The organism is Rhodanobacter sp. OR87 (assembly GCF_000473345.1).
In the GTDB taxonomy this organism is placed as follows: domain Bacteria; phylum Pseudomonadota; class Gammaproteobacteria; order Xanthomonadales; family Rhodanobacteraceae; genus Rhodanobacter; species Rhodanobacter denitrificans.
Window position 1 is genome coordinate 1 of record NZ_AXBJ01000004.1, and the last position, 53575, is coordinate 53575.

Sequence of the window (53575 nt, forward strand, 5' to 3'; positions counted from 1 at the left end):
CGTGGTGCTCGGCAACGTCAAACGAGCGATCAGCGGTTGCTACCACGCCATGCGCCAGGCCAAGTACGCGCGGCGCTATCTGGCCGAAGCCGCCTACCGCTTCAACCGCCGTTTCCGACTTGCCGAGCTGCTGCCGCGACTGGCGCGCGCCATGACCCTGTGCAAGCCTTGGCCAGAGACGAAATTGCGCGCCGTCGACAATTTTCATGGCTGAGCGTCGTCGCTAATCAGGATCGTTCTTGGTCGTGACCAATGTGCCCGATGTGACGGCATAGGTCCATTGCGAGCCGTCCGGCCGCGTCACAGCACTCAGCTGCGGTTTGCCGTTGGACCCGGTGACATAGGTATATGACCAAGTGCCCAAGGCACTGGTCACCGAGGTGATGGTGCTGCCCGACCATGTCAGGGTGATTGTGCGCCCGTCGCTGGATGTGATCTGGGTCAGCTGATCGCCGGTATAGCTGTAATTGACCCAGTTGCCGAAACGGTCCTGGGCACGCGTGACCAGCAGATAGACGTTGGTGCGCCCGACAGCAAACGGCTTGGCCGTTGTCGAATATTGCCAGGCGAGTAGCGGTGCCTGGCGCGTGACTGCCCAGTCGAAGGTATAGCGAACACCCGATGGCGAGGTCGCCACGAAGGCCTCGCCAGCAAGGCCGTTCTGGGCAGTCGCCATGCAACTGACCCGGTAGTTGCCACTGGTCACCCAAGGATAAGTTTGCCTCAACGCGTACGCAGGCGACGCGGCTTGCGTATTGGCCAACAGCTCCTGATCCCCGCCGCCCGGGACATGCATCCTGTTGCCGCCCCACACTTGCCCATAAGGCGCATCACCCACCGAACTCGTGATGGGGATGAATACCTCCATATTGGGCCAATCAACATTGTCGCTACAACGGTTGTAGCTGTAGCCGGAACTCTGATTCAACTGCCAGCCGTTCTGCGTGATGACCGTCGCCACGATGTAAGGTATGTCGATATCCCAGTCGCCGAACCCCGCCAAAGAGCTGCCGGGATCGGCGCGACGATCCTCAATCACCAGCCTGCGCCGCAATTGCACCGGCAGCACGTTGTTGCCGGGAATATCTACGTCCGTCACGCCGAACTCGGTCGCGCCGTTATAGAGACTGACGTTATCGCCAAACAGCGTCGACGTGAGAGGAGTGACTTGCTGGGCCGCGTTGAGGCGCTTGCCAAACTCCTCGTAGGGATCGACTCCGTTGTACTGAGCGTGGGCAGCCGAAGAGACGACCGCCAAGAAAAGACCGAACACGATCCCTGTGCGCATAGCCTGTGCTTCCCCTGAAATTAGGCTGTCGAGAAATGACTTCCCGACTTAGCGTCTTGAATTTGACGCGGCGTTGATGCTTAACCCAAAAGCATGCGTTTGTCAACAAGCAAGTTCTTGCGGATTTCTGCATCACCGTCCAGCCCAAGTGAAGGCGACAGCGCATTCAATTGCGGATAGCCCGGTCTTACACGTCCTTGAAAGCGCAGGATTTAGCGCGCCATGCCGGCGCGCACCAGGTATTGCACGCTGAACATCCGTTGCGGGTCGGTCCACACGCGCTGCACGGTCAGCCCGGCACGGGCGGCCAGCGCGGCGAAGTCCTCCGGCGAATACTTGCAGCTGTACTCGACCTGGATCGCCTCGTCGGCGCGGAACGGCACGTTCACGCGGCCGACTTTGACCTGCTGCTCGCGGCGGCTGACGATGTGCGTCTCGATGCGCCCGGCCATCGGGTTGTAGTGCGCGCGATGGGCGAACGCCGACAGCTCGAAGTTGCTGCCGATCTCGCGGTTGAGCCGCGCCAGCATGTTCAGGGTGAACTCGGCAGTGACGCCGGCGCGGTCGTTGTAGGCCGCCTCGATCAGCGCTGGATCCTTCTTCAGGTCCGCGCCGATCAGGATGCCGCCGGCGTCGCCCATCTCGTTGCGCATCTTGCGCAGCAGCACGGCCGCCTCGCGGTTGTCGAAATTGCCGATGGTGGAGCCAGGGAAATACAGCACGGTGCGCCGCGGCGCACGCGGCGGGATCGGCAGTCGCAGCGGCTTGCTGAAATCCGCGCACAGCGGCTGCAGCGGCAGCTGCGGAAACGCCGCGGCCAGCCGCTCGACGCTGCGCCTGAGCGGCTCGGGCGAAATTTCCACCGGCACGTAGGCCACTGGCTCGTGCAGATGTTGCAGCAGCATGCGGGTCTTGTGCGCATTGCCGCTGCCGTATTCGACCAGCCGCACGCCGCTGCCGAGCACGCCGGCAATGTCGGCGGCGTGCTCGTCCATCAGCGCGATCTCGCAGCGCGTGAGGTAGTACTCCGGTTGCTCGCAGATGCGCTCGAACAGCGCCGAGCCGCGTTCGTCATAGAACAGCCACGACGGCAGCCGCTTGGGGCGGGCGCCGAGGCCGCGCTGGACAACTTCAAGGAGATCGCTCGACGGCGGGCGACGCTCGTCGTCACTGAGGCCAAAGGGTTGCACACTGCTCATCGGTCCTGTCCCAGTCGCAGCCCGGCGAATTGCCAACGGGCCTGGGGTGGAAAGAAATTGCGGTAGGTGGCGCGGACATGATCGCGCGGCGTGGCGCAGGAACCGCCGCGCAACACCCACTGGCCGCACATGAATTTGCCGTTGTACTCGCCCAGCGAACCGGGCAGCGGGCGGAAACCCGGGTAGCTGACGTAGGGCGAGGCGGTCCACTCCCACACGTCGCCGTACAGCTGCAGCAGGCCGGCATCGCCACTTGCCGCACGCGGCTGGAAGCGCTGCGCGTCCTGCAGGTTGCCGTCGATCGCGACGCCCTGCGCCACCGACTCCCACTCGGCCTCGGTGGGCAGCCGCGCGCCGGCCCAGCGCGCGAACGCGTCGGCCTCGAAATAGCTGAGGTGGCAGACCGGCTCGTGCGGGTCGAGCGCGCGCGCGCCGGCCAGGGTGAACTCGCTGGCCAAGTCGTCCTGCCAGTAGAGCGGATGCTGCCAGCCCTCGCGCTGCAGCGTGGCCCAGCCGTCGGACAGCCACAACCCGGGTTCGCGATAGCCGCCTTCACGCACGAAGGCCAGGTATTCGGCGTTGGTCACCAGCCGGTTGGCCAGCGCGTGCGGCTGCAGCAGGGCGCGATGGCGCGGGGTCTCGTGGTCGAACGCGAAGCCCTCGCCGCGGTGGCCGATCTCGACGATGCCCTCGCGGCCATCGACGAAGCGCAGCGGCACGACTTTCGCATCTGCCGACGCGGCAATCGGTGCGCGATAGGCCGGCTGCAGCGGATTGCACCAGAACGCGTGCTTGATGTCGGTCAGCAGCAACTCCTGGTGCTGCTGTTCGTGCTGCAGGCCCAGCTCGACCAGTCCGGGCAGTTCCGCATCGTCGCTGCGTTCCAGCAGCTCGCCCACCGCGTCGTCGACATGGCGGCGGTAATCGAGCACCTCGTCCAGCGACGGGCGCGACAGCAGACCACGCTGCGGCCGCGCATGCATCGGCCCGACCGACTGGTAGTAGGAGTTGAACAGGTAATGCCAGGCCGGATCACGCGGCCGGTAGGCCGGGTCACGGCCCAGCACGAACTGCTCGAAGAACCAGCTGGTGTGCGCCAGGTGCCACTTGCCGGGGCTGGCGTCAGGCATCGACTGCAGTTGCAGATCCTCGGCGCTGAGGCCGGCGCACAGCGCCAGCGTGCATTGGCGTACCTGGCGGAATCGCGCCGCGATGCCGGCCGGCGCGGACGATTGCCAGGTCGTCACCGGCGCCCTCCCGGCATCCGCACGGCGGCCTCGGTACGGAGCGTTTCGCGATGCAGACAGTTCAAAAACATGTCCGCCAGCATGCCGCGCCAACCGTTCACTTATTGTGATATGAAGATGGCAGATGCTTTGCAGCGCCGCCCCCGACGGCCGCCGTCGCAGCCGGCGTGCAGCTCCCGCGGCCGGTTCACGATACCCGCTCCGCGCAACCGACGAGGTAACGCCCATGAAAGCGATTCTTCCCGCCCTGCTGTTCGTCCTCGCTATCGGCAACGTGCACGCGGCCGAGCCAAGCCGAGCCCGTTCGCCGTTGCCCGCAAACGAGTGCATCGACACGACGCAGATCAACGAGTGGTACATCGTCGATGCGCGCACGGCCATCGTGCGCACCGGTCCGAAGCATTACCTGGTGACGCTGCAGAATGACTGCCCGCGACTCGGCACGCCACCGCCCGGGCTGATCTTCCGGCCCAACCCGTCCAACGCCATCGTCAACCGGGGCCGCATCTGCGGCGAGGTGGGTGAAACGGTGCACTCGCGCTACCAGCCGCCGTGCGCGATCGAGTCCGTCAGCAGGATCGACAAGGCCCGCTTCAAGCAGCTCGGCGAGCACGCCACCCGGCACGGCAGCGGCGCCGAGCTGCCGACGGCCCTGCCGGCGCACTGAGGCACCGGCCGCCGAAACACGAAGAGCCCGGACAGGCCGGGCTCTTCGTTGCGCAATGCAATGATCCCACGCATTGCTCAGTCGTCGTCATCGTCACCATCTTCGCGGATATACCGTGTCTGGTACGGGTCGCCATACACCACGGTGCGGGTTTCGACCACGCGGCGACGCACGACCGGGGCATCCTCGTAGATCACAGTGCGCGGCGGGCCGTACACCACCGGTGCCTCGTAATACACCGGTGCCGGGCGCAGCGCGTCGCTGACCAGGCCGGCCACGGCACCGGTGACGATGGCGCCGGCGATCCAGCGGCCGCCGCTCCAGTAGCCGCCGTGGCGGTAATAACCGCCGTCGTAATCGTGGTGACCGCCGTGCCACCCGCCGCCATGCCAACCACGATCACCGTGATCGTGCGCCGACGCGCTCAACGGCATGGCCACAGCTGCCGCGACCGCCAAACCGATGACTGCCAGCTTGCCTGCATTACCGAAGCGTTTGGTCATGATCGTTCTCCGTTGTACGGGATGGATGCTCGTCCGATCACGCTTAATATGCACTGAAGGGTTCATTTTTTAATGTGCGCCGTATCCCAGGGATTGATCCCCGTCACAGCCTGGCGCCTGCGCAGCAGCCAGCAGCCATGGATATCGGCGCGGCGGACGAAGTCGAACGGGATGCTGGGGGCGCTCCAGTCCTCGATGTCGAAGTGGGCTTCCAGCGCTTCGCGATCCAGCTTGAAGCGGCGGAAATTGTTGGAAAACACGATCACGCCGTCGCGGGTCAGCCGCCCGTTGCAGGCTTCCAGCAGCGCCACGTGGTCGCGCTGCACGTCGAAATCGTCGGCGCGCTTGGAGTTGGAGAACGTCGGCGGGTCGACGAAGATCAGGCCGTAGTGGCCGCGGTCGCGCTGCAGGAACTCCAGCGCGTCGAACTGCATCAGCCGGTGGCGCACGCCGCTGAAGCCGTTCAGCGCGAGATTGCGCGAGGCCCATTCCAGATAAGTCGCCGACAAGTCCACGCTGGTGGTTTCCAGCGCGCCGCCGGCGGCGGCGTACACGCTGGCGGTGGCGGTGTAGGAGAACAGATTGAGGAAGCAGCGGCCCTCGGCCAGCTCGCGCACTTTCGCGCGCACCAACCGATGGTCGAGGAACAGGCCGGTGTCGAGATAGTCGGTAAGGTTGACTAGGAACTTCAGGCCGCCCTCCGCCACCTCGATGAACTCGCCGCGCTGGTCGAGCTGGCCGTACTTGGAGCCGCCCTTGCCGCGCTCGCGGGTCTTGATCGCGATGCGCTCGCGCGGCACGCCGAGCACCTCGCCGGCGACCCGGGCGATCTCGCGCAGGCGCAGCCGCGCCACGTCGGCGGGAATGTCGGCCGGTGCGCGGTATTCCTGGATGTGCAGGTGGTCGTCGCCGTGCACGTCGCCATAGACGTCGATCGCGGCAGCGTACTCGGGCAGGTCCTGGTCGTAGGCGCGCCAGCAGTGGATATCCTCGCGCAGCAGCCGCTTGCGCAGGTGCCTGACGTTCTTTTCCAGCCGGTTCTTCAGCATCTGCGCGCCGGCCGACAGCGGCTTTGGCTCGCGTGGTATCTCGTCGCGCGGCTTCAGGTCGAAGGTCAGCAGCACCGTTTCCAGCGCGCCGTTGTACAGCGCGTAGCGCTTGTCCGCATGCAGCTGCATCGCGCGGCCCAGTTCCACGTCACCGGCTAGCACGGCGGCGCGCCAGCCGATGAAGTGCTGGCGCAGGGTGTCGCCCAAGGCGCGGTACAGCTTCGGCATCTCGGCACGATCGCCGAGCCGCTCGCCGTACGGCGGGTTGGTGATGACCAGGCCGTGGTCGACGCCGGGCGGCGGCACGGCGTGCACCACGTCCTGCCGATCCAGCGTGAAGAAGCCGGCCACGCCCGCCGCCTGCGCGTTGCGTTTGGCCGTCTGCACCATGCGCGGGTCGGCGTCGCTGCCGAAGAACACGCTGCGCAGGCCGCGCAGGCCGGTTTCGGCGCGCTGCTTCGCTTCGTCCAGCAGACCGAGCCACAGTGCAATGTCGTGCTGCTGCCAGCCGAGGAAACCGAAATATTCGCGGCGCAGGCCAGGGGCGACGTCGGCCGCCATCAGCGCGCCTTCGATCAGCAGCGTGCCCGAACCGCACATCGGGTCGAGCAAGGCACCGCCGGCGGCGTATACCTCCGGCCAGCGCGCGCGCAGCAGCATCGCGCACGCGAGGTTTTCCTTCAGCGGCGCCTCGCCCTGCTCCTCGCGCCAGCCGCGCCGGTGCAGCGGCGAGCCGGCCAGATCCAGCGACACGGTGGCGCGGTCGCGACGCACGCGGACGTTGATGCGGATGTCCGGCTCGTCGGTGTCGATGCCAGGACGCGAGCCGTCGCGCTGACGGAACTGGTCGACCACCGCGTCCTTGGTGCGCAGGCCGATGAACTGGCTGTGGGTCAGCTTGCTCAGCGCGGTGCCGGCGTCCACGGCGAAGGTGGCGTGTGCGGCCAGGTGCTCGTTCCAGTCGATCGTCTGCACGCCGCGATACAACGCATCGTCGTCGGCCGCGTCGAACTCGGCCAGCGGCAGCAGGATGCGGCTGGCCAGGCGCGACCACAGGCAGGCCTTGTAGGCCGTCTCCAGCGTGCCGGAAAAATGCGCGCCGGCCAGCGCCTCCCGCACGTCGGGCGCACCGAGCGCGACCAGCTCGTCGCGCAGCAGGTATTCCATGCCCTTCGGGCAGGTAGCGAAATAGTGGCTCATGCGGCAACGGCCAGCTGGTCGAGCAGGTGGCGGAACTGTGCGTCGATCATGGCCATGCTGGAACCCAGCCGATGGTCGTCATCCAGCACCAGCAACGGCAGCCGGCGCTTCGCGGCGAACGCGTGCACGCCCGCCAGCGGGCAGACCTCGTCGCGCCAGCCGTGGATCAGCAGCGTGGGCACCTCCGGGCGCAAGTCGAACTTGCGCGCATAACCGGGAATCTCGCTGGGCGTGGCCAGCAACAGCAGGCCGGCCACCGGCACGTCCAGCGAGACCAGGCCGGAGACGAACGCACCCATGCTGGAACCGACCAGCAACGGCGGCGCCTCCAGCGCCTCGATGGTGGCGCGCAGGCGGGCGACCCGCGGCGCTACCGAGCCTGCGTGACCGCGTGCATCGTCGGTGCGGTAATCCGGCCGCTGCGTACGCCAGCCCAGCGATTCGGCCAGCGCGGCCAGCGCGCTGACCTTGGTGGCCTGCGGACTGGAGTCCGAGCCGTGCGAAAGAATGATCTGGCCGCGCATGGCGCGTCTCCGTGAGACTGCTGGAAGCAAGGCGCGCATGGTAACAGGCGGCGTTTCCGCGGGCCCTTGCCGCATGCGAAACTGCGGCGCATGAGCCTGAGCATCCACGAGCAGCCGCTGCCTTATGTCGACCTCCTGCCCGAACGCCCGGCCGACGCGGTCGAGCTGGTGGTGATCCACTGCACCGAACTGCCGGACCTGGCCATGGCGCGCGCGTACGGCGAACGCGTGCTGCACGCCAGCGGCACCGGCAACAGCGGCCATTACTACGTCGACCGCGATGGCGCGGTGTATCGCTACGTGCCCGGCACCCGCGTGGCCAACCACGTGCGCGGGCACAACCCGAACTCGATCGGCATCGAGCTGGTCAACCGGGGCCGTTATCCGCACTGGTGGGATTCGCGCCATCAGCAGATGGATGAGCCCTATCCCGACGCACAGATCGCCGCGCTGAGCGCCCTGCTGGCGCAGTTGCGCGCGGCGTTCCCCACGCTGCGCCAGATCGCCGGGCATGAGGACCTGGACACCGACCTGATGCCGGCCAGCGACGATCCCGCGCGGCAGGTCCGTCGCAAGCTGGACCCCGGCGTGTGCTTCCCGTGGGACGTCGTCGTGCCGGCCTGCGGCCTGCAACGACTGCGTTAGACTCCGGCCCTGCCTCCCCCGGCCTGCGCCATGTCGGAGTTCACTGTCCAGCCGCTGCTGCAAACGCCGCTCGTCGCGGCGCACGACGTGCACTGCCGTGGCGCCTGCCGTCATCGCAGCACGGAGGAATGCGCGGTCGCCACTCACCTGGTCTTTCCGTACCGCGGCCTGTTCCTGCGCCACGTGGGCAGCACGCAGTCGGTGGCCGATGCCAACCACGTGCTGCTGTTCAACGCCGACCAGGGCTATCAGGTGAGCCATCCGGCGGCGGGTGGCGATGCCTGTTTGTCGCTGTCGATCGCGCAACCGCTGCTGCGCGAGCTGGCGCCGGCCGGACTGCTGCAGGATCGCCACAAACCCGTGTTCCGCGGCCAATCGCTGCGCATCGACGAGCGCACCCAGGTACTGGTGGCCTTGCTGCGGCACAGCCTGCACCACGGCAGCATCGAGCCGCTGGAAGCCGAGAGCCTGGCGCTGACCCTGGTCTGTCGCAGCCTCGGCCCGCGCACCGCCCACGCGCCCGGCGCCAGCCATGCGCGGCAGCGGCTGGTGGACCGGGCCAAGCTGCTGCTGGCCAGCGACCTCACCCGGCGCTGGACGCTGGCGGAGATCGCGGCGGACATCGGCGGCTCGCCGGTCTACCTCACCCAGGCCTTCCAGCAGGTCGAAGGCATGCCGTTGTATCGCTATCACCTGCGCCTGCGCCTGGCCCATGCGCTGGATCGGATCGCCGATTGCGCGGACGTCGCCGCGCTGGCGCAGGATCTGGGCTTCTCCAGCCACAGCCATTTCAGCGCAGCATTCCGCCGGGCCTACGGCCACACGCCCACGGCGTTCCGCCAGGCCGCGCTGGCACAGAAGCTGTAAAGAAAACCACATCCTGTGGTTTTCTTTTATCGCGAGTCCGGTACATGCCCGGACTCGCTCACGCGAATCAGGCACTGGCGTGCCCGATCCGCAGCCGGCCATCCATGGCCGGCCTGAGAGGTTGATAGTCTCAACCTCTCAGGTCGTCGTGAATCGCTAAAGATCCTGACAGCCGCCGGCGGCGGCCGGTGGTCTCCTGTGCCTGCCCGATCGCGGGCATCACCCGGAGACCCAGCATGAACGAAACCACCTGCGCCGCCTGCGACTATCCGCTCGACGGCAACGCCATCAAGGTCACCATCGGCGGCCGCACCGTCGAGGTCTGCTGCGAGGAATGCGCACAGAAGCTGCGCGAGGCGGCAGCGAAGTCGTGAGCGACCAAGCTTCCTCGCTTGCCGCTCGACGGGCGGCGCCGGGCATGCCCCGGCGCCGCTTCCTCGCCCTGTCCGCCGGCACGCTGGCCGGTGTGTGCGTGGGTAGCCTCGCCGGCTGTGTTCGCTGGCCGCGCACCGGCGCCGTGTCGGCACCGATGGACGCGGCGGGCTTCCACGCCGCGCGCCGCCATACCCGCACCATGTTCGGTCGCATCGCCTACGTCGAGCGCGGCAGCGGGCCGGCGGCGCTGTTCCTGCACGGCTTCCCGCTCAACGGCTTCCAGTGGCGCGGTGCGCTCGACCGGCTGGCAGCGTACCGGCGCTGCATCGCGCCCGACTTTCTCGGCATGGGCTACACCGAGGTCGCCGATGGGCAATCCTGCGCACCCGAGGCGCAGGTCGCCATGCTGGTCGCCCTGCTCGACACCCTTCAGGTCGAGCGCGCCGACGTGGTCGCCAACGACAGCGGTGGCGCCGTGGCGCAGCTGCTGGTCGCACGCCGCCCCGACCGCGTGCGCAGCCTGCTGCTGACCAATGGCGACACCGAGGAGAACTGCCCGCCGCCGGCGCTCCTTCCGGTGATCGACTTGGCGCAGCAGGGCCGCTTCGTCGACGAATGGCTGGGCACATGGCGCGACAACCACGCCCTCGCGCGTTCGACTGACGGCATCGGCGGCATGTGCTACACCGATCCCGCGCACCCCACCGACGAAGCCATCGAAACCTATTTCACGCCGTTGCTGGCCTCACGGCGCAGCCGCGACTTCGCGCACGCTTATGCCATCGCGCTGGAGCGCAACGCGCTGGCCGGCATCGGCCCCTCGCTCGCGCGATCGCGTGTGCCGGTGCGCATCGTCTGGGGCAGCGCCGATACGATCTTTTCCGCCGCCAACCCGGGCTTCCTCGACCGCGCCTTCGGCCGCTCGCTCGGCGTGCGCCGGCTCGCAGGCAGCAAGCTGTTCTGGCCGGAGGAGCGCCCCGACGTGATCGCCGACGAAGCACGGCGGCTGTGGGCCGCGCAGGGGGACCAGGCATGACGGCGCATTCCTCCCACCGCATCGCGGTGTATGGCGCCTACGGCCATACCGGCCGCTTCGTCGTGGCCGAACTGCGCCGCCGTGGCTTCGTGCCGGTGGCCTGCGGCCGCGACGCGGCCAGGCTGCATGACCTGGCCACGGTCGCCGGCGTCGAGGTCCGCGTCGCCTCCACCGATGACCCCGCTGCGCTGGATGCCGCCTTCGCCGGCACCGCCGCCGTGCTGCATTGCGCCGGACCTTTTCTCGACACCGCCGCGCCGGTGCTGGACGCGGCGCTGCGCGCACGCATCCACTATCTCGACGTGGCGGCGGAACAGCATGCCGTGACCGACACCCTGGCGCGCGATGCCGAGGCGAAAGCCGCGGGCGTGACGGTGGTGCCGGCGATGGCTTTCTACGGCGGCCTCGCCGATCTGCTGGCCAGCGCCGCGCTCGACGGCGCCACCGACGCGGACACGGTGGACATCGCCGTCGCGCTCGACGGCTGGCATCCGACGCGCGGCACCCGCCTCACCGGCGAGCGCAACCATTACCCGCGCACGTACGTCGAGCAGGGCCGCACCTGCACCGTGCCCGACCCCGCGCCCGTGCGCGAGACCGACTTCCCGGCACCGTTCGGGCGGCTGGAAACGGTGCTGCTGCCGCTGTCCGAGGCCATCGTGGTGCCGCACCACATCGCCTGCCGCAACCTGCACTCGTGGATGAACCTGGCACCGCTGCGCGACTTGCGCGATCCGGCCACGCCAGCGCCGCTCGCCGCCGACGCCAGCGGCCGCTCCGCACAGCGTTTCGTCGTCGACGTGCATGTGCGGCGCGGCAACCGCGCGTGCCGCGCGATCGCCCGCGGACGCGACATCTACGCCGTCACCGCGCCACTGCTGGTCGAGGCGCTGCAACGCATCCTCGACGGCCGTGCCCGCAGGCACGGTGCGCTCGCCGCGGGCCAGGCGTTCGACGCGCGCGACTTCCTGGCCGCGCTCGCACCCACGGCGCTCGCGGTCACGTTCGAGGCTGCCCCGGGGCTGGCCGTCGCCCGCTGAGTGCGGATTCGGGCGACCGCCACCGCTATACTGGCGAACCCCCGCAAGGACCCGCCATGAGCGAAGACCACGTCGCCGAACTCGTCGAACTGCTGCAGCTGGAACGGTTGGAGGACAACCTGTTCCGCGGCCAGAGCCGCGACATCGGCACCCGTTTCGTGTTCGGCGGCCAGGTACTGGGGCAGGCGCTGGCGGCGGCGCAGCAAACGGTCGACCCGTCGCGCGAGGCGCATTCGCTGCACGCCTATTTCCTGCGCGCCGGCGACATCGAGGCGCCGATCGTGTACAGCGTGGAGCGCACCCGCGACGGCGGCACGTTTTCCTCGCGGCGGGTGGTGGCGATCCAGCACGGTCAGCCGATCCTGAACGGATCGATCTCGTTCCAGGCGCCCGAGCCCGGCGTGGAGCACCAGACCAGCATGCCGGAAGTGCCGGCGCCGGAAGACATCGAGCCGCTGCACCCGCTGCCCGCCGGCGAGCTGGCGCGGCTGCCGGTGAAGCTGCAGCGCTGGCTCGGCATCGACGGCCCGTTCGAGTTCCGCCAGGTGTGGCCGCGCGACGAACTGCACCCGGTCAAGCGCCCGCCGATCCAGCACATCTGGTTCCGGCTGACTTCGCCGATCGACGACTCGGCGATCCTGCACCGCGCGCTGCTGGCCTACGCCTCCGATTTCCACCTAATCGGCACCGCCACCCTGCCGCACGGCATCTCGTACATGACCCACAACGTGCAGATGGCCAGCCTCGACCACGCGCTGTGGTTCCACCGCCCGTTCCGCGTCGACGAGTGGCTGCTGTACTCGTTCGACAGCCCCACCGCGCAAGGTGGGCGCGGTCTGGCGCGCGGGCAGATCTTCAGCCGCGACGGCCGCCTGGTCGCCTCCTCCGCGCAGGAAGGGCTGATCCGCGTGCGCGGCGACTGAGCACCGACGCCGGGCCGTTCGCGTAAACTCCCCGCATGCGCCAGATCTATACCTCGCCCCGCCAGGAAAACATCGATACCGTGGTCGCCCTGATGGCCGAACACGGCATCGAGGCGACCGTGGCCAACCGCTCCAACTACAACCGCCCGAGCTGGCAGCGCTTCAGCTACGCGCAGCGGCAGAACGACCGCAGCAGCTGGGCGCAGGTGTGGATCACCCACGCCGACGACTACACCCGGGCGCGCAAACTGCTGCTCGACCTGGGTATCGAGCCGGTGATCCGCTACGGCGAGGAACTGGCCGCCGCGCGCAACCCCACCCCGGCCGACCGGCGTGCGCGCACGGTGGTTCGCGTGCGTCGCATCGTGCTGCTGGCGGTGCTGGCGGTGCTCGCCGTGGCGATGCTGCGCTTCCTGCGCGTGGCCTGAGCTGGCAAGGTGCACCGCCGCCGTGGGCGGCATAGAATCGCGAGATGCGCCGTTCCGACCAAGTCCGCCTGTTCCAGACGCTGCCCCACGCATGCGGCTACTACGCCGACCGCACGGCGCAGAACCTGGTGCTGGATCCGGCCGCGCCAAACCTCGACAAGCTGTACGGGCCGGCGCTCGAACGCGGCTTCCGCCGCGCCGGCGGCCACCTGTATTTCCCGCACTGCGCGCAATGCCACGCCTGCACGCCGTGCCGCATCGACGTGGCGAACTTCCGGCCCGACCGCGCCCAGCGCCGCTGCCTGAAACGCAACGCCGATCTCGTGGTCAGCGAGTCGATCCCCGGCTACAACCGCGAGCGCCACGCGCTGTACGAACGCTACCTGCAGAGCCGCCACGCCGGCGGCGGCATGGACGACGCGGAGGCCAGCGATTTCCGCCGCTTCCTCACCGCGCCATGGAGCCCCACGCTGTTCATGGAACTGCGCCTGGGCGAGCGCCTGCTCGCGGTAGCGGTCACCGACGTCTGCCCCAACGGCGCCTCGGCCGTGTACACCTTCTACGACCCCGACGAGACCGCACGCAGCCTCGGCACCTGCGCCATCCTGCAACAGGTCGCGCTGTGCCGCCGCCACAGCCTGTCGTGGCTGTACCTGGGCTTCTGGATCGACGGCCACCCGAAGATGGATTACAAGCGGCGCTTCAAGCCGCTGCAGATCCGCACCGCCGAAGGCTGGCAGGCGATGCCGTAGGCGGCCGCTCGTTGGAGCCGGGAGCCGGGATTCGCAAAAGCAAGAGCATCGCTCGCGAGCGGGCTCCTACGGGTGCTCGCTCGGTGGGACAGCTTGCGGGTAGGGAAACAGCTTCTCCAACGGGATCGACAAGCCGTCGTCGCCGACCACGCGGCAGTGGCTGCGGTTGAGCTGGCGCGGTTCGCTGACCCCGCAGCTGTGCGCGATGATGCCGACCTCGTGCATCAGGTTCTTCGCGTAGTGGTACACCCGCTCGCTCTTGTCGCTGACCACCAGGCCGCGCTGCAGTTTCGGGTTCTGCGTGGTGATGCCGGTGGGACAGGTGTTGCGGTTGCACTGCAATGACTGGATGCAGCCCAGCGCCAGCATGAAGCCGCGCGCGGAGTTGACGAAATCCGCGCCGATCGACAGCGCCCACGCCACGTCGTAGGCGGTGATGCACTTGCCCGAGCAGACCACCTTGATGCGCTGGCGCAGGCCCTTGACGATCAGCATGTCGAGCAGCGCCGGCAGCGCCTCGTGCAGTGGCAGGCCGACGCCTTCCATCAGGGTCTGCGGCGCCGCGCCGGTACCGCCCTCGGAACCGTCGACGATGATGAAGTCCGGCGCGCTCTCGATGCCGCGCCGGTACACTTCATCGCACAGCTCGCCGATCCACTCGACGCCGCCAAGCACCGCCTTGAAGCCGACCGGTTTGCCGGTGAGCTCGCGAATGTGCCCGATGCTGTCCATCAGCTGCGACACGTTGCCGATGTCGAGGTGGCGGTTCGGGCTCTGCGAATCCTCGCCGACCGGGATGCCGCGGATCGCGGCGATCTCGGCGGTGACCTTGGCGCCGGGCAGCAGGCCGCCCATGCCGGGCTTGGCGCCCTGGCCGAGCTTGATGCTGACCATCTTCACCTGCGGGTGTGCGCAGATCGCCAGCAGCTTGTCGTCGTCGAGCCTGCCCTCGGGCGTGCGCACGCCGTACTTGGCGGTGCCGATCTCGAAGACGATGTCGCAGCCGCCTTCCAGGTGGTACGGCGCCAGCCCGCCTTCGCCGGTATCCATCCAGATGCCCGCCTTGGCCGCGCCGCGCGACAGCGCGCGCACCGCCGGTGCCGACAAGGCGCCGAAGCTCATCGCCGAGATGTTGAAGAACGCCGCGTGGCTGTACGGCTCGCGCGCGTACGGGCCGATCGTCACCGGCACCGGCTCGACGTGGTCCATGCCCAGGTCCGGGAACGGCGCGTTGACGAAGAACGGTACGCCCTCCGCGCGCAGGTCGCGGCTGGAACCGAACGCATTGGTGTTGTCGACGTTCTTCGCGGCGCGGTAGACCCAGGTGCGCTGCGCGCGGTTGAACGGCATCTCCTCGCGATCGCTGGAATACAGGTACTGGCGGAAGAACTCGCCCAGGTGCAGGAACCAGTAGCGGAAGTGGCCGACCACCGGAAAGTTGCGCAGCACCGCATTGCCGGTCTGGTTGCGGTCGACCACCCAGGTCACCGCCAGCACCACCACCGCCAGGGCCAGCAACAGCAGGGCGAACGTCGTGACCAGTTCGACCAGCACAACCAGCCAGTGCGCAAAGCCGGTGGATTCCATCCTGCCTCTCCTTCGGTCAATCGAATGCCGGTGACGGCCACCGCCGTCACCGCCAAGCCTAGCGCATCAGGTCGTGCGCGCTCACAGCTCCACGCGCAGGTGGCCCGCCGCGCGCACCGCCTTGCCCACTGCCGCTTCCAGCGTGCCGGCGCGCGCCAGCGTCACCGCCATGCGCCGGCGCCCCTTCACCTCGGGCTTACCGAAGATGCGCAGTTGCGTGTCCGGCTCGGCCAGCGCCGCGGCTACGCCATGGTAGCGCGGCCCCGCGCCGTCGCCTTCGACCAGCACCGCGCACGAGGCCGACGGCCCGTACTGGTGGATCACTGGGATCGGCAGGCCGAGGATCGCCCGCGCGTGCAGCGCGAACTCGGAGAGCTCCTGCGAGATCAGCGTGACCAGGCCGGTGTCGTGCGGCCGCGGGCTGACCTCGGAGAAGATCACCGTATCGCCCTTGACGAAGAACTCCACGCCGAACACGCCCCAGCCGCCCAGCGCACCGGTGACCGCGGCGGCCTGCCGCTGCGCCTCCGCCAATGCGGCATCGCTCATCGGCTGCGGCTGCCACGATTCGCGGTAGTCGCCCTCCTCCTGGCGATGGCCGATCGGCGCGCAGAAGCTCACGCCATCGACGTGCCGCACGGTGAGCATGGTGATCTCGTAGTCGAAGTCGACGAAGCCCTCGACGATCACCCGCCCCCTGCCGGCGCGCCCGCCGGACTGCGCGTAATCCCACGCGTGCTGCAATCCGCCGGCGCCGCGCACCACGCTCTGGCCCTTGCCGGACGAACTCATCACCGGCTTGACCACGAACGGGTAGCCGATCGCAGCCACCGCCTCGCGGTACTGTGTTTCGTCGTCGCAGAAGCGATACGGCGACGTCGGCAATTTCAGTTCCTCGGCGGCCAGCATGCGGATGCCTTCGCGGTCCATGGTCAGCCACGCCGCGCGGGCAGTCGGGATCACCCGCTGCCCTTCCTTTTCCAGCGCGATCAGGGTCGGCGTGTGGATCGCCTCGATCTCCGGCACCACCAGGTCGGGCTTTTCCAGTTCGATCACCGCACGCAACGCCTTGCCGTCGAGCATGTCGACGACGTGGCTGCGATGGGCGATCTGCATGGCCGGCGCATTCGCATAGCGATCCACCGCGATCACCTCCACCGCGTAGCGCTGCAGTTCGATCGCCACCTCCTTGCCCAGCTCACCGGCCCCGAGCAGCAGGACGCGCAGAGCGTGGTCGGAATGGGGTGTGCCAAAGGGCTTCATCGGGTTCTCCGGGGCGGCAAACCCGCATTGTAAGCGGCCATCCGGCATCGCCCGCGCCGGCAGGGCAGCCTCCTTGTATTAGATATCATTTTGATATCTAATCATCACACCTCAGGGAGACCACTCATGAACGAACGCAATGGCTTTTCCGTCGCCGGCATTCCCTTCGTCGGCTTCTGCCTGATCCTGGCCGGCATCGGCGGGTGGATGGTGGTCGGTGCCATCCACGGCCAACCGGATGCGCCGCCGCTCACGCTGCTGCTGGGCGGCGCACTGCTGCTGGCCCTCGACGCCTTCCTGCTCAAGGGCTTCTTCCAGGTCGCCCCGAACGAAGGCCAGGTGCTGCAGCTGTTCGGCAAGTATGCCGGCACGGTGCGCCACGAGGGCCTGCGCTGGACCAACCCGTTCTACAGCCGCCGGCGCATCTCGCTGCGCGTGCGCAACTTCGAGAGCGGCAAGCTGAAGGTCAACGACAACGACGGCAACCCGATCGAGATCGGCGCCGTGGTGGTATGGCAGGTGCTGGATACGGCCGAAGCGGTGTTCTGCGTGGACGATTACGAGAACTACGTGCACATCCAGAGCGAATCGGCGCTGCGGCAGATGGCGCAGAGCTATCCGTACGACGCCCACGACGACGGCAAGCCGTCGCTGCGCAGCCACGGCGACGTGATCAACTCGCACTTGCGCGACGAAATCCAGACCCGCCTCGGCAAGGCCGGCGTGCAGGTGGTCGAGGCGCGCATCAGCCACCTCGCCTATGCCCAGGAAATCGCCCAGGCGATGCTGCAGCGGCAGCAGGCCGGCGCGATCATCGCCGCCCGCACCAAGATCGTCGAGGGCGCGGTGAGCATGGTCGAGATGGCGCTGGACCAGCTCAGCCAGCGCGGCGTGGTGAACCTGGACGAGGAGCGCAAGGCCGCGATGGTCAGCAACCTGCTGGTGGTGCTGTGCGGCGAGCGCGGCACCCAGCCGGTGCTGAATACCGGCACGTTGTACTGACACGTCACGATGGCCGGCGAGAAGAAAGCCTACCCACTGCGCATCAGCGCCACCGTGCTGGACGCGATGCAGCGCTGGTCGGACGACGAGTTGCGCAGCGTCAACGCGCAGATCGAATACGTGCTGCGCGAGGCGCTGCGCAAGGCTGGCCGGCTGAAAGCCGGCCCGGCCAGACCGGCAGCCGACGACAACGACACGGATTGAACGGCTCAACCAAGGAGTCCGCACGCATGCCTGTCCAGCCGCCCACCCTTCCGGTCAGCGGCCCGAACCTGAAACTCGCCGCGCTGTTCGGCATCGCTGGCGCGCTGGCCACGCTGGCGCTGATGCCGTACGCGATGGCGCTGACGCCGCAGAAATTCACCGCACTGCCGTTGCCCTTGCCGGCCATCGTGCTGGCCGCAGCGGCGCAGACCGGCGTGCTGTGCTGGCTGCTGGGCTGGCTTGGCCTGTACCTGGGTGCGCCGTACGGCCTCGATGCGCCCTGGCTGCGCGCCTGGGTGCACCGGCGGCCACGCGATCCGGCACGACGCCCACGCTGGTGGCTGGCCGTCCTGCTCGGCGGTCTGGCGGGGTTGCTGGTGGTCGGCTTGTCGGCGCTCGGCCCGAAGCATGCGGAGAACATCATTCAGGCGTGGCGCGGCGCGCTGGTTTCGTTCTACGGCGGCATCGTGGAGGAAGTGCTGTGCCGGCTGCTGCTGGTCAGCGCGCTGGTGTGGCTGCTGGCACGCTGCAACCGGCGCGTGGCGCGGCCGTGGATGTTCGTGCTGGCGATCGTGCTGGCCGCGCTGCTGTTTGGCGCCGGTCATCTGCCCGCCGCACATGCCGCCGGCCTGCTCGGTACCCCGCTGCTCGTTGCGCGCATCGTGCTGTTGAATGCCGTCGTCGCCGTCGTGTTCGGCGGCCTGTTCTGGAAGTACGGGCTGGAGCACGCGATGCTGGCGCACTTCTGCGCCGATCTGGTGCTGCACGTGGCGCTGCCGCTGGCCGGCGGTTTCTAGCGGCCGCCCACGGCCACCGCCCGCAGCTCCGGCAACTTCAGCAGGTGCACCTTCGGGTGCTGTCGGCCCGTCACGAACAACCACGACCCCTGCTGTGCGATCGACTGCACGTCCGGCAAGCCGTCGTCCGCGCCGAGCCGCTCCAGCGGACGGCCGTCGGTGGCGTCGTAGACCACCAGCTCGCGGGTCGCCGGGTCGACCACCAGCAGCCAGTCGTGATCCGCGTCCTGCCAGTGCACGAGTGGCTGGATCGAAGGCTGTTCCGCCGCACGATCGGCTGCCGGCCAGCACCACCACAGCAGGCATGCCGACAACAGCGCGAGCAGCAGGATGACCGGCAGGCTGCGCGGCATGCGGCCGGGTGACCACGCCGCAAGCGATCGATGGTGAAGGGCGAGCTGCGCGTTCATGCCGGCACCATCGCAACCGGCCATGACCACGGGATGACACCCGCAAGAACTATTCGTTACGCGTGCGCAACGCCCACCCGAGCGCGAGCCAGCCGGCAGCGAAGGCGAGCCCGCCGAACGGCGTGATGATCCCGACCCAGCGCGGCGCCCCCAGCGCCAATGCGTACAGGCTGCCGCTGAACAGCACGATGCCGACGACGAACGCCGCCACCGCGACGCGCCCGCTGCGGCCGCGCCCCAGCCCGGCCGCCACGGCCAGCGCCAGCGCATGCCATGCGTGGTAGGTCACCGCCGTATGCCACAACTCGGCGCCACGGGCGTCGAGCACGCCGCGCAGCGCATGCGCGCCGAACGCGCCAAGCAGCACCGCGCTGGCGCCGGCGATGCCGATCAGCACGGCGATACGGGTACTGGCAGGTTGTCGCATCGTGCGTGTCTTCCCTGGGCTGGCAAATCCGGCCATGCGGTCGGTGTCGTATGCTTGAACGGATGAAGACCCAGGATTCTCGCATGAAGCCCCGCCACTGGCTGCGCCCCGCCCTGCCGCTCCTGCTGCTTGCCACCGGCCTGCTGCTGGGCGGCTGCCACCGCGGCGAACCGCTGCCGTTCCGGCTGACCAACATCAGCGGGCACATGCCCGACCTCGACTTCAAGCTCACCGACGACAGCGGCAAGGCGGTCACCGGCGCCGACTACCGCGGCAAGGTAGCGGTGCTGTACTTCGGTTACACCCATTGCCCCGACGTCTGCCCGCTGACCCTGGCGCAGCTGCACGTGGTGATGCAGCGGCTGGGGCCGCTGGCCGACGGCGCGCGGATCCTGTTCGTCAGCGTCGACCCGGCGCGCGACACGCCGGCGATCATGCACGGCTACGTCAGCGCGTTCGACAAGCGGGCGGTGGGCCTGGTCGGCGATGCGCGCAGCGTAGAGGCGCTGAGCAAGCGCTACCGCTCCGCCTTCACCCGCGAGCCCAGTTCCGCCGACGGCGCCTACGAAGTCAGCCACAGCTCGGCGATCTACATCTTCGACCGCGACGGTCGCGCCCGCGTGTTGGCTACGCCGTCCGCCTCGCAGGACGACCTGGTGCACGACCTGCACCTGCTGCTCGACACCGGAGCCACCCCATGAAGTCATCCCGCATGAAGTCATCCCATATGAAGTTAGCCACCCTGCTGCTGGCCGGCCTGCTGCTGGCCGGCGGCGCCCACGCCACCGACGCCGACCACATCCGCGCCAGCCACGCCTGGATCCGCGTGCTGCCCGGCGCGCTGCCGGCCGGCGCCTATGTCACGCTGGAAAACGATGGCGAGAAGCCGGTCGCGCTGCGCGGCGCCGGCAGCACGGTGTACGCCGAGGTGATGCTGCACCAGAGTTCGCGCGCGGGCGGCATGAGCCGCATGGCGATGGTCGACGCGCTGGACGTGCCCGCGCACGGCAAGGCGGAACTGGCGCCGGGCGGCTACCACCTGATGCTGATGCAGCCGAACGCGCCGGTGAAACCCGGCGACACCGTCACCCTGACCCTGCAGTTCGGCGACGGCAGCACGCTGGCCACCGACTTCATCGCACGCCCGGCGAATGCGCTGGACGCCGGCGATGAGCACACCGACCACGCGATGCCGGCGATGGACCACGGCGCGATGCCGCACGGCCACTGAACCGCGAGGAAGGCTTCAGTCCGGCACGCGCGCCTCGACCGCGGCCGCACGCGCGGCGGGCCGACGCAGCGGCTTGCGCGGCAAGCGGCCGTGGCGCGACAGCCGCAGCCACATGCGCAGCGCCATCAGGCCGCCGATCGACTCCACCAGCGCCGACGGCACCCAGATGATCACGCCGCCGATCAGCTGCCCGGTGAGCACGTTGAAGGTGAACGCGCGGCCGCAGATCTCGAAGATCGGGTACAGGTCGGTCTTGGAGAAGGTGACGATCGCGCCGGCCACGATCTGCGGCGTCATGGTGATCGCCGGCGACAGCACGCGCAGTCCGGCGGTCATCCGCCCAGGCGGATGCGGCCGGTGGTCGAGTACCAGCGACCAGTAGGCGAAGCCGCTGACCAGCATGCTCCAGTTCATGAAACGGTAGATGCGCCAGTCCAGCATCGCCAGCGTCTGCATGGACGGGATCAGCCAGATCAGGATGAAGGCGATGAACAGCAGCGTCGCCACGGTGGGGTTCAGCAGCACGCCGCCGAGCAGCCGCCACGGCCACGAACGCTGCAGCGGCCGCAGCAGGCGCAGCCGCCAGGCCAGCGGCAGGCCGGCGCGCAGCACTGTGGCCGGGTAGGCGGTGACGATCAGCAGCGGCGCGATGTGGTGCAGCAGCAACTGCTGGATGCGGTGCATGAAGAACTCATGCTCGGCGTAGTAATCCAGGTAGGTGTGCAGCGACAGGTAGATGATCGCCATGCCGCACCAGAACGCCAGCCGGCGGCCGAAGCTCACCGGCAGCCGACGGCTGCCGCGCAGGTACAGCGCGGCGGCCGTCACGAAGCACGCGAGCAGCACCCACGAGAACTCCCACGGCACGATCCATTTCAGCAAGGTTGCGGTCACTGCAGCGGCACTTCGGTCTGCGCCGGCAACGGCCGGCGACCGCCCAGCATAATGCCGCACGCCGGCGGAGTCAGCCGCAGCGGCGCCGCAGGCCTGCGGCAGTTCGCCGCCCTGGAGCCTGCGGACGCCCTGCTCCGTGGCTTCGTGCAGATTCTCAACGCCGCCGGCGGCTGTAGCGGGTACGCCGCCAGCCATACAGCAGGCCGAGCAAGACCACCAGCGCCGGCACCAGCACGATGTTGATGAACTTCAGGCGCAGGCCGAGCGCGTCGATCTCGGCGTTGAGCTGGTGCTGCACGTCGCGCAGTTCCTTGTTGATCGCCAGCTGGCGCTGGCGGAACTGCTCGATCTCGCGGCGCTGCTCGGCGCTGGCGGCGCTGCCGTGGCTGCCCTTGGCCGGCTGCAGCTCGTCCAGCCGGCGACGGGTATCGGCCAGCTCCTGCTCCAGCTCGTGTTCCTTCTGCAGGAACTTCTGGTCGGCCACGTTGCGCAGCGCCTGCACCCGCGTGAACGGCCGTTGCGAGGTGGAGCGGCCGCGGATCGACAGCAGCGCCGAGGAACCGCTGAGGTTGTCCACCAGGTTGGTGACGAAATCCCCGTTGTTGGCGAACACCCGCATCATGGTCTGGCCCAGGATGGTCTGCGGCTCCACCCACAGCCGGTCGCTGAGCAGGTCGGTGTCGGCGACCAGAATTACCTCGGCATCCGGCGCCGAGCGGGCCCGGTGGCCGGCCACGCCAGCCCGCTCGGGAAACGCGCTGTCGAAGGTGCCGCGCAGGCGCGCGGCGAGCACGTAGTGCGCGTTGTCCGGCCGGTAATCCTGCAGCAGCGCGGTGGGGTCGCTGCTTGCATCCAGCACCCGCTGGGTCGGCACCACCTCGGCCTCGGCACTGCTCTGCAGCAGCGGCACCAGCCGCGTGCGTGCATCGGCGGCCAGGTCGAAGTAACCGGTGGTGGACACGTTGATGCGCTGCAGGCTGGCGGTGACCACGTCGTTGCGGTTCAGCTCCTGCGCGCCCAGGTCGAGCATCGCCGGGTGGTTGAGGCTGCTGCCGGCCAGTTCGATCTGCAGCGCGCGGGCCCGGTCCAGCACCACCTTGTGCGGGTCGTAGCTCACGCCCCAGGCCTTGAACAGCCGCGGCAGGTCCGAACCGTGGTCGGGGAAGGTGATGCTGTCGGGTCCGTACGGCGAGGCGTCGAGTTCCGCGTCGGGGTCGACGAACACCACCAGGTGGCCACCGCGCAGCACGTACTGGTCGATCGCATACTGCGCATCGACCGGCAGCCGCTTGGGGTGGATCAGCAGCAGCACCCTGATGCCGTCGTCGACCTTCTGCAGCGTCGACGCATCCAGCGGCTTCACGTCGAACAGCTGGCCGAGCTGCTGCAGCACCGCCCACGGCTGCTCGCCGAGCACCGGATTGCCCTGCACGGGCAGCGAACTGATCACCCCGATCGGCGGCTTGCTGGCCTGGTTCAACTCGTACAGCAGCTTGGCGATGTCGTATTCCAGAAAGGCCTCGCGGGCCGGGTCGAAGAACGCGATCGCCAGCGTCTTCTCCGGCACGCGATCGTCCGCGCCTTCGCTCTCCGGGCCGCCGGAAAGGGTGCTGCCGGCCAGGCCGAAGAACACCCGCTCGCCGTTGCTGCCGCCGTTTGCCGCGGTCAGGCCGTTGCCTTCGGCACTGGCCTCGTCGTCCGAGTACGGCACCGGGTCGATGATCTGCAGGCGGATGCGGCCATGCGAGCGCGCCACCATCTCCTGCAGCATCTCGCGCACGCGCTGTTCGTAGCTGCGCAGCTGCGGCAGATCGCGGGTGGCATGCTCGGAGAAGTACAAGGTCAGCCGCAGCGGGCGCTGCAGCGTATCGACGATGTGCAACGTGCCCGGGGTCAGCGTGTACAACTTGTCGGTGGTGAGGTCGATCCGCGAGGCGTGCAACCCGCGGCTGCTGACCACGATCAGCGGCACGAACAGCAGCACCAGCAGTACCAGCGCGGCATACAGCGCGCCGCGCCGGGTCGGTTGCAGCGGGGTGGTGAACAGGCGATGCAGGCGTGAGCGGGGCATCGCGTCAGCGCGTCCGTTTCAGGTCGAGCAGCAGCACGCCGGCGACCAGCCAGCCGATCGTGCTGAGCAGGAAATACACCAGGTCGCGGATGTCCAGCACGCCGCGCGCGATCGCCTCGAAATGCCGCAGCATGGACAGGTGCGCCACCGCGTTGATCAGCTTGCGCGGCAGCGTGCCCGAGAAGAAATCCAGCACCTGCGGCTGGCCGGCCAGGATCAGCAGCACGCACACCAGTGCGGTGAGGATGAATGCCACCACCTGGCTGCGGGTCAGCGCGGACAAGCAGGCGCCGATCGCGATGAAGCTGCCGGCCATCAGCCAACTGCCCAGGTAGCCGGCCAGGATCACGCCATTGTCCGGCGAGCCCAGGTAGTTGACGGTGATCCAGATCGGGAAGGTCAGCACCAGTGCCAGCCCGATGAACAGCCACGCCGCGAAGAACTTCCCCAGCATCGCCTGCCACAGCGTCAGCGGCAGGGTCAGCAGCAGCTCCAGCGTGCCGCCCTTGGCCTCCTCCGCCCACATGCGCATGGTGATCGCCGGCACCAGGATCAGATACAACCACGGGTGCATCGTGAAGAACGGCTGCAGGTCGGCCTGACCGCGCTCGTAGAAATCGCCAGCGTAGAAGGTGAGGATGCCGGCCAGCACCAGGAAGATCACCAGGAACACGTACGCCACCGGCGTCACGAAATAGCTGCGCAGTTCGCGCCGCAGCACGGCGTTGACCGGGTTCACGCGCGGCCTCCGACGCCATCGCCGTCACCCGTGGTGATCTGGCGGAACACCTCGTCCAGCCGGCCGCGCTCGAGCTGGATCTCCGACACCTCCAGCCCCTGTTCGCGCAGCAGCGTCTCGACCGGCTCCAGGATCCGCGCGCCCGGCTTCGGGAACACCGTGATGCGGCCGTCCAGCGGGTCCACCTCGATCGCCGCCACCTGCGGCAGGCGGCCCAGCATCTCCTGCGACATGCCGCTGCCCGGCGCGCTGAACGACACCGCGCCGTGGTAGCGCGAACGCGCCTCCAGCTCGGCCGGCGTGGCATCGGCCAGCAGCTTGCCGCGCGCGATGATCACCACCCGGTTGCACAGCGCATGCACCTCCTCCAGCAGGTGGGTGGAGACCAGGATGGTGCGGTCGCGCGCCATCGCGTCGATCAGCTGGCGCACCGCGTGCTTCTGGTTCGGATCGAGACCGTCGGTGGGCTCGTCCAGCATCAGCACCGGCGGGTCGTGCAGGATCGCCTGGGCCAGTCCGACGCGCCGGCGCAGGCCCTTCGACAGCGTGTCGATGCACAGGCCCAGGACTTCCTCCAGTTGCAGCTGCTGCACCACCGCGTCGAACCGCCGGTAAGCGGCCTCGGCCTTGAGCCCGCGCATGCGCACGATGAACTGCAGGAACTCGCGCACGGTCATCTCGCCGTAGCTCGGAGCACCCTCGGGCAGGTAGCCAAGCGCGCGCTTGGCCCGCAGCGGCTCGCGGACAACGTCATGGCCGCACACCCGCGCGGTACCCGAAGTGGGCACCAGGAACCCGGCGATCATGCGCATCGCGGTGGACTTGCCCGCGCCATTGGGGCCGAGCAGGCCGAGCACCTGGCCCGGCTCGACACGGATGCTCAGCGCATCCACTGCGGTCAGGTTGCCATAGCGTCGGGTGAGCTGGTCGGTCTCGATCATGTCCGGGGTGGGTTGTGGCGGTGTACCGCGCCTGGCACGGGCGAACCCGCCGACCGTCGCTGAGGATCGCCCCGCAATGTACCGCAAGACGCCGGCCGGCGGCCCGAAAAGAAAAGGCCCCTCCGAGCGGAGGGGCCTTTCGAGGCGCTGCGGCGATCCGGCTTACTTACCGGCGCTGGCCGCTGCGGCCGGCGCGGCAGCGCTGCCGGCCGATGCCGGGGCGGAGCCGGACGCGGCCGGCGCCGCTTCGTCGAGCGTCGGCGGCTGCAGGCCGGCTTCCTGCTCCGGAGTCTGCTCCGGCGCGCTGCTGATCGGCAGGAACACGTTGTACTTCGCGTAGGTGGTGATGTTGCCGCCGGCATCCTTCACTTCCGGCGTCGCGATCACGTCGTAGGCGCGGTTGATCACGTCGTCATACTTGTAGCCGTGGGTCTGCGCATAGGCCTTGAGCATGTCGCGGGTCTGCGGCACGCCGGCGAAAGTGCCGTTCCACACGCCCTTCAGCGCTGCACCGCCGAAGGCCAGCATGGCGCGCACGTTGCCGTCCACCACCAGGCGGCCGTAACGGTCGCGGCTGCCGGCGGCAACGCTGGCATCCGCGGCGGCGGCGGCACTGCTGGCCTCGGCCGGCGCACCGGAGGCGTCGAGCGACGGCGGAGTCGCCGCAGTCAGCTGCTCGCTCTGGCCGTTGATGGTCAGCGTGCTGGAGTCGATCGGGAATGCCACGTCGAAGCTGTAGGTCTGGTCGCCGTAGTTGGTGGTGATCAGGATGCGCGAGCCGGTGACGTTCACGCCGAGCTTCTTGGCGGCTGCCTGGACCTCGGTGTTGGCCTTGGCGATGGCGTCTTCCACCGCCTCCATGCCGTCCTTGCGCTGGATCGAGGTGGACACCAGCAGCACCGGGGTCGGCTGGGTCTGTTCGATGTGCGGAATCAGCTGGCTGTAGTCGATGTTCGGCACGCCGGCCAGCACGTTCTGCAGGTTGTTCAGGCTGAACTGGATAAACGAATCGGGATCGCCATGGATGTACAGGTTGGCGAAGCGGTTGATCAGGTTCCAGCCGTAGGAGACGTCATACGACCAGGTGACCTGGGTCAGCTGCCCGCGGCTGCCCTGGCGTTCCAGATCCAGCGTGAAATGCTTGTCCAGGCCGCGCCAGCTGTTGTCCAGGTTCCAGACGATGCTGGCGGTCTTGGTGTTGCTGTCGATCTTGTCGAACTCGGGCGTGGCGCTGGCGATGGTCAGGCCGCCGTTGCCGACCTTCGGGTCGGTGCTGGTCCAGCTGACCTCGGCACCCGGGCCGTACGCCTTGCCGGAGAAGTTGAACTGGATGTTCGGGTCGAACGAGCGCAGCACCGAGTAGTCGGGCAGCCGGCGGTAGTTGTCGAGCACGTCGTAGACCTGCCGCATGTCCTTGCCGATGACCAGCTGGCGTTCCACGTGGCCACTGCCGGGCATGATCACGGCCGCCAGGACACCGATGACCGCCACGATGACCAGGGCAGCAAGAAATTCAAAGACACGCATCATTCCAGAGTTCTCCGAAGCGTCTTTACGCCATACCTAGATAGTGTTGTCCCAGCCGTCCGCGCGGGCCCGCCCGAGGGTTCATCCCGAGGGCCATGGCAGGGGGTCGGCAAACGCCGAAGCAACGGATGTTACTTGCTCGCGGGCCGGAACGCTATCGCCGGCATCGCCCGTTCCGGAAGGCCAAAAGCGGGCTGCGACGGGGCCACCGGCGCCGCCAGGAGTGCTTCAGACGATGCCCATTTCCAGCGCCTTGAGCACCGCGCGGGTGCGGTCGCGCACGCCAAGCTTGGACAGGATATTGGAAACGTGGTTCTTCACGGTGCCCTCGGCCACCTTCAGCGAGTTGGCGATTTCCTTGTTGCTGTAGCCGCCGGACAGCAGCCGCAGGATCTCGGTCTCGCGCTCGGTCAGCGGGTCGGGCTGCTCCAGGCTGGTGAAGCTGTTCTGCATCCGCGCCACCCCGGCCATCAGCCGCTGGGTGACCATCGGCGCCACCAGCGAGCCGCCGCCGGCCACGGTGCGCACCGCCTCGACCAGTTGCTCCAGCGAGACGTCCTTCAGCAGATAGCCGCGCGCGCCGGCCTTGAGGCCCTGCAGCACCAGCTGGTCGTCGTCGAAGGTGGTCAGGATGATGGTCGGCGGCAGCTCGTTGCGGGCGGACAGCGCCTGCAGCACTTCAAGCCCGCTCATGTTCGGCATGCGCAGGTCCAGCAGCACCACGTCCGGCTTGACCCGCGGGATGTCCTGCACGGCCTGGGCGCCGTCGGCACACTCGGCCACCACGCGGATGTCCTCAGCCAGGTCCAGCAGCGAGCGGACTCCCTGGCGCACCAGATTCTGGTCGTCGACGAGACAAACGGAAATCATCGCGGATCCTCGGGCAGACACGGCTTAAGGGTAAGTGATGTTGACAGCCGGCGGGCCGGGCCACTGCCGACACCGGCGCATTTTCGCACGCCGCGCGAGCTGTCAAGGTTACGACACATGCAGCGCCGGCGGCTCGAGGCGCGTCGGCGCGTGCGCCAGCGCGGTGTGCTCGCCCAGCGGCAGCCGCACGGTCAGCGCGAAGCCCTGGCTGAGGCCGGTATCCAGCGTCACGCTGCCGCCGAATTCGGCCAGCCGCTCGCGCATGCCGGACAGGCCGTTGCCCGGCTCGACGTTCTCGGCACCGCGGCCGTCGTCGCGCGCGTGCAGGCCGAGCAGGTTGTCCCCCGCATAGGCGAAATTCAGCCACAGGTTGCGCGCACCGGCGTGCTTGGCGGTATTGGTGATGATCTCCTGGGCGCAGCGCAGCAGCACCTGCGCGCGGCGCGGATCCTCCACGCTGAAGCGCGGCGGCATGATCACGTGCACGCTCAGGCCGGGCACGCCCTCGGTGAGGCTGCGCAGCGCCTGGGTCAGGTCGATCGCATCGTCCTGGCGCAACTCGCTGACCACCTCGCGCACGTCGGCCAGCAGCAGCTTGGCCGTGCTTTGCGCCTTGCGCACGTGCGCGCCGGCGGACTCGTTGGAGAGGTGGCTGGCCACCTCCAGGTTCAGGCTCAGCGCGGTCAGGTGATGGCCGATCAGGTCATGCAGGTCGCGTGCGATGCGCATGCGCTCGGCGATCCGGCTGGACTCGGCCAGCAGGGCGCGGGTGGCGCGCAGTTCGGAATTCAGCCGGCGCTGCACCTCGCGCTGTTCGGCCTGCTGGCTGGCCACTGTCGAAGTCACGAACACCAGCACCGAGATGCCCAGGTAGATGCTGGCCTGGATGAAGCCCACCGCGATGCTGTGGTCGTATTCGGGCCAGCCCGCGAAAACCGCGACCAGGCTCAGGTGCTGCAACACCAGCCAGAACGCGGCGAGCCAGAACGGCAGCAGCCACGGCAGCACCAGCGAGGCGACCACCATCAGCATCGCCGACAGGCCGCTGTGGCTGTACCAGCCCACCGCCACTGCCGCCGCCGTCATCGAGGCCAGCCCGAGCAGCTTCAGCACCGGATAGCGGCGCGAGCCGAGGTTGCTGGTCAGCAGCCAGTACATCAGACCGAAGATCAGGTAGCACAGCGTCCACAGCAGCAGCGAGAAATTCGGACGGTGCAGTTGGTCCAGACGCTCGGCAGCCCAGTTCGTGACCAGCGGCGTGCCGGCCGACAGATAGGTGAAGAAGCCCGCATAGCGGAGCAGGCGGATATGGTTGAAGAAGGGCCAGCGCATCCCTGCATCATTGGGCGTACGGGGGTTTCGCGCAATGCGCGGGAAGTCATGGCCGGGCACGCGCCCCGGCCACGGCTTTACGAAGCTTTTACATGTGCCCTTGCGAGATGTAAGGGTCACAGCCGCATGTCATAATAGGCCATTGCGCGAGGCTGCTGCCCGACCTCGTCCCCGATTCCATCATTGCGGAGCAACGAATGGCCCTTGCCATCCGCGACGTGCGCGAGCACGACCTGGATGCCGTACTGGCGCTCAACAATGCCGCCGGTCGCTCCATCCTCGCCCTCGATGCAACCCAGCTGCGCTACTTCTACGAGCACGCCGAGTATTTCCGCGTGGCCGAGATCGACGGCCACCTGGCCGGGTTCCTGATCGCGCTGCGCGAAGGCGGCGACTACGCCAGCCCGAACTACCGCTGGTTCGCCGACCACTACCCGCAGTTCGTCTACATCGACCGCATCGCGATCGCGAACGCCTACCGCCGCCACGGCCTGGGCCGCATCTTCTACTGCGACGTGCACAGCTACGCCGAGGTGCGCGTGCCGCTGCTTACCTGCGAGGTGTTCCTGGAGCCGCGCGACGACGTGGTGGTGCTGTTCCACGGCACCTACGGCTTCCAGGAAGTCGGCCAGCAGCGCATGGGCGAGCACGGCCCGCAGGTCAGCCTGCTGGCGCGCGACCTGCCCAGCTACGCCTACGTGCGCGATACCTGGCTCGAACACGGCGGCCTGCCCGACGTGCCGTGGCTGGCCGAACGCGAGCACCCGGCCCGGCACGACGCCGCCCCGCGCCGCCTCGCCGGGGAGCGGCGCCCGTGAGTGTAAGAACAGAGACCAACGATGCCTGCGACCTGCGCTTCGGCCAGGTCGGCATCGCCTGCGTGCGCGTGCGCCGGGTCGACGCCGCCGCGCTGTGCGACGAACTCGAACGCCGCGTGCGCGCCGCGCCGCAGATGTTTGCCCGCGCCGCCGTGGTGCTGGACCTGAGCCACCTGCTCGACCTGCCCGACGACGGCGCCGTCGATGCCCTGCTCGAAGCGGTGCGCAGCGCCGGCATGCTGCCGGTGGGCCTGGCCTACGGCACCAGTGAAACCGAGGCGCTGGCCAGGCGCATGGGACTGCCGCTGATCGCCAAGTTCCGCGCCGCCTACGAGCCGGCCCCGGGCAGCGCGCCCGTCGCCGAGCCGGCGGCACGCGCCGAACCGGCACCGGCGGTGCAGCGCGAGCCGATCCTGTCTGCGCCGGCGCCCGGCAGCATGCAGGGTGCGCAGCACCATGCCGGTTCGGTGCGCTCCGGCCAGCAGATCTACGCGCGCGAGCGCGATCTGATCGTCACCGGCGCCGTGGCCAACGGCGCCGAAGTGATCGCCGACGGCAACATCCACATCTACGGCGGCCTGCGCGGCCGCGCCATGGCCGGCGCGCAGGGCGACGCGAAGGCGCGCATCTTCGTCTCCGACTTTCGTGCCGAACTGGTGGCGATCGCCGGGCAATATCGCGTGTTCGAGCAGATTCCCGGCGACCTCGAGGGCCAGTCCGTGCAATGCTGGCTCGACGGCGACAAGCTGCTGATCGCCAGGCTGTAACCCCTTACAACAAGAACAATCATGCGGAGATGGGCCCTTGACTGCTGAGATTATCGTTGTCACTTCCGGCAAAGGCGGCGTCGGCAAGACGACGACCAGCGCCTCGCTGGCCACCGGTCTGGCCATGGCCGGCAAGAAAACCGCGGTGATCGACTTCGACGTCGGCCTGCGCAACCTCGACCTGATCATGGGCTGCGAGCGGCGCGTGGTGTACGACTTCGTCAACGTCGTGCACGGCGAGGCGACGCTGAAGCAGTCGCTGATCAAGGACAAGCGCTACGAGAACCTGTACGTGCTGGCCGCCAGCCAGACCCGCGACAAGGACGCGCTGACCCAGGAAGGTGTCGAAAAGGTGCTCGACGGCCTGTCCGAAATGGATTTCGATTACGTCGTGTGCGACTCCCCGGCCGGCATCGAGAAGGGTGCCCACCTGGCGATGTACTTCGCCGACCACGCGGTGGTGGTGGTCAACCCGGAAGTGTCTTCGGTGCGCGATTCGGACCGCATCCTCGGCCTGCTCGCCAGCAAGACCCGGCGCGCCGAGAAGGGCGAAGGCCCGGTCACCCAGCACCTGCTGCTGACCCGCTACAACCCCGCGCGCGTGGCGATCGGCGAGATGCTCAGCGTGAAGGACGTCGAGGAAATCCTCGGTATCGAGGTGGTCGGCGTGATCCCCGAGTCGGAAAACGTGCTGACCGCCTCCAACAACGGTATCCCGGTGATCGTCGACGCCGCCTCGCAGGCCGGCCAGGCCTACGGCGACACGGTGGCCCGCATCCTCGGCGAAGAGCGCCCGCTGCGCTTCATCGACGTACCGAAGAAAGGCTTTCTCCAGCGCGTGTTCGGAGGTTGATCACGATGGGCATTCTCGATTTCCTGAAGCGCAAGCCCGAAGCTACCGCCAGCGTGGCGCGCGAGCGCCTGCGCATCATCGTGGCACAGGAGCGCTCCACCCGCGGCGCGCCGGACTACCTGCCGATGATGCGCAACGAGCTGCTCGAGGTGATCAAGAAATACGTCCACGTCGATCTCGAGGCGATCAACATCAACTTCGAGCGCGACAGCGGCCACGAGATCCTCGAACTCTCGGTCACCCTGCCGGAAGGCAAGCCGGCCGCGAAGGGCGAAGCCAAGACCGGCTGACAACCGGCCCAGCCGCTGCCGCGCTTCCCTGGGCCTGGCGACGCCGTGTCGCCAGGCCCGGCCCCACCCTCGAAGCCATCGCGCCCGCCGCGCACGTCCATGCACTCCGACACTCATTCCGCCTCCGGCGACGACCCGGCCAGCCGCGTACTGCGCCTGGACCAGATCGGCTTCGATGCGCCGGCGGCGCTGCTCGGCCGCTTCGGCCTGCAGCTGCAGCGCGTGGCGCCGGGCGCACCGATCCCCGGCAGCTTCTGGGGCGAGCGCGAGGCCGGCATCATCGGCAGCACCGTCTACGCCCGCGGCGACACCCCGGTGCATTCGCTGCTGCATGAAGCCGGCCACCTGATCGTGCTGCCGCCGGAAAGACGTCCAGACGTCCATACCGACGCCACTGACTCGATCGAGGAGGAAGACGCCACCTGCTGCCTGCAGATCGTGCTGGCCGACGAACTGCCCGGCGTGGGACGCGAACGCCTGATGGCCGACATGGACGCCTGGGGCTACACGTTCCGGCTCGGCTCAGCGCGCGCCTGGTTCGAGCACGATGCCGGCAACGCCCGCGACTTCCTCAAGGCACGCGGCCTGCCGCATGCCTGACGCGCGAACCCTGAACCCGAATCCCGAACCACGGCACCAGGCTACTTCGCGTGCCAGTCGCCGTCGGCACCCTTGCGGTATTTCTTCTTCACCGCTGCCCTGGCGACCTTGTGCGCCGCCTCCTCGCGCGACTCGCTGCCGCGACGATCGTCCTTGTCGGCGTATTCCTCCCAGGCGCCGTTGAACGCCTCCTTGTAGATTTCCTGCGCGTGCTTCGGCACGTGCTCGCGCACGCTGTCGGGCAGTTCGCTGATGGATGAATAAGGCATGGCGCGGACCCCGCAATGGACGAGTGACGCCTGGCTACCGTGTGCCCCGCATCATCAAGCCTCCGTCAACTCCACGTGGCCGCCGCGACAACCGCGACGCTCCCGTTCAGCGCCGCGAGACGTGCGCATCGCCCGGCACGTACCAGCGCCAGGGTTGCCCGATCGCGCGCGTGATGCCGACGCGCGTCGTGACCACAGGTGCAACCGGTGGCGGCACGCCATCGTCGACGATGCTGAAGCCGCCGGCACCGCCGACTAGGTCGATGCCGTCCTGCGCGCGACCGATGCCCATCGCCTGGCACAAGCGCGCCGGCCCGCGGCACAGGTCGCGGTCGCGGCGGCAACCCGGCCGTGCCGCGCGCATCGCGGCCAGCCCGCCCAGCGGCGCCAGCGCGCGCAGCAACACCGCGACGCCTTCGCCCTCCTCGCCGCAGACCGGGTTGCAGCACCAGTGCATGCCATAGGTGAAGTACACGTAGAGCAGCCCCGGTGCGCCGAACATCGTCGCATTGCGCGCCGTGCGACCGCGCCAGGAATGCGCGGCCGGATCCGTCGGCCCGCAGTAGGCCTCGGTTTCCACGATGCGACCGCAGCGACCGTCCGCATGCAGCAGCACCTTGTTCAGCAGGTCGGGCGCGACCGCGCGCGGATCGCGCCGGTAGAACGCACGATCCAGCGCCACGGCCGCTCAGCCATGCCCGCGCATCCGCGGCGCGGACGCCGCTGCCGGCCTGCGACGGGACGGTAGCGGCGCCACGCTCAGCCCGCCGACTTCGGCTGGTAGCTGCCCACGTCCGCGCGAAAACCGATCGCCAGGCGGTTCCAGCCGTTGATGGCGATGATCGCCAGGGTGAGGTCGACCATCGACTTGTCGTCGAACTGCGCGTGCACCTCCTCGTACAGGGCGTCGGGCAATTCGTTCGTCGACAACAGGGTGACCGCCTCGGCCCAGGCCAGCGCGGCACGCTCGCGTGCCGAGTAGAACGGCGCCTCGCGCCACGCCGCCAGCACGTGCAGGCGCTGCTCCGTCTCGCCGGCGGCGCGCGCGTCCTTGCTGTGCATGTCCAGGCAGTACGCGCAGCCGTTGATCTGCGACACGCGCATCTTCACCAGCTCGATCAGCGAGTGCTCCAGGCCCGAGCCATGCACATACATTTCCAGGCCCAGCATGGCCTTCAGACCCGCCGGCGCCGCCTTGCCGTACTCGATACGCTTGTTCATTGCAGACTCCTCGATGAAAGAACTGTTTCCTGCGCCGCTCAGGCCGGCTCGAACAGCCGCTGCGCGTCCGCATAGGTGAAAGTCGCCCCCAGGCCGTCGAAGCGGCCGCTCTCCAGCAACGCCGCGGCGGCGCGATCCACCGCCGCCAGCGCCAGCGTGGCGAAACGCGTGGCCGTGCTGACGCGGGCCACGCCGAGCCGGGCCAGCTCGGCCAGGTCCGGCATGCCGGAACCGGCAGCCACGTTGACCGGGGCGTCGATGGCCTGCACCAGCGCGGCCAGCACGGCTGGCTCGCCCAGCCCGATCGGATAGATGCCGTCGGCGCCCGCCGCCAGATAGGCCTGCGCGCGCTGCACGGCATCGGCGAGCGGCGCGGCCGGGTCGGCCACCTGCTGCATCCAGTGGTCCACCCGCGCGTTGATCACGAGCGGCACGCCGCTCGCCTCGGCCGCTTCGCGTGCGGCGCGGATGCGTGCCGCGGCTTCCTCGACCGGGCGCAGCGGACCGTGGCCGGGGCGGCCGTCCTCCAGGTTGATGCCGACCGCGCCGGCGGCGATCACCGCGTGCACGGTGGCGGCCACCGCCTCCGGCGTCTCGCCATAGCCGGTCTCGACGTCTGCCGTCACCGGCAGCTCGACCACCCGCGTGATCCGCGCGATCGCCGCCAGTACCTCGGCCAGCGGCGCCCGTTCGCCGTCGGCGTAGCCGAGCGACCAGGCCACGCCGGCACTGGTGGTGGCGACCGCCGCGAAGCCGCGCCGCGCGAACAGCCGTGCGCTGCCCGCATCCCAGGCGTTCGGCAGCAGCAGGATCGCGCGGCGATCGTGCATCTGGCGGAACGCCCGTGCCTTGTCGACCTGGCTCTGCCTGTCCATGCTCGTGCTGTCCACCCGCGGCGATGTCGAAACGCACAGGGTACGCCTGCGCGCCTCTCCCGGCACTGGCCCGACGCACCGGCGCGGCCTAGAGTGGCTTGCGCCAACCCCGAACGCATCGCTGGAGGGCACCATGGCCGCACGCCGGCTGGTATTGCTGTTCGATGGCACCTGGAACAAGCCCGAGTCGAACACCAACGTGGAACGCCTGCGCCGGCTGATCGCGGCACGCGATGCCGCCGGCGCCCGACAGTTGGTCAACTACATCCCGGGCGTGGGCGTGAAGCGCGGCATCGCCCATCTGCTCGGCGGCGCGTTCGGCTACGGCCTGTCCGACCACGTGCTCGATGGCTATCGCTGGTTGTGCGAGACCTGGCAGCCCGGCGACCTCCTCTACCTGTTCGGCTTCAGCCGCGGCGCCTATACCGCGCGCAGCCTCGGCGGGCTGATCCGCAAGTGCGGCCTGCTCCGCTGCGACGCCCACGCCAGCGTGGCCAGGCCCGACGCTGCGGCTGCCTACGCGTTCTATCGCGACACCGGCAGCAAGCCCGACGACCCGATCGCGGTGGAATTTCGCGCCAGCCATTCGATCGTGATCGACATCCACTTCATCGGCGTGTGGGACACCGTCGGTTCGCTCGGCATCCCCGGTACCGCCTCGTGGTTTCCCTACGCGCGCAAGCGCTATCAGTTCCACGACACCGAACTCAGCAAGATCGTGAAGTACGCCTACCAGGCGCTGGCGCTGGATGAGCACCGCGCCGACTTCGCGCCCACGGTATGGACGCGCAACCCGTACACGGTGAAGCCCGGCGAGACGCTGACCTCGAAGAAGCGCGAGCAGATCGAGATCGAACAGCGCTGGTTCATCGGCGCGCACGCCGACGTCGGCGGCGGCAACGCGCGCGACGGTGCCGGCCGCCGGCCCGACCCGCTGCCCGACCTGCCGCTGGCGTGGCTGCAGCGCAAGGCGATCGATACCGGCCTTGCCTGCAGCGAACGGCTGCTGCCGCCGGTCGATGCCGACCGTGGCGTGCCGCGCAATTCGTACCGGGAGTTCATGGACGGCATCTACAAGGAGTTCAAGCCGCCGTTCGACCGCCGGCTCGGTGCCGGCGTCAACGAGAAGGTGGACGACTCGGTATGGCAGCGCTGGCTCGCCGACGCCAGCTACCGCCCGCCGTCGCTGGTGCGGGCGCTGGCCGAGGCCAGCGTGTTGATGTCGGCGGATTCGGTGGTGCGCGCCGCCACGCCCGCGCCGGCCCCGCCCGCCTGACGCCCCGTCCGGCCCGGCTCGATCCGGCCGCCGTGTCAGCGCGGCTCGGCGATCTCCGCCTGCATCGCCGCCGTGCCGGCATCGGCCAGCGGCAGTTCCAGCGGCCGGCGCGTGAGGCGGTGATACCACCACCACGCCAGTACGCCGGCCACGGTCAGCGCCGAGGCGCCCAGCGCCAGTGGCAGCATGCCCCTGGACAGCAGCGGCGACATCACCCCGGCCACGAAACTGCACAGCAGCAGGCTGGCGAACGCCTGCACCGAGGAAATCCCGCCGCGATGATGCGGGAAGCGGTCCAGCAGCAGCAGGGTGAGGGTCGGGAACGCCAGCTGCACGCCGATGCCGTGCAGGATCAGCGGCAGCATCGACCAAGGCAGCCGCGGCGCGGGGAGCAGCAGCGCGAGCAGCAAATGCGCCGCGCACGCCAGCAACATCACCGCATAGCCCAGGCTCACCGTGGAGTTCGCGCTGTGCCGCCCGGCCATCCGCCCGGACAGCCAGGCGCCACCGATCAGGCCGCTGACCACCGGCAGGAACAGCCACGGAAAACCCTGCGCCGACAATTGCAGCAGCTCGCGCACGATGCGCGGTGCCGAGGCGATGTACAGGAACAGCCCGGCGAAGTTCACCGAGCTGGAAACCAGCAGCGGCCAGAACAGCCGGTCGCGGCCGAACGACCGGTAGCCCGCCAGCAGCGGCCGTGGCGCAAACCGCGTGCGCCGCGCCGGCGGGTGGGTCTCGTCCAGGAACAGCTGCAGCGCCAGCGCCAGCAGCACGGTGAACCCGGCCAGCAGCCAGAAGATGCCATGCCAGCCGCCCAGCGGCAGCAGCAGCGCGCCGACCATCGGCGCGATCACCGGCGCCACCCCGAAGATCATCATCACCTGCGACATCAGCCGTTGCGCGGCCGGCCCTTCCAGGCTGTCGCGGACCACCGCCCGGCCCACCACCAACCCGGCGCCGGCGCACATGCCCTGCAGGCCGCGGCAGGCCAGCAGCATCGCGAACGAGGTGGACATCGCCGCACCCACCGACGCCAGCGCATACACCAGCAGGCCGGCGACGACCACCGGCTTGCGCCCGACCGCATCGGAAATCGCGCCGTGGAACAGGCTCATCGCGGCATAGGTGACCAGGTACACGCTGATCAGCTGCTGCAGCGGCGCGGCATCCACGCCGAAGTGCGCGCCGACCAGCGGGAACGCCGGAAACACCGCATCGATCGAGAACGGCCCGATCATCGACAGCGCGGCCAGCAGCCACGGCAGGCTGCGGCGCACGGGACGGTGGGCTGGGTTCATGGCAACACGGGCATCGACGGGTCGCGCAGTATAGACGTCCGCGCTTGACGACGGGGCCGCCGGATCGACTAGGATGCCCCACCGGGAGATGGCATGCCTCCCGTTCCGGAGCCCTCGGGCACCTCGGGACAAACCGCTTCCCGCGATCCCGCGTCGAAGCTGATGATGCCTGCACCCCGGTTTCCGGCGGCGCAGGCGTGCCTGCCGCCGCGACAACCGGACACATTCACTGTCAGGAGGCGCGCACGTGGGCTTGAACGGATTTGTGGCAATCGGCATCGGTGGCGCCCTGGGCTGCTGGCTGCGCTGGGGACTGGGCGTGCTGCTCAACCCCGTCTTCCCCACCTTGCCGCTGGGCACGCTGGCGGCGAACCTCGTCGGCGGCCTGCTGATGGGCTGCGTGATGGGCCTGTTCGACCACTTCCAGGCGCTGTCGCCGGCGCTGCGGCTGTTCGTGTTCACCGGCTTCCTCGGCGGGCTGACCACGTTCTCCACCTTCTCGGCCGAGTCCGCCACGCTGCTGCTGCGCCAGCAATACCTGTGGTTCAGCGGCCACGTGGCCGTGCACGTGGCCGGCTCGCTGGCGATGACCGTGCTCGGCATCGCCCTCACCCGCAGCCTGTTGCGCCACTGAACCGGGAGCACCGCATGAACCAGGAGACCCTGCAGCACGGCGTGCACCTGTACTTCTACTGCCACTCGCGCACGAAGCACGACGGCATGCTGCTGTCCGAGTGGCTGCTGGAACAGGCCAGGGCGCATGGCCTGGGCGGCGGCTCCGTGTTCCGCGCGATCGCCGGCTTCGGCCGGCATGGCGTGCTGCACGAGGAGCAGTTCTTCGAGCTGGCCGACGACCTGCCGGTCAGGGTCGAGTTCCTGCTGCGCGAGGAACAGGCCGAGTTGCTGCTGCAGCTGGTGCGCGGCGCCGGCGTCGACGCGACGTATGCGCTTTCGCCGGCAAACTTTGCCCTGCTCGGCGGTGGTTGACCGCCACGATTCCACAAACCGCGAGACGACGCATGAGCCAGGACGACCTGAAGAATCGTGCCAGCGAACTGCTCGAACAGGCCGGCATCCGCATCGACGGCGATGCCCCGACCGACCTGCGCGTGCACGACGAACGCCTGTACGCACGCGTGTTCGCGCACGGCTCGCTGGGCCTGGGCGAGGCCTACATGGACGGCTGGTGGGACGCCGACGACCTGCCCGCGCTGTTCACCCGCCTGCTCACCGCCGGACTGGACCAGGAACTGCGCACGCTCGACACCCTGCTCGCCCACCTCAAGGCGCGCTTCGTCAACCTGCAGCGCGGCGAGCGCGCGTTCGAGATCGGCAAGGCGCACTACGACCTCGGCAACGACCTGTTCCACGCCATGCTGGGCAAGCGCCTGGTGTACTCCTGCGGCTACTGGGCCAAGGCCGACAACCTCGACGACGCGCAGGCAGCCAAGCTCGACCTGGTCTGCCGCAAGCTGCAGCTGAAGACCGGCCAGCGCGTGCTCGACATCGGCTGCGGCTGGGGCGAGGCGCTCAAGTACGCGGCCGAGCGCTACGGCGTGGAGGGCGTCGGCATCACCGTGTCGCAGCAGCAGGCCGACTACGCGCGCGAGCTGTGCGCCGGATTGCCGATCGAGATCCGCCTGCAGGACTACCACGAGGTCAACGAACGGTTCGACGCGGTGTTCTCGATCGGCATGTTCGAGCACGTCGGCGGCAGGAACTACCGCGCCTACTTCGAGACCGTGCGCCGCTGCCTGAAGAATGAAGGCCTCTCGCTGCTGCACTGCATCGGCAGCAACGGCGCGCCGGCGCAACCGGACCCGTGGATCGAGAAATACATCTTCCCCAATTCGATGATCCCCGCCGCCAGCCAGGTCACCGCCGCCCTGGAGGACCTGTTCGTGGTCGAGGACTGGCACAACTTCGGCGCCGACTACGACCGCACGCTCACCGCCTGGCGCGCCAACATCGAAGCCGCCTGGCCCAGCCTGCCGGCCAGCTACGACGAACGCTTCCGGCGCATGTGGCGCTACTACCTCGCCGCCTCCGCCGCCGTATTCCGCTGCCGCCGCGACCAGCTGTGGCAGCTCACCCTGAGCCCGCGCGGCGTGCCCGGCGGCTACCGCGTGCCGCGCTGAGTTTTGCGCGCGGTTGGTCGTGATGACGGGTAGGGGAGGTTCAAGACGGCGACCGGGTCTGCGGGGCGACATGACGTGCGCGTCGAGATGCTGCGGGATCAGGAGGGGGTCCTACCCCGTTGTCTGGGCACGATTAAATAACGGACGAACGAAATCAAGTCGGCTCTTCGAGCAAAGTAGGCGTAGGTGATCAATCTGATTCAATCATCTGTGCCCCGGAACCATCACCCCACGCGAATCGCCGACCAAACATGACCACCTCTGCCTTGGTACTCACCCTGTTCCTTGCCTGGACGCTGCTCCTGCTGGTCGTCATGGAGGTGCTGCGCAGCTACCTGGTGGTCACGGGCCACTTCCGTTCGAACGAGTTCAAGCCCGACAACTCGAATGTCTCGCCGTTCATGCAGCGGCTCGCCCGCGCGCACGCGAACTGCGTCGAGAGCCTGCCGGTGTTCGGCGGGCTGCTATTGGTCGCCATCGCGACGGGTCGGGCGGAAGTGACCGATGCGCTCGCGCCCTGGCTGCTGGGTGCCCGCGTCGTGCAGTCCGGCATCCACCTGGCCTCGACCAGCGTCATCGCCGTCAATGCCCGCTTCACCGCCTTTGCCGTACAGATGGGCATCGGCGCCTACTGGACGTGGCGGCTGCTTGGCCTGTAGCTCGCACACGGGCTCCAGGGACGAGGGCGGCTCCCGAACTCCCTGGCCGTCGCGCCTCCCTCGCCCATCGCGCTCCGACGGAGACGAACCATGAACGAACCTGCCCCACTGTCCGAATACCTCGTCCTCTCCCGCGGCCAGTGGGACCGGGACGCCGCGCGCGAGGACATCCAGGCGGCGATCGACCGCTTCTATGCCTGGCACGACCGGCTGGTGGCCGAGGGTCGCATGCGCGCCGGGCAGCGGCTGGCGCGCGAGGGCAAGCTGGTGTCGCGGCAGGCGATCACCGATGGTCCGTTCACCGAGGCCAGGGAGATCGTGGGCGGCTACTGGACGATCCTCGCCCGCAGCCTCGACGAGGCGGCGGCGATCGCGGCGGAGAATCCCTGCCTGGCTTACGGCCTGGCGTTCGAAGTGCGTCCGATCGAGCCGGTGCGCGCCAGCGCCTACGCGCTGACCAACGAGACGCCACGCTGACGCCACGCCGGGCGCCCGGCGCGGAGTCCTTGCCGACGCCAGCGACGGGACGTCCGGCCGCCCCGCTCAGGCGGTCGCGAACGTCAACACCGGGCTGGCGAAGCCCGGCCGGGACGTGCAGAACCTCGACATGGAGCATCCGTAGGTCGCCTGGGACACCCGGCAGGCCGACGCCAAGGTGGCGCACCTCGGCCGGGACGTACGTAGCCCCCGGCGCCAACGTTCCAGACCCCGACGAGGACGTATGCCACCCCGACGCCGGGATGGCCAAGGTCGACAGGGACGTGGCGAACCTCGACGACGGGGTTCCACACATCCACGGGGACGCGCGTAGGCCCGGCATCGAGGTCGCGCGGCTCGATGGCCCGCATCGTCACCACCTCGCCGGGATTGAACCGGCCGCGGCCAGCCGCGACACTCCCGGCATGAAACCCACGATCGCGCTGCGCCTGCTCGCCTGCCTCGCCCTGCTGCTCGCCTGCGCCCCGGCGCTGGCGAAACCCGCCTTGTGGGTGGTGAAGGATGCCGACACCACGATCTACCTGTTCGGCACGGTGCACCTGATGCCGCGCGATGCCGGTTGGCATTCCCCCGAGCTGGACCGGGCACTGGCGGACAGCCGCACGCTGTACATCGAGCTGACCGACGACGATCCGGCGAACATGGCGGCGCTGGTATTGCGCTACGGGATGGATGCGGCGCACCCCTTGTCTAGCCAGCTCAGTCCAGCGGAGGCACACCGGCTGGACCTGCTGGCGAACAGGCTCGACGTGCCCGGCGGCCTGCAGACGTTGAACGTGATGCGCCCGTGGCTGGCCGCGCTGACCCTGGCGCTGACACCGCTGCACAAGGCCGGGCTCGATCCGGAGCATGGCGTGGACAAGCAGTTGAAGGCGCAGATGAGCGCTGCCGGCAAGCCGGTGCTGGGGCTGGAAACCGCCGAACAGCAGATCCGCTTTCTCGCCGACATGCCGCGCGCGATCGAGCTGGCCCTGCTGCGCTCGACCATGCGCGACGCGGACAAGGGCGCGTTCCAGCTCACCGAGCTGATCGACGCCTGGAAGGCCGGCGACGTGAACAGCATCGCCCGCATCGGCAACGAGGACATGCGTCGGCGCGAGCCGAAGCTCTACCAACTGCTGCTGGTGCAGCGCAACCAGGTCTGGGCGACGAAGATCGCCGCGATGCTGCAGCAGCCCGGCACCGTCTTCATCGCCGTGGGCGCCGCGCACCTGGCCGGGCCGGACAGCGTGCAGGCGCGACTGGAATTGCTGGGCGTCGCGGTCGAGCGCCTGCCCTGATCAGTCGATGCCGGCGACGGCGTGCGGTGCGTACGGCGCCTCGAGCGCGGCGATTTCCGCCGGCGGCAAGCTGACCGACAACGCCGCCACCGCCTCTTCCAGATGATGCGGCCTGGTCGCGCCCACGATCGGCGCGGTGACCGCCGGCTGGTGCAGCAGCCAGGCCAGCGCCACCTGCGCGCGCGGCACGCCGAGCCGCGCGGCGACCTCGCCGACGCGATCCACCACGGCCTTGTCCGCCGCCTTGCTCGCGGCATACACGCCGTCGCCCCACGGATCGGAGCCGCCGCGCACGGTGCTCGGTTCGTCCTCCCACGCCCGCGCCAGCCGGCCGCGCGCCAGCGGGCTCCACGGCACCACGCCGACGCCCTGGTCCGCGCACAGCGCCAGCATCTCGCGCTCCTCCTCGCGGTACAGCAGGTTGTAGTGCGGCTGCATCGACACGAATCGCGCCCAGCCATGCAGGTCGGCGGTGTACAGCGCCTTGGCGAACTGCCACGCCATCATCGACGAGGCACCGATGTAACGGGCCTTGCCCGCCTTCACCACGTCATGCAGCGCCTCCAGCGTCTCCTCGATCGGCGTGGCGTGATCCCAGCGGTGGATCTGGTAGAGGTCGACGTAGTCGGTGCCGAGGCGGCGCAGGCTGGCGTCGATCTCGGTCATGATCGCCTTGCGCGAAAGGCCGCCGCCGTTCGCGTCGCCGCGCATCGGATAGAACACCTTGGTGGCGATCACCACCTCCTCGCGCCGCGCGAAATCGCGCAGCGCGCGTCCCAGCACCAGCTCGCTGCCGCCGCGCGAATACATGTTCGCCGTGTCGAAATAGTTGATGCCCAGCTCGAGCGCGCGCCGGATGAACGGCCGGCCGTGCTCCTCGTCCAGCGTCCATGGCCTCTCCTTGGCGGGCGTTACCGAATAGCTCATGCAGCCCAGGCAGATGCGCGAGACCCTGAGGCCGGATTTGCCGAGATTGATGTAATCCATAGCGGTTCTCCTTCAGTGTTCGGATGTCGATGCGGGTTCAGCGCGGCGCCGCCCGGTGCAGGTTGATGCCCGCGATGACCATGGCGATGCCGGTCAACTCGGCCGGGCCCGGCAACTGGTGCAGCACCACGATGCCGATCGCGCAGGCAGTGGCCGGCAGCAGCGCCAGCATCAGCGCGAACGTGGCGCGCGGCAGCCGCGCCATCGCCAGCTGGTCGCACACGTACGGGATCACCGACGACGACACGCCCACGCCGATGCCGGCGGCCAGCAGGCCGGGATGGGTGAAGGCCACCGCCGCCTCGCGCCAGCCCAGCGGCATCACGACCAGCAGCGCCACCAGCATTGCCGCGGCCAGCCGGTCGATGCCGTTGCCGCCGCCGCCCCTGGCGATGCGATGGCCGAGCACGATGTGCAGCATGAACAGCGCGCAGTTCGCGAAAGCGAAGGCAAAGCCGATGGCCGTGCCGGCGAGACGCACGTGGGTCAGCATGGCCACGCCGGCCGCCGCCACCGCGAGCGCCACCCCGTTGCGGCGGCTGTGCAGGCCGGCCCAGGCCAGCGCGATCGAGCCGAGGAACTCGATCGCGCCGACCGTGGCCAGCGGCAGCCGGTCGATCGCCAGGTAGAAGCAGACGTTCATGCCGCCAAGCACCGCGCCCAGCGCCACGATGTTCCAGCGCACCGCGGCGTTCTGCTGCGCGAAATAGCGCCAGGGCCGTCGCCACAGCGCGAAGATCAGCGCCGCGCTGGCGATCCGCAGCCAGGCCACGCCGAGCGGCGCGACGTGGGCGAACAGCAGCACCGCGAACGCGGGCCCCAGGTAATGGAAGATCGCGCTGACCAGGAAATACAGCGAGGGCGGCACGCGTTCGCCGGCCGCGAGGGGCGGTGACGGCGGCTCGATCGTGGTGGCATCGGATTCATGGTCCATGCCTCTACTTTTACAAACGATCGGCGCATGATCCATCTCAAAAAGAAGGAATCAGCGACCCATATTTTCTGACTTGAAAGCCGGTGACGCCTCATGCCTCAGATTTCCAATTTGCTGTCCGACCCTCGCAATATCGCCCTGCTGCAGGCGCTGCAGGACGATCCGCGCCAGCCCGTCACGCGGCTCGCCAGCCGTGTCGGCATGTCGGCACCGGCGGTGAAGGAACGCCTGAACCGGCTGGAGGAAACCGGGGTGATCCGCGGCTACCAGCTCGACCTCGACCCCAAGGCGCTGGGCTGGCCGGTCACCGCCTACGTGCGCGTGCGCCCGGTGCCCGGGCAACTGCCGAAGATCGCCGAGCTCGCGCAGAAGATCCCGCAGGTGGTCGAGTGCCACCGCGTCACCGGCGAGGACTGCTTCATCATCAAGGTCCACCTTGACGCGCTGGAACACCTGGACCTGATCCTCGACCGCTTCCTGCGCCACGGCCAGACCACCACCTCGATCGTGCAGTCCACCCCGGTACCGCTGCGCGCGCCGCCGCTGCCGGCCAGCGTGCCATAGCAGATCGCGGCCGAAACCGCGCCTACAAGACCCCGCCGCTTTCTGGCACCATCGACCGGTTATCCCGCGCGTCGCGCGCCACTTCCCTGATCCAACCGCATGAACCTGCAAGCCAATTACGAACAGATCCCGCTGAAGGAATACGCCGAGCGGGCCTATCTCGACTACTCGATGTACGTGGTGCTGGACCGCGCGCTGCCGTTCGTCGGCGACGGCCTGAAGCCGGTGCAGCGGCGCATCATTTACGCGATGAGCGAGCTGGGCCTGGCCGCCACCGCGAAGCCGAAGAAATCGGCGCGCACCATCGGCGACGTGATCGGCAAGTTCCATCCGCACGGCGACTCGTCGTGCTACGAGGCGATGGTGCTGATGGCGCAGCCGTTCTCGTACCGCTATCCGCTGGTCGACGGCCAGGGCAACTTCGGCTCGCCGGACGACCCGAAGAGCTTCGCCGCGATGCGCTACACCGAATCCAAGCTCAGCCCGATCGCCGAGGCGCTGCTGGGCGAACTGGGCCAGGGCACGGTGGACTGGGTGCCGAACTTCGACGGCACCATGGACGAGCCGAGCTGGCTGCCGGCGCGCGTGCCGCACGTGCTGCTGAACGGCTCGATGGGCATCGCGGTGGGCATGGCCACCGACATCCCACCGCACAACCTGCGCGAGCTGGCCACCGCGTGCATCCGCCTGCTGGACGATCCGGACGCCACCGTCGCCGACCTGTGCGAGCACGTGCGTGGGCCGGACTACCCGACCGAGGCGGAGATCATCACCCCGCGTGCCGACCTGCTGGCGATGTACCAGACCGGCGGCGGTTCGGTGCGCGCCCGCGCGGTGTACCAGCGCGAGGAAGGCAACATCGTGATCACCGCGCTGCCGCACCAGGTCAGCCCGTCGAAGATCCTCGAGCAGATCGCCGCGCAGATGCGCGCGAAGAAGCTGCCGATGATCGAGGACCTGCGCGACGAGTCCGACCACGAGAATCCGATCCGGCTGGTGATCGTGCCGCGTTCGAACCGCGTCGACGCCGACGAGACCATGCAGCACCTGTTCGCCACCACGGACATGGAGAAGAGCTTCCGCGTCAACCTCAACATGATCGGGCTGGACGGCCGGCCGCAGGTGAAAGACCTCAAGCGCATCCTCACCGAGTGGCTTAGCTTCCGCACCAGCACCGTCACCCGGCGCCTGGAACATCGCCTGGCCAAGGTCGACCGCCGCCTGCACCTGCTCGAAGGCCTGCACATCGCCTACCTCAACCTCGACGAAGTCATCCGCATCGTGCGCAGCGAGGACGAGCCCAAGCCGGTGCTGATGGCGCGCCTCCGGCTCAGCGAGGAACAGACCGACTACATCCTCGAAACCCGCCTGCGCCAGCTGGCGCGGCTGGAGGAGATGAAGATCAACGCCGAGCGCGACCAGCTCGAAGAGGAGCGCGCGCGCATCAACGTGCTGCTGAAATCGCCGGCCAAGCTGAAGAGTCTGATCAAGGACGAACTGCGCGCCGATGCCGAGAAATTCGGCGACGCACGCCGCTCGCCGCTGGTCGAGCGCGAAGTGGCGCATGCGCTGGACGAGAGCGCGCTGGTGGCCAGCGAACCGGTCACCGTGGTGCTCTCGCAGAAGGGCTGGGCGCGCGCCGCCAAGGGCCACGACATCGACGCCGAGGCCCTGAACTACCGCGAAGGTGACGGCCTGCTCGCCGCGGTGAAGGCGCGCACGACACAGCAGGTCGCGTTCATCGACTCCACCGGCCGCGCCTACTCCACGCCGGCGCACACGCTGCCCTCGGCGCGCGGCAACGGCGAGCCGCTGACCGGCCGCTTCAGCCCGGCCGCGGGCGCCAGCTTCGACGCGGTGATCGCCGGCGACAACGACACCCGGTTGATCCTCGCCACCGACTTCGGCTACGGCTTCGTCACCCGCTTCGAATCGCTCACCGGGCGCAACAAGGCCGGCAAGCAGATCATCTCGCTCAGCGACGGCGCGAAGGTGCTGGCGCCGCAAATCAGCGCCGACCCGGCGCGCGATCGCATCGTGGTGGTCAGCAGCGAAGGGCATCTGCTGATGTTCTCGGTGGCCGAGCTGCCGGAACTGGACAAGGGCAAGGGCAACAAGCTGATCGAGATTCCGAAGAAGCAGCTGGCCGAGGGCGAGCGCGTGGCCGGCGTGACGGTAGTCAGCGAGGGCAAGGGCGAGGTCACGATGTACGCCGGCGCACGCAAGCTGACCCTGAAGTGGGCCGACCTGGTCGAGTACGGCGGCAACCGCGCCACCCGCGGCGGCCTGCTGCCGCGCGGCCTGCGCCGGGTGGAGCGAATCGAGACCACCGGCTGATCACGACTTGCGGGAGCAGGAACCCGGTCGGAGGAACTTGTCGACGTCCGGCCTTTCCAACAGGGACGTACACGCCGATGCGCCATCATGCGTTGACTACGTGACAACCCCGGAGTGTGCATGAACATCCCACGGCATCTCGTCGCCCTCGCCGCCAGCCTGCTGGCCACCACGGCGTGGGCGCAGACGGCCGGCAAGCCGTTGAACCTCAAGCTGCTGCCCAGCGACACCCCCGCCGCCAGCAGCACGGCCGCCAAGCCCGCTGCCAGCGCACCCGGCGTGTATTACGGCGACACCAGCGGACGCATGGGCAACAACGACACCACAGCCGCCGCGACGCCCACCGACGACTGCGACGACTACAGCTACAACCAGCCGCAGATGCACGGCAGCGTCGGGATGGGCGTGGTCGGCGGCAACCATGTCAGCGGCAACTACCAGACCGGCACGGTCAACCTCAGCAAGGCCTTCGGCAGCTGCGACCATCCCAGCGGCGGCGTCAGCATTTCGATTGGTGGCGGCACCGGCCATTTCAACGGCCGCCGCGACCACTGAAGCAGGAACCGCGTCCACTCGGACTTGGGGCCGGCCATGGCGCAGACGCGAACCTGGCGGCGCGCGTAACGCACGGCGTTTTCCAGTACCGCGCCGAAAATCCCGGAGAGGTCGTGCGGGCCACGGCCAGGTCATGCTTGCGCGTCGTTGATCGCAATGGTATCTGACAGCACCGCCAAGCCGCCCGCTCAACTCCAGCGTTGACCGTCTGCTTCAGGCTGCGAGCGGCCATGAGCGGCAACGCATGCGCGCCTCTGCGACCGCATGCAGCTAAGGTCCCCCAAGCAGCGCGACCAGCCGCGACTCGCATGCTGAAAGATCGTACCTCCGACGCTGCGAGAGCATGAACGTGAGCGTCCCCATGTGCCAGGCGCGACGCTCGAGTTCGACGAGCTCTCCGCTGGCCAGATCCTCGCTGACGAGGTGCCGCGGCAAGTGTCCCCAGCCGAGGCCGGCCTTGAGCAGGTCGCGTTTGGCGCCGAGGTCGTTGACCAGCCACTGGCGCTTGCCGGCAACGCCCTGCTGGGTCTTTTCTGCGCCGGGCTGGTTGTCGGTGACGACGATCTGGGTGTGTCGGCCGAACTCGTCCACGGGGATGGGTTTGGGGGTCGAAGCGAGCGGATAGGATGGCGCGCATACCGTCACCATTTCCTCCTCGCGCAACCAGTGGCGTTCGATGGCGTCCGGGTTCACCTCCGGCACGTTCTCGATCGTGACGGCCAGGGCGCACAGCTTTTCGAGCACCAGGTGCTCGCCGCCCTGCATGGTGGTGATGCGCAGGTTGATCGCGGCGGTCGGAAACTCCTGCTGCAGCGTGCGCAAGCAGTCGATCAGGTGGGTGCGTGGAAAGTAGGCATCCACCGCCACCGACACCTGCGGCGCCCCCACCCTGGCGATCGCGCCGGCGCGGTTCTTCATTTCCTCGGTGCGTGAGATCACCGCACGCGCATCCGGCAGGAGGCTGCGCCCCGCGGCGGTGAGCTGCGCCTTGCGTGTATTGCGCTCGAACAACTCGACATCGAACGCGCTTTCCAGCGCCTTGATCGCGTGGCTGATGGCCGACTGTGCGCGCGCCAGTTTCCGCGCCGCACCCGAAAAGCTGCCCTGGTCGCACACCGCAACGAACGCACGCAGCTGGTTGATGGTGACGTTGTCGAGCACGGGTTATCCAGAAAACAGATCGTATTAAGCGATGTTTCGTCAATTGGTTTGATGCGTCAAGCGACCCAGATTGATGGGGCAACCGGCCCGAGCGGGCCGGCCCACTCCATCCCCGTACTGAAAAGGATCATCTCCATGAGCTACGCCATCATCGGTTTCGGCGCCATCGGTCAGGCCCTCGCCCGCGCTTTCGCCCGCAACAACATCGAAGTCTCCGTCGCCAGCCGGCGCGCGCCCGAAGCGCTGCTGCCGCAGGCGCAGGCGATCGGATCCACGGTCGTTCCCCGGACGCTGCAGGAAGCGCTCAAGGCGGACGTGATTTTCCTGGCCGTTCTCTTCGAGGGGCATCGCGAGGTCGCCAAGATGCTGCCGAGCTGGCAGGGCAAGACGATCGTGGATGCGATGAACGGCTTCGAGGGCCTGTCTTCTGCCGACGTCGCCAAGGCCTTCCCCGGCGCCCGCTTCGTGAAGGGCTTCAACCATCTGCCCGCGAGGACGCTGGCCGCCGATCCGAACGTCAACGGCAGCCGCCGCGTGGTGTTCCTGTCGAGCGACGACCAGGCCGCCGCGGCGCAGGTGGCGGACCTGTCCGAACAACTGGGTTTCGCACCCGTCAATCTCGGGAAGCTTGCAGAAGGCGGCGCGCTGGTACAGGTGCGGGACAAGAGCTGGGCGCCGCTGATCTTCCAGGACCTGTTCAAGAACGAACCCGAGCGACCGGCGACCGCCGGCGCCGCATCGTAATCACCTATCTGTGCCATCCCGACCAAGGATCAAAGACGTGACCAGACTGAATGGAAAAACCGCCGTGATCACCGGTGGCGCCACCGGCATCGGCCGCGCGGCGGCAAAGCGTTTCATCGATGAAGGCGCGTTCGTCTTCATCTTCGGCCGCCGGCAGGAAGCGCTCGACGCTGCCGTGGCTGACCTCGGGCCCAACGCCCGCGCGGTGCAGGGCTCGGTCTCCGACGAGGCCGATCTCGACCGCCTTTACGCGGCAGTGAAGGCCGAGCGCGGCACCCTCGACATCGTCTTCGCCAATGCCGGGACGGGAAGCCTGCTTGCGCTCGGCGAGATCACCGCCGAACACATCGACGAAACGTTCGACACCAACGTGAAGGGCACGATTTTCACGGTGCAGAAAGCACTGCCGCTGATGGGCACGGGCGGTTCGATCATCCTGACCGGATCGAGCGCCGGCACCACTGGTGCCCCGGCATTCGGCGCCTACAGTGCGAGCAAGGCGGCCGTGCGCAACCTCGCCAAGACCTGGGCGGAGGACCTGAAAGGCACCGGCATCCGCGTCAACGTGCTGTCGCCCGGTCCGACGGCGACCGAACTGGCGAAGGCCGCGGTGGGCGAGGAGGGCCTGAAGGCCTTCGCCTCGATGAACCCACTCCAGCGCATGGCCGATCCGGCGGAGATCGGCGCGGTCGCTGCATTTCTCGCGTCGCCGGACAGCAGCTTCATGACCGCCAGCGAGGTCGCCGTCGACGGCGGCCTGGCGCAAATCTGACGCGCCAGGCCCGGCCGGCATCCACCACGAGCTTTTCAGAAGTCATGTCTGACGTGCTGCCCACGCAAAGCCAGAATTGCAAACATGTGCCGTGGGAATCGATCGCCAGGGCATTGACGCCGGAGATGCGCTGAACCCGCCCAAAAGCGGCGGCATGATGTCGCCGCCTTTGGCATGGCGGGCGCCACGAGGCACACTTACACAGATTCGAGGACATTCGGGACGCGTACATGCACGGCGAATACAAGATGCCCGGCGGCAAGCTGGTGGTGATCGACCTCACCGTGCGCGAGGGCCGTCTCGCCGACGTGCAGCTGAGCGGCGACTTCTTCCTCGAGCCGGACAGTGCATTGGAGGCAATCAACCGCGCGCTGGAAGGCCAGCCGGCGCTCGCCGACGAAGCGGCACTCGCCGCCGCCGTGAAGCAGGAGCTCTCGCCGGACGTGATGATGTATGGTCTGTCGCCGGAAGCGATCGCGGTAGCCGTGCGCCGCGCCTTGCACAGGGAAGCCGAAGCATGATACGCACCGACTGGCGCGACCACGACTGGCAGCTGATCCACACCGCGCCGCAATCGCCCACCCTGCACATGGCGCTGGACGACGTGCTGACCCACGAGGTCGGCGCCGGCCGCCGCGCGCCGACCCTGCGCATCTGGGAATGGGCCGCGTCGGCGGTGGTGATCGGCCGCTTCCAGTCGCTGCGCAACGAAGTGGACGGCGAGGCGGCCCGGCGCCACGGCATCGAGGTGGTGCGCCGGGTTTCCGGCGGCGGCGCGATGTTCATCGAGCCGGGCAACACGATCACCTATTCGATCTATGCGCCGCAGTCGCTGGTCAAGGGGCTGTCGTTCCAGGAAGGCTACGCCTTCTTCGACGCCTGGGTGCTCGAAGCGCTCGGCGAACTGGGCATCAAGGCCTGGTACCAGCCGCTCAACGACATCACCTCCGAAGGCGGCAAGATCGCCGGCGCCGCCCAGGTGCACCGCGGCGGCGCGGTGCTGCATCACGTCACCATGGCCTACGACATCGACGCGGCGAAGATGCTGGACGTGCTGCGCATCGGCCGCGAGAAACTGTCCGACAAGGGCACCGTCAGCGCGGCCAAGCGGGTCGATCCGCTGCGCAGCCAGACCGGCCTGCCGCGCGAGGCGGTGATCGAGCGCATGATCGCGACCTTCCGCCGCCTGCACGGACTCACCGACCACCGCCTGCGCACGGACGAACTGGCCCAGGCCGAAGCGCTGGCGCAGACCAAGTTCGGCAGCCCGGCGTGGCTCGCCGACGTGGCGTGAGCCTCCACTCCCGCTCCCGGCCGGGGCAACGGGATGAACGCTACAGCCGCGTGTACGACCACGATTGCATGCGGCCGTCCCGGTACGGCATCACGCCGTGGAACGGGCGCGGGTCGGCGTCGAACACCAGCGGCAGGAAATGGCGGTCGCCTTCCCACATCGGCAGCTCCAGCAGGCGCGTGCGCGCCACCCATTCCAGCGTGCCCTCGTGGTTGGCCGTCTGCGGCGTGCCGCTGTAGCGGTCGATCACGAAAATGAAACCCAGCCAGTCTTCGCCATGCTTGCCGAAGCCTGGCCAGTTCAACGTGCCGCGCAATTGCATCGACTCGCACTCGATGCCGGCCTCCTCGCGGATCTCCCGGCGCATGCACACGGCGATGTCCTCGCCCGGCTCCATCTTGCCGCCGAGGCCGTTGTACTTGCCCAGGTGCAGGTCGTCCGGCCGCGCGTTGCGGTGGATCATCAGCACCTCGCTGCGATCGGGCGACAGCACGTAACCGAGCGTGGCCACTATCGGGGTATAGGGCATGGACGGGCACCGCGAAAAGAACCCAGTTTAGCGGCAGCCGCCGCACGCTGCAGGTGCGGACTTGCACCGGCGCGGCCGGGCGGCGACCATCGACGGATGCGCGTACCCGCTTCCCTGCCCCGTCCCTTTCCGGTTTCGCCGCTGCGACGCATGCTGCCGCGCGTGCTGCCGCTGCTGCTGCTTGCCGGCGTGTACGGCTGCGCGCCGGGCGCACGAGCACTGGACAGCCGCGAGCTGGCGTTCGAGGGCCAGAACTACCGCGTGGTGCACGTGAACCTGAAACGCGAGCAGCTCAGCCTGCACTGGCGCGAACCCGCCAGCGGCCAGCCGTTCGGCAGCATCGAGGCGCTGCGCCAGTGGGGCGAGGCGCGTGGCCAGCGGCTGCTGTTCGCGGCGAACGCGGGCATCTACGACCACAAGTTCGCGCCGCTGGGCCTGCACGTGGAGAATGGCAGGACCGTGGTGCCGCTGAACCTGGCGCACGGCAACCCGGCTTCGGGCAATTTCTCGCTGCTGCCGAACGGCGTGTTCGCCGTGTACCCGGACGGCCACGCCGCGGTGCGCACCAGCGCCGCGTTCAAGGCCGACGGCAAGAGCGCGCAGTGGGCCACCCAGTCCGGGCCGATGCTGCTGATCGACGGCAAGCTCAACGAGCAGTTCCTCGACGACTCGTCCAGCCTGAAATGGCGCAGCGGGGTCTGCGCGAAGACGCCCACCGAGGTGGTGTTCGCGGTGAGCGAGACGCCGGTGAACTTCCACGCGTTCGGACGGCTGTTCCGCGACAAGCTGGGCTGCCGCGACGCGCTGTACCTGGACGGCAGCATCTCGCAGCTGTACGTCGACGGCGAAGGCTACGCCGGCGCCCCGGCGTTCATGGTCAAGCCGTACGCGGGCATCTTCGCGGTGTTTTCCCGGCCATGACGGTGCGCCGCCGGCAGCTCCTGCGCGTCCTGCTGCTCGCCCTGCCGGCGCTGCTGCTGGCCGCCTTCGTCACCGGCTGGTATCTGCTCGCCGGCAGTCGCGCCCGGCTGGATGGAGTGCGTCCCGCCGCCAGCCTGGCTGCCGCGGTCAGCATCACCCGCGATGCGCTGGGCACGGTCACCATCGAGGGGAAGAACCGCGCCGACATCAGCTATGCGCTGGGCTACGTGCACGCGCAGGAGCGCTTCTTCGCGATGGACCTGATGCGCCGCCTGAGCGCCGGCGAACTGTCCGCGCTGGTCGGGCCGGCGGCGCTGAAGGTCGATCTCGACCATCGCCGCCATCGGCTGCGCGCAATAGCCGCGGCCGCGTACGCGCACTTGCCGCCCGCGGAGCGGCACCAACTCGACCGTTACCGCGACGGCGTCAACGCCGGCCTTGCCGACCTGCGCGTGCGGCCGTGGGAATACCTGCTGCTGGGCAGCCGGCCGCAACCGTGGCGCGCGGAAGACAGCATGCTGGTGATCGCCGCGATGTACCTGGACTTGAACGGCGACGCCCGCAACGAGCGCGAACTGCGCATGGCGCAGATGCGCGCGGTGCTGCCCGGCCCGCTGGTGGATTTCCTGCTGGCGCCCGACCCCGACTGGGAGGCACCGTTGCGCGGCCGGCTGTCGCGCTCGCCGGTGCTTCCCGCCGCCGACGTGTTCGACCTGCGTCGACTCGCACCGGCGACCGGATCGTCGACGGCGCTGGCCGCCGCACTGGTGCCGGCGCTGGATGCGCCGCGCCCCGGCAGCAACAACTTCGCCGTCGCCGGCACGCTCACCGGCAGCGGCGCGGCGCTGCTGGCGAATGACATGCACCTGGGCCTGCGCGTACCGAACATCTGGT

62 protein-coding genes and 1 riboswitch (1 of these 63 cut by a window edge) are annotated in these 53575 nt (G+C 68.7%); of the genes, 36 read left to right on the forward strand and 26 right to left on the reverse strand.

Translation table 11 applies throughout. The features are described from left to right. On the forward strand, positions 1-214 hold a 214-nt coding region (locus tag RHOOR87_RS18990; protein WP_043795360.1), incomplete at its 5' end, for a transposase. A 9-nt stretch (positions 215-223) separates the two neighbouring features. On the opposite strand, the gene RHOOR87_RS0104555 is transcribed toward RHOOR87_RS18990, so the two are convergent. The 3 genes from RHOOR87_RS0104555 to egtB all read right to left on the reverse strand — a co-directional run bounded on the left by RHOOR87_RS0104555 (position 224) and on the right by egtB (position 3734). Then, complete coding sequence (locus tag RHOOR87_RS0104555) at positions 224-1288, reverse strand: hypothetical protein (protein WP_027484365.1); 1065 nt, start codon at positions 1286-1288, stop codon at positions 224-226. Between the two features lie 212 nt (positions 1289-1500). After that, positions 1501-2487, reverse strand: a complete 987-nt coding sequence (gene egtD, locus RHOOR87_RS0104560) for an L-histidine N(alpha)-methyltransferase (RefSeq protein ID WP_027484366.1) — start codon at positions 2485-2487, stop codon at positions 1501-1503. Then, complete coding sequence (gene egtB / locus RHOOR87_RS0104565; protein WP_027484367.1) at positions 2484-3734, reverse strand: ergothioneine biosynthesis protein EgtB; 1251 nt, start codon at positions 3732-3734, stop codon at positions 2484-2486. The genes egtD and egtB overlap by 4 nt, the downstream gene beginning before the upstream one ends. 226 nt (positions 3735-3960) lie before the next feature. Between egtB and RHOOR87_RS0104570 the strand changes: the two genes are divergently transcribed. Beyond that, on the forward strand, positions 3961-4401 hold the full coding sequence (locus RHOOR87_RS0104570; RefSeq protein WP_027484368.1) for a DUF6491 family protein: 441 nt from the start codon (positions 3961-3963) through the stop codon (positions 4399-4401). A 77-nt stretch (positions 4402-4478) separates the two neighbouring features. On the opposite strand, the gene RHOOR87_RS0104575 is transcribed toward RHOOR87_RS0104570, so the two are convergent. The 3 genes from RHOOR87_RS0104575 to RHOOR87_RS0104585 form a co-directional block, all read right to left on the reverse strand. Beyond that, a complete protein-coding gene (locus RHOOR87_RS0104575; protein WP_007507858.1) occupies positions 4479-4904 on the reverse strand; it encodes a hypothetical protein in 426 nt (141 codons plus the stop codon). Positions 4905-4966: 62 nt separating this feature from the next. Beyond that, positions 4967-7153, reverse strand: coding sequence for a bifunctional 23S rRNA (guanine(2069)-N(7))-methyltransferase RlmK/23S rRNA (guanine(2445)-N(2))-methyltransferase RlmL (rlmKL, locus tag RHOOR87_RS0104580; protein ID WP_027484369.1), 2187 nt, complete (start codon positions 7151-7153; stop codon positions 4967-4969). Beyond that, positions 7150-7677: an alpha/beta hydrolase gene (locus RHOOR87_RS0104585; protein ID WP_007507799.1), complete on the reverse strand. Its 528-nt coding sequence runs from the start codon at positions 7675-7677 to the stop codon at positions 7150-7152. The genes rlmKL and RHOOR87_RS0104585 overlap by 4 nt, the downstream gene beginning before the upstream one ends. A gap of 90 nt (positions 7678-7767) precedes the next feature. Here RHOOR87_RS0104585 and RHOOR87_RS0104590 point away from each other — a divergent pair, with 90 nt between their 5' ends. The 8 genes from RHOOR87_RS0104590 to RHOOR87_RS0104625 all read left to right on the forward strand — a co-directional run bounded on the left by RHOOR87_RS0104590 (position 7768) and on the right by RHOOR87_RS0104625 (position 13743). Next, entirely contained in the window at positions 7768-8322 is a 555-nt protein-coding gene (locus RHOOR87_RS0104590; RefSeq protein ID WP_007507797.1) for an N-acetylmuramoyl-L-alanine amidase, read from the forward strand. A gap of 30 nt (positions 8323-8352) precedes the next feature. Then, positions 8353-9189, forward strand: a complete 837-nt coding sequence (locus RHOOR87_RS0104595) for an AraC family transcriptional regulator (RefSeq protein ID WP_007507794.1) — start codon at positions 8353-8355, stop codon at positions 9187-9189. Positions 9190-9425: 236 nt separating this feature from the next. Beyond that, positions 9426-9563, forward strand: a complete 138-nt coding sequence (locus tag RHOOR87_RS20585) for a hypothetical protein (RefSeq protein ID WP_007507792.1) — start codon at positions 9426-9428, stop codon at positions 9561-9563. A 44-nt stretch (positions 9564-9607) separates the two neighbouring features. After that, on the forward strand, positions 9608-10600 hold the full coding sequence (locus tag RHOOR87_RS0104605; RefSeq protein ID WP_015448289.1) for an alpha/beta hydrolase: 993 nt from the start codon (positions 9608-9610) through the stop codon (positions 10598-10600). Next, complete coding sequence (locus RHOOR87_RS0104610; RefSeq protein ID WP_015448290.1) at positions 10597-11640, forward strand: saccharopine dehydrogenase NADP-binding domain-containing protein; 1044 nt, start codon at positions 10597-10599, stop codon at positions 11638-11640. Before RHOOR87_RS0104605 ends, RHOOR87_RS0104610 begins: the two co-directional genes overlap by 4 nt. Positions 11641-11696: 56 nt before the next feature. After that, positions 11697-12563: an acyl-CoA thioesterase II gene (locus RHOOR87_RS0104615; protein ID WP_027484370.1), complete on the forward strand. Its 867-nt coding sequence runs from the start codon at positions 11697-11699 to the stop codon at positions 12561-12563. A 35-nt stretch (positions 12564-12598) separates the two neighbouring features. Beyond that, complete coding sequence (locus RHOOR87_RS0104620; RefSeq protein WP_027484371.1) at positions 12599-12991, forward strand: hypothetical protein; 393 nt, start codon at positions 12599-12601, stop codon at positions 12989-12991. Positions 12992-13035: 44 nt separating this feature from the next. Next, positions 13036-13743 (forward strand): arginyltransferase, encoded by a 708-nt coding sequence (locus tag RHOOR87_RS0104625; protein WP_027484372.1) that lies wholly within the window; start codon positions 13036-13038, stop codon positions 13741-13743. A gap of 66 nt (positions 13744-13809) precedes the next feature. On the opposite strand, the gene RHOOR87_RS0104630 is transcribed toward RHOOR87_RS0104625, so the two are convergent. After that, the gene (locus RHOOR87_RS0104630; protein WP_027484373.1) at positions 13810-15330 is read right to left on the reverse strand and encodes an FMN-binding glutamate synthase family protein; all 1521 of its coding nucleotides are present in this window, start codon (positions 15328-15330) and stop codon (positions 13810-13812) included. 81 nt (positions 15331-15411) lie between these two features. Next, a complete protein-coding gene (purT, locus tag RHOOR87_RS0104635) occupies positions 15412-16593 on the reverse strand; it encodes a formate-dependent phosphoribosylglycinamide formyltransferase (RefSeq protein ID WP_027484374.1) in 1182 nt (393 codons plus the stop codon). Positions 16594-16719: 126 nt separating this feature from the next. On the opposite strand from purT, the gene RHOOR87_RS0104640 reads away from it, so the two are divergent. From RHOOR87_RS0104640 to RHOOR87_RS0104650, 3 genes are read left to right on the forward strand one after another with little or no spacing between them, the layout of a single operon-like run. Beyond that, positions 16720-17595 carry an SPFH domain-containing protein gene (locus RHOOR87_RS0104640; RefSeq protein ID WP_027484375.1) on the forward strand — a complete coding sequence of 292 codons (876 nt, stop codon included), beginning with the start codon at positions 16720-16722 and terminating at the stop codon, positions 17593-17595. Positions 17596-17604: 9 nt separating this feature from the next. After that, positions 17605-17799: a hypothetical protein gene (locus RHOOR87_RS0104645; protein WP_007507770.1), complete on the forward strand. Its 195-nt coding sequence runs from the start codon at positions 17605-17607 to the stop codon at positions 17797-17799. Positions 17800-17825: 26 nt separating this feature from the next. Continuing rightward, positions 17826-18596 (forward strand): CPBP family glutamic-type intramembrane protease, encoded by a 771-nt coding sequence (locus tag RHOOR87_RS0104650; protein WP_027484376.1) that lies wholly within the window; start codon positions 17826-17828, stop codon positions 18594-18596. Here RHOOR87_RS0104650 and RHOOR87_RS0104655 read toward each other — a convergent pair. Beyond that, a complete protein-coding gene (locus tag RHOOR87_RS0104655; protein WP_231381725.1) occupies positions 18593-19006 on the reverse strand; it encodes a hypothetical protein in 414 nt (137 codons plus the stop codon). The two genes, RHOOR87_RS0104650 and RHOOR87_RS0104655, sit on opposite strands and share 4 nt — an antisense overlap. Before the next feature lie 49 nt (positions 19007-19055). After that, a complete protein-coding gene (locus RHOOR87_RS0104660; RefSeq protein ID WP_015448297.1) occupies positions 19056-19433 on the reverse strand; it encodes a DUF423 domain-containing protein in 378 nt (125 codons plus the stop codon). Positions 19434-19516: 83 nt separating this feature from the next. On the opposite strand from RHOOR87_RS0104660, the gene RHOOR87_RS0104665 reads away from it, so the two are divergent. Further along, positions 19517-20134 carry an SCO family protein gene (locus RHOOR87_RS0104665; RefSeq protein ID WP_007507760.1) on the forward strand — a complete coding sequence of 206 codons (618 nt, stop codon included), beginning with the start codon at positions 19517-19519 and terminating at the stop codon, positions 20132-20134. Between the two features lie 11 nt (positions 20135-20145). Then, a complete protein-coding gene (locus RHOOR87_RS0104670) occupies positions 20146-20664 on the forward strand; it encodes a copper chaperone PCu(A)C (protein WP_231381726.1) in 519 nt (172 codons plus the stop codon). Between the two features lie 15 nt (positions 20665-20679). Here RHOOR87_RS0104670 and RHOOR87_RS0104675 read toward each other — a convergent pair whose 3' ends face one another. From RHOOR87_RS0104675 to RHOOR87_RS0104705, 7 genes are all read right to left on the reverse strand, one after another. Then, positions 20680-21558 carry a cytochrome c oxidase assembly protein gene (locus RHOOR87_RS0104675; RefSeq protein WP_007507755.1) on the reverse strand — a complete coding sequence of 293 codons (879 nt, stop codon included), beginning with the start codon at positions 21556-21558 and terminating at the stop codon, positions 20680-20682. A 154-nt stretch (positions 21559-21712) separates the two neighbouring features. Further along, on the reverse strand, positions 21713-23629 hold the full coding sequence (locus RHOOR87_RS0104680) for a GldG family protein (protein WP_007507753.1): 1917 nt from the start codon (positions 23627-23629) through the stop codon (positions 21713-21715). 4 nt (positions 23630-23633) lie between these two features. Next, entirely contained in the window at positions 23634-24368 is a 735-nt protein-coding gene (locus RHOOR87_RS0104685) for an ABC transporter permease subunit (protein ID WP_007507751.1), read from the reverse strand. Continuing rightward, the gene (locus tag RHOOR87_RS0104690; RefSeq protein ID WP_027484378.1) at positions 24365-25309 is read right to left on the reverse strand and encodes an ABC transporter ATP-binding protein; all 945 of its coding nucleotides are present in this window, start codon (positions 25307-25309) and stop codon (positions 24365-24367) included. The genes RHOOR87_RS0104685 and RHOOR87_RS0104690 overlap by 4 nt, the downstream gene beginning before the upstream one ends. 162 nt (positions 25310-25471) lie before the next feature. Beyond that, a complete protein-coding gene (locus RHOOR87_RS0104695) occupies positions 25472-26839 on the reverse strand; it encodes a polyketide cyclase (protein WP_027484379.1) in 1368 nt (455 codons plus the stop codon). Positions 26840-27064: 225 nt separating this feature from the next. Then, positions 27065-27706, reverse strand: a complete 642-nt coding sequence (locus RHOOR87_RS0104700) for a response regulator transcription factor (RefSeq protein ID WP_007507744.1) — start codon at positions 27704-27706, stop codon at positions 27065-27067. A gap of 108 nt (positions 27707-27814) precedes the next feature. Continuing rightward, positions 27815-29038, reverse strand: coding sequence for a sensor histidine kinase (locus RHOOR87_RS0104705; RefSeq protein WP_007507739.1), 1224 nt, complete (start codon positions 29036-29038; stop codon positions 27815-27817). Positions 29039-29235: 197 nt separating this feature from the next. Between RHOOR87_RS0104705 and RHOOR87_RS0104710 the strand changes: the two genes are divergently transcribed. The 5 genes from RHOOR87_RS0104710 to RHOOR87_RS0104730 all read left to right on the forward strand — a co-directional run bounded on the left by RHOOR87_RS0104710 (position 29236) and on the right by RHOOR87_RS0104730 (position 32366). Next, on the forward strand, positions 29236-29856 hold the full coding sequence (locus RHOOR87_RS0104710; RefSeq protein WP_007507738.1) for a GNAT family N-acetyltransferase: 621 nt from the start codon (positions 29236-29238) through the stop codon (positions 29854-29856). After that, a complete protein-coding gene (gene minC / locus RHOOR87_RS0104715; RefSeq protein ID WP_007507737.1) occupies positions 29853-30623 on the forward strand; it encodes a septum site-determining protein MinC in 771 nt (256 codons plus the stop codon). The genes RHOOR87_RS0104710 and minC overlap by 4 nt, the downstream gene beginning before the upstream one ends. Positions 30624-30660: 37 nt before the next feature. After that, on the forward strand, positions 30661-31476 hold the full coding sequence (gene minD / locus RHOOR87_RS0104720) for a septum site-determining protein MinD (RefSeq protein ID WP_027484380.1): 816 nt from the start codon (positions 30661-30663) through the stop codon (positions 31474-31476). Between the two features lie 5 nt (positions 31477-31481). Then, a complete protein-coding gene (gene minE, locus RHOOR87_RS0104725; protein ID WP_027484381.1) occupies positions 31482-31766 on the forward strand; it encodes a cell division topological specificity factor MinE in 285 nt (94 codons plus the stop codon). Between the two features lie 99 nt (positions 31767-31865). Beyond that, on the forward strand, positions 31866-32366 hold the full coding sequence (locus RHOOR87_RS0104730) for a hypothetical protein (protein ID WP_027484382.1): 501 nt from the start codon (positions 31866-31868) through the stop codon (positions 32364-32366). A 41-nt stretch (positions 32367-32407) separates the two neighbouring features. On the opposite strand, the gene RHOOR87_RS0104735 is transcribed toward RHOOR87_RS0104730, so the two are convergent. From RHOOR87_RS0104735 to RHOOR87_RS0104750, 4 genes are all read right to left on the reverse strand, one after another. Then, complete coding sequence (locus tag RHOOR87_RS0104735; RefSeq protein ID WP_027484383.1) at positions 32408-32635, reverse strand: ChaB family protein; 228 nt, start codon at positions 32633-32635, stop codon at positions 32408-32410. Between the two features lie 106 nt (positions 32636-32741). Then, on the reverse strand, positions 32742-33317 hold the full coding sequence (locus tag RHOOR87_RS0104740) for a DNA-3-methyladenine glycosylase (protein WP_027484384.1): 576 nt from the start codon (positions 33315-33317) through the stop codon (positions 32742-32744). Between the two features lie 77 nt (positions 33318-33394). Further along, on the reverse strand, positions 33395-33856 hold the full coding sequence (locus tag RHOOR87_RS0104745) for a carboxymuconolactone decarboxylase family protein (protein WP_007507729.1): 462 nt from the start codon (positions 33854-33856) through the stop codon (positions 33395-33397). 38 nt (positions 33857-33894) lie between these two features. Further along, complete coding sequence (locus tag RHOOR87_RS0104750; RefSeq protein WP_007507727.1) at positions 33895-34731, reverse strand: isocitrate lyase/phosphoenolpyruvate mutase family protein; 837 nt, start codon at positions 34729-34731, stop codon at positions 33895-33897. 133 nt (positions 34732-34864) lie between these two features. On the opposite strand from RHOOR87_RS0104750, the gene RHOOR87_RS0104755 reads away from it, so the two are divergent. Beyond that, positions 34865-36007, forward strand: coding sequence for a DUF2235 domain-containing protein (locus RHOOR87_RS0104755; protein WP_007507725.1), 1143 nt, complete (start codon positions 34865-34867; stop codon positions 36005-36007). Between the two features lie 35 nt (positions 36008-36042). On the opposite strand, the gene RHOOR87_RS0104760 is transcribed toward RHOOR87_RS0104755, so the two are convergent. Further along, positions 36043-37308 (reverse strand): multidrug effflux MFS transporter, encoded by a 1266-nt coding sequence (locus RHOOR87_RS0104760; RefSeq protein WP_015448306.1) that lies wholly within the window; start codon positions 37306-37308, stop codon positions 36043-36045. A 75-nt stretch (positions 37309-37383) separates the two neighbouring features. Then, positions 37384-37487, forward strand: a riboswitch (Fluoride riboswitch). A gap of 68 nt (positions 37488-37555) precedes the next feature. On the opposite strand from RHOOR87_RS0104760, the gene crcB reads away from it, so the two are divergent. The 6 genes from crcB (at position 37556) to RHOOR87_RS0104790 (ending at position 41883) form a co-directional block, all read left to right on the forward strand. Next, positions 37556-37942, forward strand: a complete 387-nt coding sequence (crcB, locus tag RHOOR87_RS0104765; RefSeq protein WP_007507721.1) for a fluoride efflux transporter CrcB — start codon at positions 37556-37558, stop codon at positions 37940-37942. 14 nt (positions 37943-37956) lie between these two features. Further along, positions 37957-38295 (forward strand): DUF190 domain-containing protein, encoded by a 339-nt coding sequence (locus RHOOR87_RS0104770; protein WP_015448307.1) that lies wholly within the window; start codon positions 37957-37959, stop codon positions 38293-38295. 32 nt (positions 38296-38327) lie between these two features. After that, positions 38328-39446, forward strand: a complete 1119-nt coding sequence (cfa, locus tag RHOOR87_RS0104775; RefSeq protein WP_027484385.1) for a cyclopropane fatty acyl phospholipid synthase — start codon at positions 38328-38330, stop codon at positions 39444-39446. 251 nt (positions 39447-39697) lie between these two features. Then, positions 39698-40105 (forward strand): MAPEG family protein, encoded by a 408-nt coding sequence (locus RHOOR87_RS0104780; protein ID WP_007507714.1) that lies wholly within the window; start codon positions 39698-39700, stop codon positions 40103-40105. Positions 40106-40195: 90 nt separating this feature from the next. Beyond that, complete coding sequence (locus tag RHOOR87_RS0104785; protein ID WP_027484386.1) at positions 40196-40582, forward strand: YciI family protein; 387 nt, start codon at positions 40196-40198, stop codon at positions 40580-40582. A gap of 263 nt (positions 40583-40845) precedes the next feature. Continuing rightward, positions 40846-41883 carry a TraB/GumN family protein gene (locus RHOOR87_RS0104790; RefSeq protein WP_051357930.1) on the forward strand — a complete coding sequence of 346 codons (1038 nt, stop codon included), beginning with the start codon at positions 40846-40848 and terminating at the stop codon, positions 41881-41883. On the opposite strand, the gene RHOOR87_RS0104795 is transcribed toward RHOOR87_RS0104790, so the two are convergent. Next, complete coding sequence (locus tag RHOOR87_RS0104795; protein WP_027484388.1) at positions 41884-42870, reverse strand: aldo/keto reductase; 987 nt, start codon at positions 42868-42870, stop codon at positions 41884-41886. It lies immediately after the preceding gene. A gap of 37 nt (positions 42871-42907) precedes the next feature. Continuing rightward, the gene (locus tag RHOOR87_RS0104800) at positions 42908-43804 is read right to left on the reverse strand and encodes a membrane protein (protein WP_027484389.1); all 897 of its coding nucleotides are present in this window, start codon (positions 43802-43804) and stop codon (positions 42908-42910) included. A gap of 93 nt (positions 43805-43897) precedes the next feature. Here RHOOR87_RS0104800 and RHOOR87_RS0104805 point away from each other — a divergent pair, with 93 nt between their 5' ends. From RHOOR87_RS0104805 to RHOOR87_RS0104815, 3 genes are all read left to right on the forward strand, one after another. Beyond that, positions 43898-44368: an Lrp/AsnC family transcriptional regulator gene (locus tag RHOOR87_RS0104805; RefSeq protein ID WP_027484390.1), complete on the forward strand. Its 471-nt coding sequence runs from the start codon at positions 43898-43900 to the stop codon at positions 44366-44368. Between the two features lie 99 nt (positions 44369-44467). After that, positions 44468-46705 (forward strand): DNA topoisomerase IV subunit A, encoded by a 2238-nt coding sequence (gene parC / locus RHOOR87_RS0104810; protein ID WP_027484391.1) that lies wholly within the window; start codon positions 44468-44470, stop codon positions 46703-46705. A gap of 120 nt (positions 46706-46825) precedes the next feature. Beyond that, a complete protein-coding gene (locus RHOOR87_RS0104815; protein ID WP_027484392.1) occupies positions 46826-47260 on the forward strand; it encodes a hypothetical protein in 435 nt (144 codons plus the stop codon). A gap of 270 nt (positions 47261-47530) precedes the next feature. Here RHOOR87_RS0104815 and RHOOR87_RS0104820 read toward each other — a convergent pair whose 3' ends face one another. Continuing rightward, positions 47531-48421 carry a LysR family transcriptional regulator gene (locus tag RHOOR87_RS0104820; protein WP_027484393.1) on the reverse strand — a complete coding sequence of 297 codons (891 nt, stop codon included), beginning with the start codon at positions 48419-48421 and terminating at the stop codon, positions 47531-47533. 135 nt (positions 48422-48556) lie between these two features. On the opposite strand from RHOOR87_RS0104820, the gene RHOOR87_RS0104825 reads away from it, so the two are divergent. From RHOOR87_RS0104825 to RHOOR87_RS0104840, 4 genes are all read left to right on the forward strand, one after another. Beyond that, a complete protein-coding gene (locus tag RHOOR87_RS0104825) occupies positions 48557-49165 on the forward strand; it encodes an NAD(P)-binding domain-containing protein (protein ID WP_027484394.1) in 609 nt (202 codons plus the stop codon). A gap of 37 nt (positions 49166-49202) precedes the next feature. Continuing rightward, positions 49203-49937 carry an SDR family oxidoreductase gene (locus RHOOR87_RS0104830; RefSeq protein WP_027484395.1) on the forward strand — a complete coding sequence of 245 codons (735 nt, stop codon included), beginning with the start codon at positions 49203-49205 and terminating at the stop codon, positions 49935-49937. Positions 49938-50167: 230 nt separating this feature from the next. Continuing rightward, a complete protein-coding gene (locus RHOOR87_RS0104835) occupies positions 50168-50458 on the forward strand; it encodes a biotin/lipoate A/B protein ligase (protein WP_007507689.1) in 291 nt (96 codons plus the stop codon). Next, positions 50455-51231 carry a biotin/lipoate A/B protein ligase family protein gene (locus tag RHOOR87_RS0104840; RefSeq protein ID WP_027484396.1) on the forward strand — a complete coding sequence of 259 codons (777 nt, stop codon included), beginning with the start codon at positions 50455-50457 and terminating at the stop codon, positions 51229-51231. Before RHOOR87_RS0104835 ends, RHOOR87_RS0104840 begins: the two co-directional genes overlap by 4 nt. A 40-nt stretch (positions 51232-51271) precedes the next feature. Here the strand turns inward: RHOOR87_RS0104840 and RHOOR87_RS0104845 are convergent, their stop codons facing one another. After that, positions 51272-51760: an 8-oxo-dGTP diphosphatase gene (locus RHOOR87_RS0104845; RefSeq protein ID WP_015448319.1), complete on the reverse strand. Its 489-nt coding sequence runs from the start codon at positions 51758-51760 to the stop codon at positions 51272-51274. A gap of 150 nt (positions 51761-51910) precedes the next feature. On the opposite strand from RHOOR87_RS0104845, the gene RHOOR87_RS0104850 reads away from it, so the two are divergent. Both RHOOR87_RS0104850 and RHOOR87_RS0104855 read left to right on the forward strand, forming a co-directional pair. Further along, positions 51911-52681, forward strand: a complete 771-nt coding sequence (locus tag RHOOR87_RS0104850; protein ID WP_027484397.1) for a phosphodiester glycosidase family protein — start codon at positions 51911-51913, stop codon at positions 52679-52681. Continuing rightward, on the forward strand, positions 52678-53575 hold the 5' portion of the coding sequence (locus RHOOR87_RS0104855; RefSeq protein ID WP_027484398.1) for a penicillin acylase family protein. 1517 nt of this gene lie beyond the right edge of the window; the window shows 898 of its 2415 coding nt (coding positions 1-898); its start codon is at positions 52678-52680; the stop codon falls past the right edge of the window. The genes RHOOR87_RS0104850 and RHOOR87_RS0104855 overlap by 4 nt, the downstream gene beginning before the upstream one ends.

Bases quoted from the DNA above. Each gene is read 5' to 3' on its own strand.
- cfa (WP_027484385.1), top strand. From the start codon at position 38,328: ATGAGCCAGGACGACCTGAAGAATCGTGCCAGCGAACTGCTCGAACAG.
- RHOOR87_RS0104850 (WP_027484397.1), top strand. From the start codon at position 51,911: ATGCTGCCGCGCGTGCTGCCGCTGCTGCTGCTTGCCGGCGTGTACGGC.
- RHOOR87_RS0104630 (WP_027484373.1), bottom strand. From the start codon at position 15,330: ATGGAATCCACCGGCTTTGCGCACTGGCTGGTTGTGCTGGTCGAACTG.
- RHOOR87_RS0104655 (WP_231381725.1), bottom strand. From the start codon at position 19,006: ATGAACGCGCAGCTCGCCCTTCACCATCGATCGCTTGCGGCGTGGTCA.
- minE (WP_027484381.1), top strand. From the start codon at position 31,482: ATGGGCATTCTCGATTTCCTGAAGCGCAAGCCCGAAGCTACCGCCAGC.
- RHOOR87_RS0104690 (WP_027484378.1), bottom strand. From the start codon at position 25,309: ATGATCGAGACCGACCAGCTCACCCGACGCTATGGCAACCTGACCGCA.
- RHOOR87_RS0104680 (WP_007507753.1), bottom strand. From the start codon at position 23,629: ATGCCCCGCTCACGCCTGCATCGCCTGTTCACCACCCCGCTGCAACCG.
- RHOOR87_RS0104590 (WP_007507797.1), top strand. From the start codon at position 7,768: ATGAGCCTGAGCATCCACGAGCAGCCGCTGCCTTATGTCGACCTCCTG.
- RHOOR87_RS20585 (WP_007507792.1), top strand. From the start codon at position 9,426: ATGAACGAAACCACCTGCGCCGCCTGCGACTATCCGCTCGACGGCAAC.
- RHOOR87_RS0104735 (WP_027484383.1), bottom strand. From the start codon at position 32,635: ATGCCTTATTCATCCATCAGCGAACTGCCCGACAGCGTGCGCGAGCAC.
- RHOOR87_RS0104845 (WP_015448319.1), bottom strand. From the start codon at position 51,760: ATGCCCTATACCCCGATAGTGGCCACGCTCGGTTACGTGCTGTCGCCC.
- RHOOR87_RS0104660 (WP_015448297.1), bottom strand. From the start codon at position 19,433: ATGCGACAACCTGCCAGTACCCGTATCGCCGTGCTGATCGGCATCGCC.
- RHOOR87_RS0104710 (WP_007507738.1), top strand. From the start codon at position 29,236: ATGGCCCTTGCCATCCGCGACGTGCGCGAGCACGACCTGGATGCCGTA.
- RHOOR87_RS0104805 (WP_027484390.1), top strand. From the start codon at position 43,898: ATGCCTCAGATTTCCAATTTGCTGTCCGACCCTCGCAATATCGCCCTG.
- RHOOR87_RS0104620 (WP_027484371.1), top strand. From the start codon at position 12,599: ATGCGCCAGATCTATACCTCGCCCCGCCAGGAAAACATCGATACCGTG.
- egtD (WP_027484366.1), bottom strand. From the start codon at position 2,487: ATGAGCAGTGTGCAACCCTTTGGCCTCAGTGACGACGAGCGTCGCCCG.
- RHOOR87_RS0104645 (WP_007507770.1), top strand. From the start codon at position 17,605: ATGGCCGGCGAGAAGAAAGCCTACCCACTGCGCATCAGCGCCACCGTG.
- RHOOR87_RS0104790 (WP_051357930.1), top strand. From the start codon at position 40,846: ATGGCCAAGGTCGACAGGGACGTGGCGAACCTCGACGACGGGGTTCCA.
- RHOOR87_RS0104800 (WP_027484389.1), bottom strand. From the start codon at position 43,804: ATGGACCATGAATCCGATGCCACCACGATCGAGCCGCCGTCACCGCCC.
- RHOOR87_RS0104610 (WP_015448290.1), top strand. From the start codon at position 10,597: ATGACGGCGCATTCCTCCCACCGCATCGCGGTGTATGGCGCCTACGGC.
- RHOOR87_RS0104840 (WP_027484396.1), top strand. From the start codon at position 50,455: ATGATACGCACCGACTGGCGCGACCACGACTGGCAGCTGATCCACACC.
- RHOOR87_RS0104825 (WP_027484394.1), top strand. From the start codon at position 48,557: ATGAGCTACGCCATCATCGGTTTCGGCGCCATCGGTCAGGCCCTCGCC.
- RHOOR87_RS0104705 (WP_007507739.1), bottom strand. From the start codon at position 29,038: ATGCGCTGGCCCTTCTTCAACCATATCCGCCTGCTCCGCTATGCGGGC.
- RHOOR87_RS0104650 (WP_027484376.1), top strand. From the start codon at position 17,826: ATGCCTGTCCAGCCGCCCACCCTTCCGGTCAGCGGCCCGAACCTGAAA.
- RHOOR87_RS0104750 (WP_007507727.1), bottom strand. From the start codon at position 34,731: ATGGACAGGCAGAGCCAGGTCGACAAGGCACGGGCGTTCCGCCAGATG.
- RHOOR87_RS0104745 (WP_007507729.1), bottom strand. From the start codon at position 33,856: ATGAACAAGCGTATCGAGTACGGCAAGGCGGCGCCGGCGGGTCTGAAG.
- purT (WP_027484374.1), bottom strand. From the start codon at position 16,593: ATGAAGCCCTTTGGCACACCCCATTCCGACCACGCTCTGCGCGTCCTG.
- RHOOR87_RS0104755 (WP_007507725.1), top strand. From the start codon at position 34,865: ATGGCCGCACGCCGGCTGGTATTGCTGTTCGATGGCACCTGGAACAAG.
- RHOOR87_RS0104695 (WP_027484379.1), bottom strand. From the start codon at position 26,839: ATGATGCGTGTCTTTGAATTTCTTGCTGCCCTGGTCATCGTGGCGGTC.
- RHOOR87_RS0104605 (WP_015448289.1), top strand. From the start codon at position 9,608: ATGCCCCGGCGCCGCTTCCTCGCCCTGTCCGCCGGCACGCTGGCCGGT.
- RHOOR87_RS0104785 (WP_027484386.1), top strand. From the start codon at position 40,196: ATGAACGAACCTGCCCCACTGTCCGAATACCTCGTCCTCTCCCGCGGC.
- RHOOR87_RS0104640 (WP_027484375.1), top strand. From the start codon at position 16,720: ATGAACGAACGCAATGGCTTTTCCGTCGCCGGCATTCCCTTCGTCGGC.
- RHOOR87_RS0104575 (WP_007507858.1), bottom strand. From the start codon at position 4,904: ATGACCAAACGCTTCGGTAATGCAGGCAAGCTGGCAGTCATCGGTTTG.
- parC (WP_027484391.1), top strand. From the start codon at position 44,468: ATGAACCTGCAAGCCAATTACGAACAGATCCCGCTGAAGGAATACGCC.
- RHOOR87_RS0104570 (WP_027484368.1), top strand. From the start codon at position 3,961: ATGAAAGCGATTCTTCCCGCCCTGCTGTTCGTCCTCGCTATCGGCAAC.
- RHOOR87_RS0104615 (WP_027484370.1), top strand. From the start codon at position 11,697: ATGAGCGAAGACCACGTCGCCGAACTCGTCGAACTGCTGCAGCTGGAA.
- RHOOR87_RS0104665 (WP_007507760.1), top strand. From the start codon at position 19,517: ATGAAGCCCCGCCACTGGCTGCGCCCCGCCCTGCCGCTCCTGCTGCTT.
- RHOOR87_RS0104585 (WP_007507799.1), bottom strand. From the start codon at position 7,677: ATGCGCGGCCAGATCATTCTTTCGCACGGCTCGGACTCCAGTCCGCAG.
- RHOOR87_RS0104555 (WP_027484365.1), bottom strand. From the start codon at position 1,288: ATGCGCACAGGGATCGTGTTCGGTCTTTTCTTGGCGGTCGTCTCTTCG.
- rlmKL (WP_027484369.1), bottom strand. From the start codon at position 7,153: ATGAGCCACTATTTCGCTACCTGCCCGAAGGGCATGGAATACCTGCTG.
- RHOOR87_RS0104595 (WP_007507794.1), top strand. From the start codon at position 8,353: ATGTCGGAGTTCACTGTCCAGCCGCTGCTGCAAACGCCGCTCGTCGCG.
- RHOOR87_RS0104760 (WP_015448306.1), bottom strand. From the start codon at position 37,308: ATGAACCCAGCCCACCGTCCCGTGCGCCGCAGCCTGCCGTGGCTGCTG.
- RHOOR87_RS0104835 (WP_007507689.1), top strand. From the start codon at position 50,168: ATGCACGGCGAATACAAGATGCCCGGCGGCAAGCTGGTGGTGATCGAC.
- RHOOR87_RS0104795 (WP_027484388.1), bottom strand. From the start codon at position 42,870: ATGGATTACATCAATCTCGGCAAATCCGGCCTCAGGGTCTCGCGCATC.
- RHOOR87_RS0104670 (WP_231381726.1), top strand. From the start codon at position 20,146: ATGAAGTCATCCCATATGAAGTTAGCCACCCTGCTGCTGGCCGGCCTG.
- RHOOR87_RS0104780 (WP_007507714.1), top strand. From the start codon at position 39,698: ATGACCACCTCTGCCTTGGTACTCACCCTGTTCCTTGCCTGGACGCTG.
- RHOOR87_RS0104815 (WP_027484392.1), top strand. From the start codon at position 46,826: ATGAACATCCCACGGCATCTCGTCGCCCTCGCCGCCAGCCTGCTGGCC.
- RHOOR87_RS0104730 (WP_027484382.1), top strand. From the start codon at position 31,866: ATGCACTCCGACACTCATTCCGCCTCCGGCGACGACCCGGCCAGCCGC.
- RHOOR87_RS0104770 (WP_015448307.1), top strand. From the start codon at position 37,957: ATGAACCAGGAGACCCTGCAGCACGGCGTGCACCTGTACTTCTACTGC.
- RHOOR87_RS0104700 (WP_007507744.1), bottom strand. From the start codon at position 27,706: ATGATTTCCGTTTGTCTCGTCGACGACCAGAATCTGGTGCGCCAGGGA.
- RHOOR87_RS0104625 (WP_027484372.1), top strand. From the start codon at position 13,036: ATGCGCCGTTCCGACCAAGTCCGCCTGTTCCAGACGCTGCCCCACGCA.